This window comes from Streptomyces sp. NPDC058274, assembly GCF_042881375.1.
Lineage (GTDB): Bacteria > Actinomycetota > Actinomycetes > Streptomycetales > Streptomycetaceae > Streptomyces.
The window spans coordinates 1-57,671 of the sequence record NZ_JBHVXW010000015.1; the positions used below are offsets into that span (position 1 = coordinate 1).

Consider the following 57,671-nt stretch of genomic DNA (forward strand, 5'->3'; position numbering starts at 1 on the left):
TGAGCAGATCCTGCAGGCTCTCGGACTCAGAGGGGTAGTGCAGCGCCTTCGCCAGCAGGACGGTGGCCACGGCTGCCCCGGCGGCCACCGCCGCGACCGCCCGCAAGGGGCGGTCGAGCCCCTCCCAGGAACACCTGATCAGCCGGGCGACGGGTCCGAGCGTCCGCCAGGGACCCGTGGCCTCCGTCGGCAGAGCCGGTGCCCGGCGCCGTACCGCGATCAGCGCGCACGCCCCCGCCAGGCACAGCCCGAGGAACAGCGCCTGCGAGTGCTTCACCGTGAAGAGCAGGAACAGGGAGCCGCCGACCAGCGCGGGACCGGCGCCGGCCCCGGCCCGCTCGCCGTCCTCCAGTGCCAGCGCGCAGCCCCAGAGCGCGGCCAGCGTCAGCGTCATCAGCAGGCCCTCGGTCATGGGGCGCATGGCGGTCGCGCCGCACGGCAGGACGTAGAACAGGGCCTGCCCGGTCAGGGCCACCACGGCGGGGGCGCGCAGGGTGCGCAGGACGAGGAAGGCGAGCACACCCCCGGCGACCGTGATGACCACGCCCGACATCCACAGGCCCCACTTCACGCCGAACACCGTGACGAACGGCACCAGCAGCGCCGGATACCCGGGCCGCACCTCGAAGATCCGCATGAAGCGGGCGGGCATGAACGGCACGGTGTGGCCGGATGTCTGCCCGGCCCGCATCCGCCGGTCCACCTGCCACCACTGGTCGCGCCGGCACTGCTCGGTGACCCGCCGGGTGGGGCTCGGGGCGTGAAAGCGGACCACGTCGACGCTCTGGTTGCGGCGCGCGATGGACGCCTTGCCGGCGCACACGTAGTTGATGGTCGTCGCGGCCGCCGTCTGCTTGCTGTCACCGCGCAGGCTCAGCGCGTACGAGAGGTAGTTCTTGGTGTCGGGGGTGTCCCGGCCGGTGGTGTTGGCGAGCTGGAGCACCGCGAAGACGGCCGCGAGCAGGACCACCCAGGTACCGGGCCGTGCCCGCAGCGCAGGCCACCCGCCGCCCGCCCCCCGGCCGTGCCACCACGCCCCGAGCGCGCCCCACCCGCCGTACCGGGCACGGAACGCGGACCACTCGCCGTACCGCGCCCGGAGCGCGGACCGGCCGCCGGACGCCGGCCGGAGCGCGGACCGTCCTTCGGGGGCCGCCCCCTCGCGGGGCCTCACGACGTCACGCGGACGTCGTGGCCCGCGGGCGCGGGCACCCGGACCGGGACCGGGGTGTCCCGCTCGCCCAGCATCAGCGTGCGGACCACCCGCTCCGCCGCCCGTCCGTCGTCGAACTCGCAGAACCGCTCCCGGAATCCGGCCCGCAGCTGCGCCGACTCCCCGTCCCGCCAGGCCCCGGACGCGAACAGCCACGCCAACTCCCGGTAGCAGGACGCCACATGACCGGGCGCGTCGGCCGTGATGTCGAAGTAGGCACCCCGGCTCGCCGCGTACGCACCCCAGTCGTCGGCGTGGATCACGATCGGCCGGTCGAGGTTGGCGTAGTCGAACATCAGGGCCGAGTAGTCGGTGACCAGCACGTCGGAGGCGAGCATCAGCTCCTCGACGTGCGGCTCGTCCGTCGCGTCGAGCAGGACCCCGCGCCGGTGCAGCTCGGCGAGACCGAGACCGCGGGCGGGCCCGTCCGCGAGCGACGGATGCAGCCGTACGACGAGGGTGTGGCCCTCGCCCAGGTCGTCGGCGAACCGGGCCAGGTCGATACGGTCGACGTGGCCGCCCCTGATGTAGTCGCGGCGCGTCGGCGCGTACAGCACCACCGTGTGGCCGTCCGGGACGCCGAGACGCGCGCGGACGGCGGCACCGGCGTCGGGGGTCGCCCGCACGAGGACGTCATTGCGCGGGCTGCCGGTGCGCAGCGAGGTGAAATGGCAGGGGTAGGCCCGGTCCCAGACCAGCTCCGAGTGGCGGTTGGCGACCAGGCTGTAGTCCCAGCGGTCGGCCCGGCGCAGCATCTGCGGCACGTCGAAACCGTGCCGGGCGCCGGGCTTGTCGAGCAGGTCGGCCGCCATGTGCTTGAGCGGGGTGCCCTGGTGGGTGTGGATGTGAACGCTGCCGGGGCGCTTGACCAGGGTGCCGGGCCAGTTGACGTTGTTGACGAAGTACGTGGCCCGGGCGGTGATCTGCCGGTAGCGCAGCGAGTCGGGTGTGACGTGCTCGATGCCCGGCGGCAGCAGTGGCACCTGGTCCTCGCGCACCACCCACACCGCGCGGATGTGCGGGGCGAGTTCGCGGGCCGCCCGGTGGACGGCCGCCGGATCGCCGAGCACCCCGCGGTGCGAGAACGCCGAGTAGACCGCCAAATGCGGGTCCAGCGGCCGGTGTTCCTGCACGGCGGACCAGCCGCCCCTGATCCGCTCGGCGGCCGCCGCGCGCACCCGCAGCCCGTGCTCGTCGAGCGCCCTGCCGATCCGGGCGGCCCCCTGCCGGACCCGGTAGCGGGCGTAGCCGCCCTGCAGGACCCGGAGTTCCCCGGGCACAGGACCACTGCCGTGCGTGCGGAACAGGGCGGCCGTACGCCGGAAGAACTCGCCCTTGTCCGACTCGGGCAGCCGGTCCGGCTTGGCGAGGATGTCCAGACAGTGCTCGCCCATCTTGCGGTGGAGATACGGGCGCCAGCCCGACAGCTCCGGGTGGGCGTCGAGATACGCGAAGACCCGCTCGTACTGCTCGTGGACGTCGAAGTGCTTGCGGCTGGTCGTGGACAGGATGTTGCCCTGGCGGCGCTGGCGGTAGGCGAGACAGATCCGGTCGAGGGTGGCGATCCGCCCGGCGCTCAGCAGCACCGGGAACGTCCAGGGCGTGTCCTCGTAGTAGCCGGGCGGGAACGCGAAGCCGTGCCGCTCGACGAAGTCACGGCGGTAGGCCTTGTTCCACACCACCATCAACAGCTCGAGGATTTCCGGGTGTTCAGCGGCCGTGAAGGTGCCGTCGCCCGCCTCGGCCAGCACATGCGCGAGGACGTTCCTGCGGGTGCCGCCCCACCAGTAGGTGCGCGCGTAGTCGAAGACCAGCACGTCCGGGTCGGCGGTCTCGTCGAGCCGGTCGGCCATCGCGCGCAGGGCGCCGGGTGTGAGCGTGTCGTCGCTGTCGAGGAAGAGGAGGAAGTCCCCGGTCGCATGCGGCATCCCGGCGTTGCGGGCGCGGCCGAGCCCCACGTTCTGCGGGAGGTGCAGCACCCGCACCCGCGGGTCTCGGGCCGCGTACTCGTCGAGGATCGCCCCGCAGCCGTCCGGCGAGCAGTCGTCGACGGCGATCACTTCGAGGTCCGGATACGACTGCTCCAGGACCGAGTCGAGGCACTCGCGCAGAAAACCCTGCACCTTGAAGACGGGGACGATGACGCTGAAGCGGGGCACGTCAGCTCCTTACGACGAGGGTGGAGGCGGCGGGGGCCGGAACGCGCTCGGCCAGGGGCACCACCGGGGGAATCGCCTCGGGCGGCTCGCCCAGCAGCACTCTGCGGACGACCCGTTCGGCGGCCCGCCCGTCGTCGAACTGACAGAACCGCTCCCGGAACCGGGCCCGCAGCGCCGCCGACTCCGGGCCCGCGTAGGAGCCGTCGCGGAAGACCCGGGCCAGTTCGCCGGGGGTGCGGGCCACCGGGCCCGGCGGGGCCTCCATCAGGTCGAAGTAGCTGCCGCGCGTCTCCTGGTAGACGTCCCAGTCGTCGGCGTACACGACGACCGGGCGGTCGAGGTTGGCATAGTCGAACATGATCGACGAGTAGTCGGTGATCAGCGCGTCGGCGGCCAGGCAGACGTCCTCGGAGGAGCGGTGCCCGGTCACGTCGATGATCCGGCCGCTGCCGCCGCTCGCCGGCCGGCCCGCGTCGTAGAAGTAATGCGCCCGCAGCAGGACGACGAAGTCCTCGCCGGCGGCCTCGCAGAACGCCTCCAGGTCGAGCCGCGCGTCGAAGCCGGTGCTGTAGTCCCGGTGCGTCGGCGCGTACAGCAGGGCCTTCGCGCCGTCGGGGACGCCGAGGGAGCGCCGGACGCGGGCCACGTCCTCGGCGGTCGCCGTGTAGTAGACGTCATTGCGCGGATAGCCGTATTCGAGGGCCTCGTACGTGCCCGGGAAGGCCCGCTCCCACATCTGGGTGGAGTGCCGGTTGGCCGAGAGGTTGTAGTCCCAGCGGTCCACACGGGTCAGCAGCTTGGCGAAGCTGCCCGTCGCCGCGGCCACCACCGGATACGTCGACTGGTCGACCCCCATCTTCTTCAGCGGGGTGCCGTGCTGCGTCTGCACATGCACGCTCCCGGGGCGCTTGACGACCGCGTCCGCGAAATTGGCGTTGTTGATCAGGTACTTGGCGCGGGCCAGCACCTCCCAGGAGCGGTGGCTGCCCAGCACCGCGTAGTCCAGGCCCGGCGGCAGCTCGGGCACCGCCTCCGGCTCGACCAGGAACACCGAGCGGATGTGCGGGGCGAGTTCACCGGCCTTGGCGTGGATCGCGGCCGGGTTGCAGGCGTAGCCGCGCCCCCAGTAGGCGCAGTACACGGCGAGGTTCTCGTCCAGCGCGCGCCGCAGGTTCGCCGCGTACAGCGCGCGGGTGCGCAGCATTCGCGGCCGGGGCACCCGCACGGCAGCCGTCGCCGCGGCCCGGTTGGCGCCGCGCAGCGCCCGGAAGGCGCTGTACGCGCCGGCCGCCAGCAGCCGGTGCTGCACACCGAGACTGCCCGGCGGGGGCCGGAAACCGGCCGGCCGGTACCGGCGGTAGAGCGCGCCGGCCCGGCGGAAGAAGGCCCGGCGCCGCCGCGCGGGCAGCCGCTCGGGATGCGCCGCCGTCTTCAGCACCACGGTGAACAGCTGGCCGAACAGCGGCCTGGCCCGCTCGGCGGGCAGCCCCTGTTCAACAGCCCGGGTGAGCACCAGCTCCACTTGGTCGAGGAGATCGAGCTGGTGCTCACCCGGCGCGTTGAGCCGGCTGCCCTGCCGGCGCACCAGATGCCGTACGACAACCGTCCGCAGCGTGGCCACCCGCCGGGCGGCGAGGGTGACCAGGCCGCCCCAGCCGACGTCCGTGAAATGCCGCGAGGGGAAGGCGAGCCGGTGCTCGGTGAGGAAGGAACGGCGGTAGGCCGCGCTCCACGCGGGCAGCGCGACACCGGTGAGCCGGGGCGCCTGCTCGGGGGTGAAGACGCCGCCGGGCGTCCCGGGCAACGGGGGTGTGCTCGTCTCCACGTCCCACCAGTGGACCCGCTCGTGCTCGAAGTACAGGACGTCGACGTCCTCCCCGAGCTCCTGGAGCCGGGCGTCCAGGGCCCCCAGCGCGCCGGGGGCCAGCACGTCGTCGCCGTCCAGGAAGAGCAGATACGCGCCGGTGGCCGCCCCCGCCCCCGTGTTGCGCGCCTCGCCGAGACCGGCGGACGGCGGGGACTGGACCGGGCGGACCCGGCTGTCCCGCTCGGCGTACCCGGCGGCGACGGCACCCGCAGGTGAGTCCGGCCCGTCGCAGACGGGGATCAGCTCGAAGTCGCCGAAGGACTGGCCGAGGACCGAATCCAGCGCCTGGGACAGGCGTCCGGCGACCGCATGGGTGGGGACGACGATGCTGAAGCGGGGCATTCTGCTCTTTCTCTCGGGAGACGTCGGGCCGGCGGTTCAGCGCCCGGGGCGCCCGGCCGGCCTCCAGGTGACGGGCCGGGTGGGCGTGGGCCGCGACGAGCCGGCGGGCATGGGTCCTCCGGTTCAGAGGCTGTCGGGGGCCGGCACCGGGACCGCCGCGCCGGGCGGCGGCACGGACGCCAGGGGTGGCGCGGGCCGGCCGGCCGCGGCCGAGGGCACCGGGTGGCGCTCCGCGAGCGGCGTCACCGGCGGCAGCCCGGCGCTCTCGCCCAGGACGACATGGCGGACGACGCGCTCGGCGGCGCGTCCGTCGTCGTACGGGCAGAAGCGCTCGCGGAACGCGGCGCGCAGCTGCGCCGAACGCGAGCCGCGCCAGTGGCCGGTCGCGAAGATGTCGATCAGCTCGTCCTCGCTGCGCGCGATCGCGCCCGGCGGGAAGGAGCGCAGGTCGAAGTAGGTGCCGCGGGCCGCCTCGTACGCCTCCCAGTCGTCGGCGTGGATCACGATCGGCCGGTCGAGGTTGGCGTAGTCGAACATCAGGGACGAGTAGTCGGTGACCAGCGCGTCCGAGGCCAGACAGAGGGACTCGATGCTCGGATGACCGGACACGTCGATCAGCCGGCCGCCCGAGGCCTGCGCGAGCGGGGCGCCGTACGAGGGGTGGGCGCGGGTCAACAGCACAAACTGCGGGCCGAGTTGGCGCAGGACGCGCTCCAGGTCGAGGGGGTGGCGCTGGCTGTGCCGGTAGTCGCGGTACGTCGGCGCGTACAGGACGGCGACCGCGTGCTCGGGGATGCCGAGGGACTCGCGCAGCCGGGCCACGTCCGCCGAAGTCGCCTGCTGGAACACGTCGTTGCGCGGCTGGCCGTACTCCAGGGTCGTGTAGCCGGAGGGGAAGACGCGCTCCCAGACGAGGGTGGAGTGGCGGTTGGCGGACAGGCAGTAGTCCCAGGCGTCGACCGAGCGCAGCAGCCGGGCGAAGTCCGTGCCGCGGGCGGCCGCCGGGCGGTCCTGGAGATCGAGGCCCATGCGCTTGAGCGGAGTGCCGTGCTGGGTCTGGATCAGCGTCTGGCCGCGCCGCTTGACCAGGCGGTGCTCGAAGTCGGAGTTGCCGACCAGATAGCGGGAGCGGGCCAGCGCGGTCCAGTACGCGGCCGACCCGGGCCGGACGCGCCGGGTCGCCGCCGGGACGGTGTGGTGGTGCTCGGGATGCGCGACCCAGGAGGTGCGCAGATGCGGGGCCAGGGTGCGGAACGCGGACTCCAGGGCGCCCGGGTTGCAGCCGTAACCGCCGCCCCGGTGACTGGCGAAGACGGCACGGTCGGCGAGCGGCAGCCGGAGCTGGAAGCGGTAGTGCAGCCGGAGCGCCGCGCCCCGCGTCCGGTTCCGTACGGCGGTCACGAGCCGCGCGCCCCGCCGGCGCAGCCGGGACGCCAGCGAGAGCAGACGGTACGTGCGGTGACTGCCGAGCCGGACGAGCGCGTGCCGGAACCGCAGGCCGGCGCGGACCGGGGCACCCGGGGTGCGGTAACGGGCGTAGTGGGACCGGGCCTTGCGCAGGAACTCGGGGCGCGAACCGCGCGGCAGCCGGCCGCCCCGGGTGAACACCGTGGCCAGGTGGTCGACCATGCGGCGGAACAGGACCGGCCGCCACCGCGCCAGCTCCGGGTGCGCGTCGAGATACCCGAAGACCCGGTCGTACTGCTCGAAGACGTCGAAGTGCTTACGGCTGGTGGTGCCGAGGATGCTGCCCCGGCGCCGCTGGCGGTAGTGGACGCAGACCCGGTCGAGGGTGGCGATCGTCCCGGCGGACATCAGCGCCGGATAGGTCCAGGGCGTGTCCTCGTAGTAGCCGGGCGGGAAGGTGAAGCCGGCGCGTTCGACGAACTCCCTGCGGTACGCCTTGTTCCAGACGACCATCAGCACCTTGAGCAGGCCGGGGCGGTCCACCAGGCGGAAGGGCGCCGGGCCCTGTTCGGTCAGCCGGGCCGCCTGCTGGTTGCGGACGGCCTCGCCCGACCAGTACGTACGGGCGTAGTCGTAGACGAGGACGTCCGGTTCGGAGGTCTCCTTCAGCCGGTCGGCGATCGACCGCAGCGCGTCCGGGGTGAGGCTGTCGTCGCCGTCCAGGAAGATCAGGTAGTCGCCGCTCGCGCACTCCAGACCGGCGTTGCGGGCAGGTCCCAGGCCCACGTTCGCGGGCAGGTGCACCGCGCGGACGCGGGTGTCGCGGGCCGCGAACTCGTCGATGATCGCACCGCAGGCGTCGGGTGAGCAGTCGTCGACCGCGATCAGTTCGAGATCCGGGCAGGACTGCTCCAGCACGGATTCGAGGCACTCGTGCAGGTACGCCTGAACCTTGTACGCGGGGACGATGACACTGAACCTGGGCAAGGGACATCCATGGGTCGGCGCGGGCATACTGCCCGGGAACGGCCGAAGGGGTGACCTGGTTACGCCAGATGCGGCATCCGGGGGACGCCGGGTGAACGAGGCCTCTCGGCCCCGTGGCGACACGGAGGGGCGGACCGGTGCCGGCCCGCCCCTCAAGTGCCCTTGCGCACGCGCTACTTCACCGCGCCCGCCATCACACCCGACACGAACTGCCGCTGGAACGCGAAGAACACGGCCATCGGGATCACCATCGAGATGAAGGCGCCGGGCGCCAGTACGTCGATGTTGTTGCCGAACTGGCGTACCTGGGTCTGCAGCGCGACCGTGATCGGCTGGCTGCCCGAGTTGGAGAACACCAGCGCGACCAGCATGTCGTTCCACACCCAGAGGAACTGGAAGATCCCCAGCGAGGCGATCGCCGGGCCGCCGAGCGGCATCACGACCCGTACGAACAGGCGCAGTTCACCCGCGCCGTCCAGCCGGGCCGCCTCCAGCAGCTCCCGCGGGATCTCCGCGAAGAAGTTCCGCAGCAGGAACACCGCGAAGGGCAGGCCGAAGCCCACGTGGAAGAGGATCACCCCGAAGATCGTCCCGAACAGGCCGAGCTTGCCGAAGAGCTCGGCGATCGGGATCAGGGCCACCTGCACGGGGACGACCAGCAGGCTGACCACACCCAGGAACCACCAGTCGCGGCCGGGGAACTCCATCCAGGCGAAGGCGTAGCCCGCGAGCGAGCCGATCACCACCACCAGGACCGTCGCCGGCACCGTGATCAGCACCGTGTTCACCAGCGAGCCGGTGATGTCGCTGTTCTCGAGGAGCTTCTGGTAGCTGTCCACCGTCAGCTGCGAGGGCTCACTGAGGACGTTCCACCAGCCGTTCGCGCTCATGTCCTCGGGCTTGCGCAGCGACGACAGCAGCAGACCGATGGTCGGCACCAGCCAGAACAGGCCGACCAGGACGAGGAAGAGGCGCAGAATGCCGCCGCCGACCCTGCCCGCCAGGCGGGAACCGAGCGACTGCTTCGGCCTCACCACCGTGAGGGGCGCCGCCTTCGTAAGACGCCCGGCGTCTGTCGTCATCGCCGTACCTCCCGCCGCAGCCGACGCACGTTGCTGTGCCTTCCCGGGGGACGGCCCCCGGACCCCCGGCAGAAAGACGGGCGTTTCCTCATCGCCGTACCTCCCGCCGCAGTCGACGCACGTTGAACAGCATCACCGGGATGACCAGGAGCAGCAGGAACACGGCGATCGCGCTCGCGACGCCCGGCTGGTCCTCCGCGAAGCCCTTGCGGTACAGCTCCAGGGCCAGCACGTTCGCGTCGTCCTGGGACGAGCCCGGCGGGATGATGAAGACCAGGTCGAAGACCTTCAGCACGTTGATCATCAGCGTGACGGCGACGACCGCGAGGACGGGTGCCAGCAGCGGCACCGTGACCCTGCGGAACACCTGCCACTCACTGGCGCCGTCCACCCGTGCCGCCTCCATGAGTTCACGCGGCACGCTCGCCAGTCCCGCCGCGATGAGCACCATCGCGAAGCCCGCCCACATCCAGACGTACGAGCCGATCACGGCTGGGGTGACCAGGGACGGGCCGAGCCAGTTCACGCCGTTGTACGGCTCGCGGAAGTTGCCCGCCGGCAGCCTGAGCAGGGCGCCGTCCGCCTGGTCGGACAGGGTGAACGTGCCGTCGTCGCGGACCGTCGTGGAGTCCACGACCTTGCCGTCCTTGACGGCCTCGACCTTCATGCCCGCGTAGCCGACCTCCGAGCCGTCGACTCCGTTGAGCTTGCCGACGCCCTTGCCGCGGGTGAAGTCCTGCCAGGCCGTGCCGGTGACCTTGCCCGGCTCGGACGTGGCCGCCACGGCCTTCTTCGCGCTGTCCGGCAGCTGGTCGGGGGCGACACCGACGAGGGGCAGCGTGACGGGATCGCCCGCGCGCACCGGCTGCCTGGTGATGAAACCGCCGTTGTCGGCCCGCAGCGGCGACTCCCGCCCCGGGTGGGCCTTCGGGAACGCGGACGACTCGGCGAAAGTGTCGTGCACCCCCACCCAGACCGCGTTGGCGACCCCCTTCTCCGGGTCCTGGTCGTACACCAGCCGGAAGATGATGCCCGCCGCGAGCATCGAGATCGCCATCGGCATGAAGATGACCAGCTTGAACGCGGTGCCCCAGCGGATCCGTTCGGTGAGCACCGCGAAGACCAGACCCAGCGCCGTCGAGATCGTCGGCGCGAACACCACCCAGATCACGTTGTTCTTCAGCGCGGTGCGGATGCCGTCGTCCGTGAACAGGGCCTTGTAGTTGTCGACTCCGGCGAAACCGTCACCGGTCTGGTTGAAGAAGCTGCGGATCAGCGAGTACCCGATCGGGTAGACCACGAGCGCGCCGAGCAGCACCAGGGCGGGCAGCAGAAACAGCACTGCCACGGTCCTGCGGGTGCCGGTCACGCTCTTGCGAGTGCGCCCCGCGGGAGGAGTCGGGGTGACTCCTCCCGCCGTTGCCGACGTCATCGCCGGATCAGTCCTTGTACGCCTTGGCGGCGTCCGACTCCAGTTGCGCCTGCGTACCCGCGACGTCCTTCGGGTTCTTCAGGAAGTCCTGGAGCGCCTTCCACTCGCCCTTCCCCGGTGTCCCGCCGAAGGCCTGCGGCGCCTGGTCCGACATGTCGAAGCGGAAGTCGTCACCCGCGGAGATCAGTGCCTGCGCCATCTTGCGCTGCACCGCGTTCGGGTACGCGGCCGAGTCGACGTTCTTGTTCGGGGAGAGGTAACCGCCCAGCTTGGCCTGGATGGTCGCCGCGTCGGGCGAAGCGAGGAAGGTCGCCAGTGCCTGCGCCGCCTTCGAGTCCTTCAGGATGACGGCCGCGTCGCCGCCGCTGACGACCGGTGCCTGGTCGCCGACCGCCGGGAACGGGAACACCTTCGCGTCCGTGCCCACCTTGGCCTTCGTCTCGGTGATGTTGACCTGCGCGAAGTCGCCCTCGAAGACCATGCCCGCCTTCGGCTGGTCGCCGCCGGTGAACGTCTGCGTCACGGACGCCGGGAACTCCGTCTGCAGCGCGCCGTCCGCGCCGCCGGCGATGTAGTCCTTCTTGCCCCACAGCTGCGCCAGCGTGGTCAGCGCGTCCTTCACGGACGGGTCCGTCCACTTGATCTTGTGCTGGGCGAGCTGGTCGTACTTGTCCGGGCCCGCCTGGGAGAGGTAGATGTTCTCGAACCAGTCAGTGAGGGTCCAGCCGTCCGCGCCACCGACGGAGACGGGCGTGACACCCGAGTCGTAGATCGTCTGGGCGGTGCTGAGGAGGTCCTTCCACGTCTTGGGCTCGCTCGCGCCCGCGTTCTCGAAGACCTTCGTGTTGTACCAGATCAGAGACTTGTTGGCGGCCTTGTAGTAGACGCCGTACTGCTTGCCGTCGACCTTGCCGAGGTCCTGCCAGCCCTGGGAGTAGTTCTTCTGCAGCTGCTCCTGGGCCGTCGCCCCGACGGGCTTGGCCCACTTCTTCTCGACGGCCTGCTTGATGGCGCCGACCTGCGGGAGCATCGCGATGTCCGGCGGCTCGCCGCCCGCGATCTTCGATCCCAGGAAGTTGATGATCGGGTCCTGGGCGGGTACGAAGGTGACCTTGGCGCCGGTGCGCTTCTCGAACTCGGAGAGCACTTTCTTGAAGTTCGCCTGCTCGGGGCCGGTCCAGACGGCGGCGACCTCCAGGCTCTCGCCGTTCAGCTTCGGGAGCGTGACGGAGGTGCCGCCGCTCTCCTTGGCCTTGCCGCCGTTGGTGTTCTTGTCGCCGTCGCCGCCGCATGCGGTGAGGGCGAGGGCGAGGGTGCCGGCGGTGAGCGCCGCGGCCACCGCTCGTGCGGGTCCTGTCGACTTGCCTGTACGGAGAGTGCGGTGTGCACGGAGGGTGCGGTGTGCACGGAGGGTGCGGTGTGTACGGAGGGTGCGGCCGGTGCGAGTTCTGGCGGCGCTGTGAGTGCTGCCGGTGCTGCGAGTGCGCATCTGTGCCCCGTTCTTCGTTCCTCGTCGAACGTCCGAGCGGTGTCCCGAGCGGTGTCCCGTGCGGTCTGGTCTACGCCCGGGTGCTTGGGGGCGGCAAGAGCGCCTGCGCTGTCAAGTGAGCGATCGTGACCGCGTCGTGACGTGCGGGTGCTGGCGTGGGTCTGGCGGGGGCGCCTTGAGCGGGGGTCGCTTTGTGCCGGTGGGTGTCGGTCACGGTGTGCCGGCCGTGGGCGTCGGTCGCCGTCCGGCGGTGTGTGGGTGGTTCGCCTGGCGCCGGGGGGTGGGTCGGGTCCGTGCCGGTACATCCGCCCGTCGCCCTACCGGCTGTGTTGTCTTCTGGGGGCGCTCGGTTGGGTGTTCTCGCGCATGGCGACGGGCATTTGATGTACCGGCACGGCCCCTTCGGCCGGCTCGCGACCGCGGGTGCGTGGGGGTTGCGGGCTGGGGCGGCCCGCCGTCGCTGTCTTGCGCTGCGGGCAGCGGCAACTGTCTTCGCTGCGGGCTGCGGGCTGCGGGCTGCGGGCTGCGGGCATGCGGTGGCGGCGGAGCCGCTCTAGCTGCGGGCATGCGTGCCGCTAGGGGCGGCACGGGTGGGCGCAGCGGCAACCCCGCGGCGCCGGGCTCGCCGACCCACCCCCGCGCCAGCACCCACGCCGGGTGCCCATGCAGGTACGGGACCGGGCCCACCCGGGCGACACCCCGCGACGCGGGGGTCGAAGACTCGCCCCACGCCGGCGCCAGCGGTGGGTGCCCCTGGAGGTGGGGGAGTGTGCCCAGCCGGCGGCACCCCGTAGGTGCCGGGTTCGTGTGCCCCCTCGGGGGCCGGAGTTACAGCAGGGAAGGGATTTGCGTGGCGGAGACCGAGCGGGACGCTCGGTCGAGGGCGCTGGCGAGGAGGGCCAGGTCGGTCGGGCCGTTGCCGAGTTCGCGGACGGGCCGACGGGTCGGCGGATCCCCCATGCGCTGCCACTCCAGAGCCACGACGGTGGGCCGCTGCGTGGCGGTACGGGGAATCCGCCCCGTGACCCGCCCGCCCTGGAAGGGCGTGACTCGGCCCCCGGAGTCGGTCAACCGCCCCCGCCCCGGCGCCGGTTCATCCGGCCCCGGCGTCACCGCGTCCAACGTCACCCGCAGCGCCGCCGAGCGAGCCAGCTCCGTCTCCGCCGCACGTCCGCCCACGGTGGCCGCGGCCACCAGGTGCACCCCGAGCCGCTCACCTTCCCGGACCACGGCCTCCAAGGCCCGTACGACCGATCCCGCGGAGGGCCGCCCCGGCGACCCCAACGCGGGTGCCAGCAACACGTCCAGGTCGTCGACCACCACCACGAGCCGGGCCAGCGGCGGCCCCGCCTCCGTACGCTCCCGGGTCGCCGCCGGCCGCAGCCGGAGCGTCGAGCTGGTGGGAGCGTCGAGATCCCCGGTGGGGGACGAGCCGGCCGCCGCGCGCGGGGCGATCATCCGGCCGGACACCTCACGGGTGGTGTGCCACTCGGCGAAGTCCAGCCGGCCGAGCAGCTCGGCCCGCCGCTTCAGCTCGGCGCTCAACGACTGGGCGAACTCCCGCATCCGTACCGGGTCGTTGGCGGTGAGATGCGTCGTGACGTGCGGAAGGTCCGTACAGGCGCCGAGGCCGTCGGCCGGTCCGCCGCCCTTGTCGCCGGTGTGGTCCCGCCCGTCTACGAGGACGATCCCGAGCCGGTCGGGGCGCTCCGCCGCCGCCAGCGAGGCGGCGAGCGACCGCAGCAGCTCCGTACGCCCGCTGCCCGACGGGCCCTCGACCAGCAGATGCGGGCCCTCCGCGGCGAGGTCCACGCAGACCGGACCGCGCGGTCCCGCACCGAGCACCGCCCGGGCCCGACCGCCCAGGGTCTCCGCGTCGTCGGCCGCGTCGGCCCAACGCGCCATCAGCGACGCGGGGGTGGCCCGGGCGAGCCCCAACTCGTCCAGCAGCCGGGCCGCTTGGGGCAGCGGAGCGGACACGCGCGTGTGCCGGTCCCCGGTGCCGTCCGTGCGCAACGGCGCCAGTGCCCGCGCGAACCGCTCGGCCCACGCCGCCGACACCGCGTCCACCGCGGCGACCGTCCCATGTCCCACGGGACCGCCGGCCGGCCGCTGCGGGGATTCGCCCCGGCCGTCCGGGACGCCGGGAACTCCGGTCCCCTGGGGAGCGGCGCCCGTGCCGGCCGCCGGGGATCCGCTGCGCGGGGCCGGCACCGCGCCGGAGGTGTCCGCCGGGCCGCCGGTCTCGGACGGGTCCCGGGCCACCCGCAGCAGCCGCAGAGCCGTGGCCACGTCACCGCTGAGCAGCGCGACCGCCCCGCACTCCCGGAAACCGGGCGCGACCTGGCACGCCGCCTCGTAGGTCTCCGTGACCGGCGAGGCGGGTGAGGCCGCCGCCGTCTCGGCGAGGCTCACCACGTGGATCCCGGCCGCCGCGCCCTCGCGGGCCAGCCGCACCACCGCGTCGCGCACCCCGGCACCACCGGGATCGCCGTCCACCACGAGGACGGTGTACGGCCCCGGGGAGTCCTCGTCGGCCGGGCCGTCGTCCCGCGCCCACGAGGGCCGATGGGCGCCGCCGCGGGTGCCCCCGACGGGGGACGCGGGACGGGCGGGTTCCCCCGGGCGTGCCGTCTCCGTGAGGTGGTCCTCCAGACGGCGCAGGAGTTCGTCCGCGCGAGCCGTGGCCTGGTCGCGGTCGTAGGCGAGGAGGAGGCGGCAGTCCTGGCCGTGGGTGGGGCGGACATGGGGGAGCCAGCCGAGCCAGGACCACTCGGCCGTGCGCTCCTCCACCGAACGCGCGCGGTCCGTACTGATCAGGACGATTTCCAGGGTGTCGGGGGAGTGCAGGGCGGCCAGCTGCGCGACGACCGCGCGGGCCAGCCCCGTCAGCCGGGCCCGGGGGCCGGCCAGGCCCAGCGCGCCGACCTCCCGCAGTCCCGTCGTCACCGGCACCGCGGGCAGCAGACCCGAGCCGTCGGGCGCCGGCCGGTCGGCCGTCCCGAGCCGCACGGTGAGCGCCTCCGGGTGGCCCGGCCCGCGCTCCCACAGCCGCGGGCCCGGCCCGAGCGCCGTCAGGAGCAGCGTCGCGGCGTCCGGCCAGGTCTCCGGCTGCTGCGCCGACGTGGCTGGGGACCGCGCCGCGGCGGATTCCAGCTCCTCGTACGCCTCGTGCCCGGTCCCCTCCGACTCGCCGCGGCCCCCGGTCAGCCGGCGCGCCCAGGCCGTGAACCCGCCGCGCCTGCGCACCCCCGGCGGCACATCGGTGCCGCGCGTGGGCGTGCCGGTGGCGACGTCGGGCGCGGCCGTGGTGTCGGGTGCCGGAGCTTCACCCACTGGTGCGCGACGGACGGCATCGGGCCGGGCCGGGGACGCACCGTGCTCGGGTGCGGCAGGGCGGTCCGCCCCGGAGGCGTCGGTCCGCCTGCTCTCGATGCCGGGCGCGCGGCCCTGCTCCGGGACGACGGCCGGTGTCCCGGACGGGGCGCCGGGGGCATGGTCCTGCGCGCCGGGCAGGCCTCCGGCGGAGCCCCAGCCCGCCGATCCGTAGCCGTGATGCGTGTCTCCGCCGGAGACGGGCGGAAAGCCCTGGCCGCCGGCGCTCGCCCCGGTGGGGGCCCCCGTGGCCGGGGTCTCGGCGGTGCCGCCCACGCGCGCGTGGGGCACGGCCGCCGTCCTGGCCCCCGGAGCCGGCACTCCGCGAGGTGACGTCCCGGGGGCGGCCGGGCCGTCCGCAGCGGCCGTACGACCGGATCCCGGGCCGGCGGGTCCACCTGGCGCGGCGGGAGGGGCGGTGTCCTGGCCGCCCTCGCCGGTCACGCGTACGTGCCCCTCGCCGTCGGGCGCCGTCCGCACGGCTTCCACGCCCGCGGGCGGGGCCAGCCGCAGGGCGGACTCACCCACTCGCAGCAGTGCCCCCGGGGCGAACCGGACCGGGCGGTCGCTCACCCGGATGCCGTCCAGCGTCGTGCCGTTCGTCGAGCCGAGGTCGGCCACCGCGACGCGGCCGTCGGGCTCCACCGTCACCGCGCAGTGCAGCCGGGAGACGTCCGGGTCGTCCAGCGGGACGTCCGCGTCGGCGGAGCGGCCGATGTGGACCCGGCCGCCGTGCAGCAGATGGACACCGCCCGCGTCCGGGCCCGCGATCACCTGGAGCTGGGCCGTGACGTCCGTCTCGTCCGGGCCGGGCTCCGCGGGGGCGCCCAGGGACAGCACGGCGCCGTCCGTCAGGGGAGGCTCACCCAGGGTGCAGCGCTGGGCGTCGAGCCGCTCGGAATCCGCGTACAGCACCACGGGTCCGTCGCCGCCGGCGACCACCGAGGCCAGTCCGGACGCCACCGCGGCCAGCGCCGTACCGGCGGGCGCGGTCACCAGCACATCGCAGGCGGCGGCGCGCCCCCGCGGCTCCGAGGGCGGGCCCAGCGGGTCTACGACGGTCAGCCGGATCTGCATCGCCGTCAGGGGTCCCTTCCGCGCGGGCGCCCGGCACGTGGACGAGACTGCGCTGCGGTCCCCCACCGCAGAATCCCCCACCGCACACGGGCACTTCGGCCAGTACTGGGGGCATCCTCGCACCTGCCACTGACAACACGCCCGGCCCCCACCCTCAAGTGATCTTGATTGGTCGGCTCTGCCCCCAAAAGTGCCTGACCAGTGGCCGACCGGTGTCCGCTTGAGATCGGTCACGCCCACCGTCCGGCAACCAAGGACCGACAGCGAGCGTCTTCTCATCGAACGCGCACGGCAGCGCGTACGTAGTGGCCCATGAGATGCGCCGGGGCGAGCACAGAGAGCTCGGGAGGACGACAGCCGGTACCGCGTTCCTCGGCACTACAGTGGGTCGGAAACACCTGAAGCGGTGGACAGTGGTCGACGGACCAGGCGAGCAATCAGCAGGGAGCGCATGACGTGCGGCCGGTAGGGAGCAAGTACCTCCTTGAGGAGCCGCTGGGACGCGGCGCCACAGGCACCGTCTGGCGCGCCCGCCAGCGGGAGACCGCGGGGGCCGAGGCCGCCGTGGCGGGCCAGCCCGGCGAGACCGTGGCGATCAAGGTCCTCAAGGAAGAGCTCGCGAGCGACGCGGACATCGTGATGCGGTTCCTGCGGGAGCGGTCCGTGCTGCTGCGGCTGACCCACCCGAACATCGTCCGGGTGCGCGACCTCGTCGTCGAGGGCGAACTGCTGGCGCTGGTCATGGACCTCATCGACGGCCCCGACCTGCACCGCTACCTCCGGGAGAACGGGCCCTTCTCGCCCGTCGCCGCCGCCCTGCTCACCGCCCAGGTCGCCGACGCGCTCGCCGCCAGCCACGCCGACGGTGTCGTGCACCGCGACCTGAAGCCCGCGAACGTCCTGCTCAAGCAGGACGGCGGCCAGATGCACCCGATGCTGACGGACTTCGGCATCGCCCGGCTCGCCGATTCCCCGGGCCTCACGCGCACGCACGAGTTCGTTGGCACGCCCGCGTACGTAGCCCCCGAGTCCGCCGAGGGGCGCCCGCAGACGTCCGCCGTCGACATCTACGGCGCCGGAATCCTGCTGTACGAGCTGATCACCGGGCGTCCGCCGTTCGCCGGCGGATCGGCCCTGGAGGTGCTGCACCAGCACCTGAGCGCCGAGCCGCGCCGTCCCTCGACGGTCCCGGACCCCCTGTGGACCGTCATCGAGCGCTGTCTGCGCAAGAACCCGGACGAACGGCCCAGCGCGGAGAACCTCGCGCGCGGGCTGCGTACGGTCGCCGCGGGCGTCGGCGTGCACGCGAACGCCGCGCAGATCGCCGCCGCCGAGGGAGTCGCCGCCCTGCTCGTGCCGGACCCGACCCCGGCGACGGTGCCGGGCATGGCCGGCGCCGCCGACCCCACGCAGGTGCTGCCGCACGGCGCGGGCGCCTACGACCCGAACGCCGCCACCAGCTATCTGCCCGGGATCTCGGGCGACGCCGACCCCACCTCCGTACTCCCGCACCACGGCGCGGCCGATCCGACCGCCGTGATGCCGCCGGTGCCGGGCGGGCAGCCGGGCGGCCCCGAGGACCCGCACCCCTGGCAGAACCAGCTGCGCGCGGCCCGCGACCGCAACGAACAGACGCAGGTCCAGTCGTATCTCGACCCGAACGAGGACCCGCTGCGCCGCCGCCCGCAGCGGCAGGTCGCCCGGCCGCAGCAGCGCCCGCAGCAGCAGCGGCCCCAGGGACAGCAGCCCGGATACGGCTATCCGCAGCAGCAGCCCCAGCAGTACGCACCGCAGCGCCAGCAGCCGCAGCGGTACGCCCCGCAGCCCCAGCAGCAGCAGCCGCAGCGGTACGCCCCCGCGCCGCAGCAGCCCCAGCAGCCTGCCCGGCAGGCGCGTGAGCCGCGGCAGCGCAGCGCCAACCCGATGAAGATCCCCGGGCTCGGCTGCCTCAAGGGGTGCCTGTTCACGATCGTCATCCTGTTCGTCGCGGGCTGGCTGGTCTGGGAGCTGAGCCCCCTTCAGGACTGGATCGGGTCCACCAAGAGCTTCTGGGGACAGCTCAGCAGCTGGTACCACACCGTGAGCGGGTGGATCGGGGACCTGAACGGGAACTCCGCCAAGCAGTAGCCGCGGCGGCTCTGGGGATTTGTCGACACCTGACGGGTGATTTCCGTCTCCGCGGTGAAGGTTGGCTCCTGTGGCGCGTAGTTTTAGCGACAACACGCGTCTGTAGGAGCAGTCTTGGCACGGAAGATCGGCAGCCGGTACACCGCGCACCAGATCCTGGGGCGGGGCAGCGCCGGCACGGTGTGGCTGGGCGAGGGGCCGGAAGGGCCCGTCGCCATCAAGCTGCTGCGCGAAGACCTCGCGTCCGACCAGGAGCTCGTGGGGCGCTTCGTCCAGGAGCGCACGGCACTGCTCGGGCTCGACGACCCGCACGTGGTCTCGGTGCGCGATCTCGTCGTGGACGGCAACGACCTCGCGCTCGTCATGGACCTCGTGCGCGGCACCGACCTGCGGACCCGGCTCGACCGGGAGCGGCGGCTGGCCCCCGAGGCCGCGGTCGCCATCGTCGCGGATGTCGCCGACGGACTCGCGGCCGCGCACGCCGCGGGCGTCGTCCACCGGGACGTGAAGCCGGAGAACGTGCTGCTGGACATGCAGGGCCCGCTCGGACCGGGCGGCGCGCACCCCGCGCTGCTCACCGACTTCGGCGTGGCCAAGCTCATCGACTCACCCCGGCGGACCCGGGCCACGAAGATCATCGGCACGCCGGACTACCTCGCCCCCGAGATCATCGAGGGCCTGCCGCCGCGGGCCGCCGTCGACATCTACGCCCTGGCGACGGTCCTCTACGAGCTGCTGGCCGGGTTCACGCCGTTCGGCGGCGGCCACCCGGGCGCGGTGCTGCGCCGGCACGTCACCGAGACCGTGGTGCCGCTGCCCGGGATCCCGGACGAGTTGTGGCAGCTGCTGGTGCAGTGCCTGGCCAAGGCGCCGGCGTCACGGCTGCGGGCGTCCGAGCTGGGCGCCCGGCTGCGCGAGCAGCTGCCCCTGCTCGCCGGGATGCCCCCGCTGGACGTCGACGAGCCGGACTCGGAGGACGCGGAGGACGCGTACGAGGAGACGGCGGAGCCGGTCGCCCCGCGGGAGCGGGTGCGGCGGGGCGCGGTACCGCTGGTGCCGGGGGCGGCCCCCGACTCGAACCGCGACACCCATACGTCGATGCGCGTGCCCGGGCCGGACGAGCTGGCCGGGGGCGCGCGCGGGACGGCGCGGGTGCCGCGGGCCGCTGGGGCGCCGCGTCCCGGCTCCGCCCGGCATCGCGCGTCCGCCCGGCGGCGTCGCATCACTCTGGGTGTGGCCGGGGTGGTCCTCGCCGTCGCGGCGGGGGTCGGGGCGTGGATCGCCACCTCGGGCGACGACGCCGGGGCGACGCCCCAGGACCCGAAGCACTCCGCGCCCGCCTCCCCGTGACCGGCCGGCCGGGGCCGGGAACCAGCCCTCCGGGGCGTCCGGCGGCGAGCGCGTCGGCGTGATGAGCGGCGCAGAGGCGAGGGGCGAGTGCCGGTTGCCGTAGCCGTTACGCTGGAGGCGTGGCAGTCGTCGATGTATCCGAAGAGCTCAAGTCCCTCTCCTCGACCATGGAGTCGATCGAGGCCGTCCTCGACCTCGACAAGCTGAGGGCAGATGTCGCCGTGCTCGAGGAGCAGGCGGCCGCGCCGTCCCTGTGGGACGACCCGGAAGAGGCGCAGAAGATCACCAGCAAGCTGAGCCACCTCCAGGCGGAGGTCAGGAAGGCCGAGGCGCTGCGCGGGCGGATCGACGACCTGAGCGTGCTCTTCCAGATGGCCGAGGAGGAGGACGACCCGGACACCCGCGCCGAGGCGGAGACCGAGCTCGTCGCCGTCAAGAAGGCGCTGGACGAGATGGAAGTCCGGACCCTGCTCTCCGGTGAGTACGACTCCCGCGAGGCCGTCGTCACCATCCGCGCCGAGGCCGGCGGCGTCGACGCCTCCGACTTCGCCGAGAAGCTGCAGCGCATGTATCTGCGCTGGGCGGAGCGGCACGGCTACAAGACGGAGCTCTACGAGACCTCGTACGCGGAAGAGGCGGGCATCAAGTCCACCACCTTCGCCGTCCACGTCCCGTACGCGTACGGGACGCTCTCGGTCGAGCAGGGCACGCACCGGCTGGTGCGCATCTCGCCCTTCGACAACCAGGGCCGCCGCCAGACCTCCTTCGCCGGCGTCGAGATCCTGCCCGTGGTCGAGCAGACGGACCACATCGAGATCGACGAGTCCGAGCTCCGGGTGGACGTCTACCGCTCCTCCGGGCCCGGCGGCCAGGGCGTCAACACCACCGACTCCGCGGTCCGGCTGACCCACCTGCCGACCGGCATCGTCGTCTCCTGCCAGAACGAGCGGTCGCAGATCCAGAACAAGGCCTCGGCCATGAACGTGCTGCAGGCCAAGCTCCTGGAGCGGCGCCGCCAGGAGGAGCAGGCCAAGATGGACGCCCTCAAGGGCGACGGCGGCAACTCCTGGGGAAACCAGATGCGTTCGTACGTCCTGCACCCGTACCAGATGGTCAAGGACCTGCGGACCGAGTACGAAGTCGGTAACCCCGAGGCGGTGTTCGGCGGCGAGATCGACGGATTCCTCGAGGCCGGAATTCGCTGGCGCAAGCAGCAGGAGAAGTAAAAGGCGCGCACTGACAGCGTTTTGTCGACAAGGCAACTGCCGTTCTTCGGACGGCAGTTGCCTTTTGTGTGTGGGTTGTCTGGGTTTTACGTCACAGTCACATGTCCGCACGGCAGGCAAATGATGTTCATCCGGACATCGCGTACGCAACGACCTTGACGTTGCTTTGAAAACTGGGGAGGGTGGCGCGTGGCATGCGTGTATCCGGGGCGCATGTGAACCGGGGGACTTGAGCAAGTCGCCTGTGACGCCGTGGCCCTGGGCGCTGCTCCATTGACGATGAGCTACTGGGGGTAGCAGACAGATGACCAAGAAGACGCGGATCCGCGTGGCGCGGATAGCCGCCGGCGCGGTGATCGCAGCCGGTGCTTCGCTCACGGCCGCGGGTGCCGCTTCGGCTCTCGACGTCGGCGTGAACGTGGGCGGTCTGAGCGTCGGCGCGAGCGCCGACGACAACGGTGTGGACGTCGGTATCGGTGTGGACGGGCCCTCGGGCGACCCGGGTCCGACCGGTATTCCGACGGGCGAGCCGACGGGCCTGCCCACCGACCCGCCGACCTCGACCGGGCCGTCGGACCCGCCGGAGCCCACCGACGAGCCCACCGAGCCGACCGAGGACCCGACCACCCCCGAGCCGACCCACGGCTCCGGCAACGGTGGCGGCACGGGCGGCAACGACACCGACCCCGACGGCGGCTCCAAGCCCGTCGAGCAGGGTCAGGGTTCCTCGCAGCTGACCGACACCGGCTCGGACACCTCGTCCGACACCTCGGCCCAGGGCACCAGTGACGGTGAGCTCGCCGAGACCGGTGCGGGCCAGACCACGTTCCTGCTGATCGGCGCCGCCACGATGATCGCCGGCGGCATCGGCTTCCGGATGCTGCCGCGCCTCATGGGCGGCCGCGGCGGTGCCGTCGCCTGACGGTTCCACCGATGACGTACGCGTGACATACGCACGAGAAGGGCCCGGAGCATGCGCTCCGGGCCCTTCTCGTATGCCTGGGAGAACCGTTTCCGCGTATCGCGGGGAAATCGCTCCCTCATGTGCCTGGGGGAACCGCTCCACCCCCTGGAGGTCCGTCCGGCGGCCCTGTGCGGCCGCCCAGTGGCGTCTGGAGCGCCGGTGGACGCCTCGGAGGTCCCCCGCCCGGCCCGGCTGCTAGCGGGTCATCAGCGCCACTGCCGCGATCAGCACCGCGAGCAGCGCGATCAGCGCCATCGGGTTCATGCCCGAGAAGGGGCTCTCCTGCTGGAGCCGCTCCCGGTTCGCGCGGCAGACGGGGCAGCGGCCCTCGCTCACGGGGGCCGCGCAGTTCGCGCACACCAGTCGGTCGTACGTCATGCGCTCGCCCTCCTTGCGCCTTCTCTCCGCGTGTACAACGCAGCGGGGAACGCGACCGTTCCCCTTCCACTGTGCCAGGTTCCACGGATTTCGGCGCGGCTCGCCTTATCCTGCCCGGTCCTGACGCCATCGAGGCGTGAAGTTGCCCGTCAATGCCCCTTCAGATCCGTGACAAAACGTGCAAGCCTCGCGCAACCCCGTACGCCGACTGCGCTCGCACACCCGGTTCGCGTATGGTCACGCTCACCTACCCCCGGCGACCCGTGGTGCATCCGTGATCCGATTCGACAACGTCTCCAAGCTCTACCCCAAGCAGACGCGCCCCGCCCTCAGGGATGTCTCCCTGGAGGTCGAGCGCGGCGAGTTCGTGTTCCTGGTGGGGTCCTCGGGCTCCGGGAAGTCCACCTTCCTGCGGCTGGTGCTCCGCGAGGAGCGGGCCAGCCACGGTCAGGTGCACGTGCTGGGCAAGGACCTCGCCCGCCTCTCCAACTTCAAGGTGCCGCACATGCGCCGCCAGCTGGGGACCGTGTTCCAGGACTTCCGGCTCCTGCCGAACAAGACCGTCGGCGAGAACGTCGCCTTCGCCCAGGAGGTCATCGGCAAGTCCCGCGGTGAGATCCGCAAGTCCGTGCCCCAGGTGCTCGACCTCGTCGGGCTCGGCGGCAAGGAGGACCGGATGCCCGGCGAGCTGTCCGGTGGTGAGCAGCAGCGCGTGGCGATCGCGCGTGCCTTCGTCAACCGGCCCAAGCTCCTCATCGCGGACGAGCCGACCGGAAACCTCGACCCGCAGACCTCCGTCGGCATCATGAAGCTGCTCGACCGCATCAACCGGACGGGCACCACCGTGGTGATGGCGACGCACGACCAGAACATCGTGGACCAGATGCGCAAGCGCGTCATCGAGCTGGAGAAGGGCCGTCTCGTCCGCGACCAGGCGCGCGGCGTCTACGGCTACCAGCACTGAAGTTCCACGGAAAGGCTTGAGCAGACGCCATGCGCGCCCAGTTCGTTCTGTCGGAGATCGGTGTCGGTCTCCGTCGCAATCTGACGATGACCTTCGCGGTCGTCGTCTCCGTCGCCCTTTCGCTCGCCCTGTTCGGCGGTTCGCTCCTGATGAGCGACCAGGTGAACACGATGAAGGGCTACTGGTACGACAAGGTCAACGTCTCGATCTTCCTCTGCAACAAGAGCGACGCGGAGTCCGACCCCCACTGCGCCAAGGGGGCCGTGACCGCCGAGCAGAAGGACCAGATCAAGAGCGACCTCGGCAAGATGTCCGTCGTCGACAACGTCACGTACGAGTCGGCCGACCAGGCGTACAAGCACTACAAGGAGCAGTTCGGCGACTCCCCGCTGGCCAGCTCGCTGACGCCGGACCAGATGCAGGAGTCGTACCGCATCAAGCTGAAGGACCCGGAGAAGTACCAGGTCATCGCGACCGCCTTCGACGGCCGGGACGGTGTGCAGTCCGTGCAGGACCAGAAGGGCATCCTGGACAACCTCTTCGGGCTGCTCAACGGCATGAACTGGGCCGCGCGCGCAGTGATGGCGATGATGCTGGTCGTCGCCCTGATGCTGATCGTCAACACGGTGCGTGTCTCCGCCTTCAGCCGGCGCCGTGAGACCGGGATCATGCGGCTCGTCGGCGCCTCCGGCTTCTACATCCAGGCGCCGTTCATCATGGAGGCCGCGGTCGCCGGGCTCATCGGGGGCGGTGTGGCGTGCGGCTTCCTGGTGGTCGCCCGCTACTTCATCATCGACCACGGTCTGGCGCTGTCCGAGAAGCTGAACCTCATCAACTTCATCGGCTGGGACGCCGTTCTCACCAAGCTGCCGCTCATCCTCGCGACGAGTCTGCTGATGCCCGCGCTGGCCGCGTTCTTCGCGTTGCGCAAGTACCTGAAGGTGTGACGCATGCCAATGGGGCCGTGCTGCCAACCGGCGGTACGGCCCCTTGCGTTGTCCTAGACTCACCGGCATGTCAGGCCGTGACCTGTTCTGTCAGCCCCGCCGCATCGGCCGCGGGGCGGCCCTGACATTGGTTTTCGCCGGCGTCCTCGCCGCCGGCGCCGCGACCGGCACCTTCCCCGAGCCCGGCCGGAAAGCCCCGCCCGCCTCGTCGCGGACGGCCCCGGCGGGCCACCACGCGGACGTCACGGAGGCGGCCGCGGAGGCGATGGCCCACGGCAAGTCCCCCATGGAGGCCGCCGAGCGCGCCGTCAGCCGCAGCGGCGACCGCTGGGGCGCGGTCTACTCCCAGGGCGAGTACGAGGAGTTCGAAGAGGCCCTCGACGGCCAGTACACCGGTGTGGGGCTGTGGGCCCGGCGCGAGCGCGACGGCAGCATCGAGGTCAGCCGGGTCCAGACGGGGTCCCCCGCGGCCGCCGCCGGGATCCGCAAGGGCGACCGGCTGCGCAGCGTGGACGGCCGGAGCGTCGACGGCAGGCCGGTGACCGAGGTCGTCGCCCTGCTGCGGGGCGACGCCAAGGACGCGGCCGCCGGTACGGAGGTCTCACTCGGCCTGGAGCGGGGCACGCGCGCGTGGAGCGAGACGCTGCGCCGGGCCCGGCTGTCCACGGACCCGGTGACCGTGCACAAGCTCGCGGGCCGCGTCACCGTGATCAAGGTCGCCTCCTTCACCAAGGGGTCCGGCGACCGCGTACGCTCCGCGGTCGCCGCGGCACCCCGGGGCGCCGGCATCGTCCTCGACCTGCGTGGCAACTCCGGCGGGCTGGTCGCCGAGGCCGTCACCGCCGCCTCCGCCTTCCTCGACGGCGGCCTCGTCGCCACGTACGACGTGAACGGGGCGCAGCGGGCCCTGCACGCCGATCCCGGCGGCGACACCACGAGGCCCCTGGTCGCACTCGTCGACGGCGGCACGATGAGCGCGGCCGAGCTGCTCACGGGTGCCCTCCAGGACCGCGGCCGCGGCATCGTCGTCGGCTCCAGGACCTTCGGCAAGGGCTCGGTCCAGATGCCGAGCCGGCTGCCCGGCGGCTCCGTCGCCGAGCTGACCGTCGGGCACTACCGCACCCCCTCGGGCCGCAGCGTCGACGGGCGGGGCATCACCCCCGACCTGGAGGCGGACGACGAGGCCGTGCAGCGGGCGGAGACCGTACTGAGCGGGCTCGGCGCCCCTTCGTAGCCGCCGCGCCGGTCCCGTGGGGCCGCGGCCCCGGAAATCGGGTTCCCCTGCCACCCCCCTGTAGTGCGAAAATGGCCAGCACTATGGCCAAGGGAATGTACGTACCGAAAGAGTCCCAGCAGAAGCAGGGCAGTCAGGGAGCCTCCTCCGGCAAGAAGGACGGCAAGCGCAAGATCGTCGCGCAGAACAAGAAGGCGCGGCACGACTACGCGATCATCGACACCTACGAGGCCGGGCTCGTGCTCACCGGCACCGAGGTGAAGTCGCTGCGCCAGGGGCGCGCCTCGCTGACGGACGGCTTCGTCCAGATCGACGGGAACGAGGCCTGGCTGCACAACGCCCACATCCCCGAGTACAGCCAAGGCACCTGGACCAACCACACGGTGCGCCGCAAGCGCAAGCTGCTGCTGCACCGCGAGGAGATCGACAAGCTGGAGTCGAAGTCCCAGGAGACCGGGCACACGATCGTGCCTCTCGCCCTGTACTTCAAGGACGGCCGGGCGAAGGCCGAGATCGCGCTGGCGCGCGGCAAGAAGGAGTACGACAAGCGGCAGACGCTGCGCGAGAAGCAGGACCGGCGCGAGTCGGACCGGGCGATCGCGGCGGTCAAGCGCCGGGAGCGCGGCGCGTAGCGGGGCCGCCGCCGGGAATACGCTGGCACCGGCGTACGTTGGTCACGTACGATGGCACCTGCACCTCACAGCGGGTGTGTGGATCGAGAGATCCGGCCGGGTCGTGAGATCCGGATTTGAAAAAACAACATGGGGATGATCGGTTTCGACAGCGGCTGTCGAAGCAGGGGAAGCGAGCCGAGGAAGCGGCAATGATCTCGTTAACCATATGTCGCAACCAATAATCGCCAATTCCAAGAGCGATTCCCAGTCCTTCGCCCTCGCTGCCTAATAACAGCGACTGAAGGACCCTAAAAGGGTGTCAGCCCGGGGGTGTTCCCGACCCGGATCCTGGCATAATCTAGGGAACTAAACCGCCGAGCCCGGTCACGGGGTTCGGTGGGAAATCAAACAGTGACTGGGCCCGTCGGAGACTTGTTCGCGAGATCACCGGGGCCGAGAAAATCACAGCGAACTGCGCTCGGAGAAGCCCTGATTCTGCACCGTTGGACGCGGGTTCGATTCCCGCCATCTCCACAATTCCCATGTGAGACGAAGGCCCGGTGGTCATGACGACCACCGGGCCTTCGTCGTGCTCCGGACCTCTTCTCCACCGGACGATGCCGGTCCGCGGCACATAGGAGAGGCCCGCGTTGTGGGGTCCTCCTCTATATCGGGAGGGCGTATGCGCTTCTACGGTCCCTCCCCATGACCGAGACCAGAGCCGCAGTACGTCTTTTTCTGCCGGTGGCCCTTCTGGCCGCCCTCCTCTCCGTCTTCCTGCCGCCGGGAAAGGCCTCGGCGGCCTCCCTCCAGGAAGTCACCGGCTTCGGAAGCAACCCCGGGGCCCTGAAGATGTTCCGCTATCTGCCCGACGGGCTCCCCGCCGGACGGCCCGTCGTCGTGGCGCTGCACGGGTGCACGCAGAACGCGGCCGGGTACGGAACCGGCAGTGGCTGGACAGAGCTCGCCGACCGCTGGGGCTTCTCCGTCGTGCTGCCGCAGCAGCAGCCGGCCAACAACGCCTCGTCCTGCTTCGACTGGTTCCAGAGCGGTGACATCGAGCGGGGCCGGGGCGAGGCGGCCTCGGTCGCGCAGATGGTGGACCGGCAGCTCGCCGACGTCTCCGGTGACGCCTCACGTGTGTACGTCACCGGGCTCTCCGCCGGTGGCGGCATGACGGCCGTGCTGATGGCGGCGTACCCCGAGAAGTTCGCGGGCGGCGGGGTCGTCGCGGGGCTGCCGTACGGCTGCGCGCAGGCCGCCGGGTCGCCGTACGTCTGCATGTACGTCGGCGCCACCCAGACCGCGCGGCAGTGGGGCGACCGGGTGCGGGCCGCCCGCCCCGGGTACACCGGACCCTGGCCGACGCTGTCCGTGTTCCAGGGCTCGGCCGACACCACGGTCAAGCCCGTCAACATGATCGACCTGATGAAGCAGTGGACCGACGTCCACGGCGCCGACCAGACGGCGGACGCCGCTGACACCGTCGCCGGCTATCCGCACCAGGTCTTCCGGGACGGTGGCGGCCGGGCGGTCGTCGAGACGTACGGCATCACCGGGATGGGGCATGGGCAGCCCGTCGATCCGGGGAGTGGGACCGGGCAGTGCGGCACGGCGGGGGCGTACATCCTCGATGTGAACCTGTGTGCCGCCTACCGGCTCGGGCATGCGTGGGGGCTCGGCTGACGCGGTGAGCGGCGATGGGGGAGGCACCCTGTCGGCGAGGCGGGTCTTCGGGGATGCTGCTGTGGCATGAAGAGACCCGTGAGCACATCCGCGAAACGTGTCAATTCCCGTCGGCGTGCCGGGAGTTGGGCCGCCGTGCTGGTCCTGGCGGCGGCCACCCTCAGCTGGAGCGCACCGGCCGGTGCGGAGTCGGACCGCAGCGGGCTGCCGGAGGCCATCGACACCGTGCTGGGGGACAGCCGCATGGCCGGCGGGACCGCGAGCGTGGTCGTCGCCGACGCCCGGTCCGGCGAGGTGCTGTACGCGCACGAGCCCACCACCCGTCTGATGCCCGCCTCCAACACCAAGCTGGCGACCTCGGCCGCCGCGATGGAACTCCTCGGCCCCGGCCACCGGTTCACCACGGACGTCCTCGCGACCGGCCGGCGCCATGGGTCCGTACTGGACGGTGACCTCTATCTGCGGGGGACCGGCGACCCCACCCTGCTCGCCGCCGACTACGACCGGCTCGCCGCCGCACTCGCGGAGTCGGGCGTCCGGCGGGTCGGCGGGCGGCTGATCGCCGACGACACCCGCTTCGACAGCCGGCGGCTCGGACGGTCGTGGGCCGCCGACGACGAGTCCTCGTACTACGAGGCGCAGATCAGCGCGCTCAGCGTGGCGCCGGACACGGACTACGACACCGGGACCGTGATCGTGCAGGTGGCACCGGGTGCGAAGGCGGGGGACGAGCCCGTCGCGACCGTCACACCGCGGACGGACTATGTCGACATCGACGTACGCGCCACCACCGTGGCTGCGGGCGGTGCGAACGATCTCACCGTCGAGCGGGAGCACGGCACCAACACCATCGTCGTCAGCGGGACGGTGCCCGTGGGCGGGACCGGCGCCAAGGAATGGGTGACCGTCTGGGAGCCCACCGGGTACGCCGCCGCCGTCTTCCGGGACGCCCTGACCGCGCACGGCGTCAAGGTTGTCGGCCCGACCCGGCTCGGGCGGGCCACTCCGCAGGGGGCGCGGCGGCTCGCCACCCATGAGTCCATGCGGCTGCGCGACCTGCTCATCCCGTTCATGAAGCTGTCCAACAACATGCACGCCGAGATCCTGACCAAGGCCATGGGCTACGAGGCCGTCGGCAAGGGCACTTGGAGCGCCGGGCTCGACGCCGTCAGCGGCTATCTGCGGAGCGTCGGCGCCGACCCGGGGACAGTACGGCAGGTCGACGGGTCCGGGCTGTCCCGGATGGACAACTTCCCGGCCGGGCAGCTCGCCGAGCTGCTGCTCGCGGTACGGGCCGAGCCCTGGTACGCGGACTGGTACCGGTCCCTGCCCGTGGCCTGCGACCCCGACCGGTTCGTGGGCGGGACACTGCGCTCCCGGATGTGCGGGACGCCCGCGGCCCTCAACGCCCGTGGCAAGACCGGGTCGTTGACGGGCGCCTCGGCCCTCTCCGGATACGTCACCGATGCCGGGGGACGTGAACTGGTCTACAGCGTCGTCCTCAACAACTTCCTCGTCTCCTCCGTGAAGCCACTGGAGGACGCCATCGTGGTGACACTCGCCGGCTCGACCGCGAAGCAGGCGGTGGGCGTGACACCGAAGTCCCCGCGCGGATCCGAGACGAACGGCGACCTGGAGTGCGCGTGGCGCAAACCGGCGCAGTGCTGAGGGGATGCGGGGCGCGGGCCGCGTAGGGGGCGGGGCCGCGTCGGACTCGGGGGCCCGGGGTGTGCGCCCCCGGGTCCCTTCAGCCGCGCGTACCGGGACTCGGGTCCCTTCACCCGCTCCGGCGCCGCCCGGCCCCTATCGCGCCCGCCCCCGCGGCCAGCAGCGCGACCGCCGCCGCGGAGACCGGCACGAGGTAGCCCGCCGTTGCCGACAGGTGCTCCACCACCCAGCCGCCGCTGGCCGAACCGCAGGCGATCCCGCCGAGGAGTCCGGTGACCGCCAGGGTCATTCCCTCGTTCAACCGCCCCTCGGGGGTGCGTCGTTGGACGAGGGTCATGCCGGTGATCATCGTGGGGGCGGTGGCCAGGCCGGCGACGAGCAGGGTGCCCGCGAGGATCAGGAGGGAGCCGGTCAGATGGGCCGCCAGGAGCGGCAGCGTCAGTAGGGCCGTCAAAGCGGCGACGCACCACGGGAACCGCCGTTCCGCGGGGCCGGCCGGTTTCAGGGCCCCGTACAGCAGCCCCGCCGCACAGGAGCCGGCCGCCTGCAGGGCGAGGACCGCTCCGGCCGCGGACCGGTGCCCCCTGGCGTCCGCGAACGCGATGGTGACGACCTCCATCGCGCCGAACACCGCGCCGACGGCCAGGAACACCACGAGCAGGGGGGCCATTCCGGGTGCGCGGAGCGGCGACACGTTTCTCGCCCCCGTACGTGTCCGCACGGGCGGTTCCGTCGAGCGCTGGGCGGCGAAGACGAGGACGCCGGTCAGCAGCAGGACGACACCGGTCAGCGTGCCCGCCTCGGGGAAGAGGGCCGAGCACAGGAAGGCCGCCAGCACCGGGCCGAGCATGAAGCACAGCTCATCCGCGGCCTGTTCGAAGGAGTTCGCGGTGTGCAGGGCCTTGGCGTCACCCTTGAGGAGGTGGGCCCAGCGGGCGCGTGACATACCGCCGGTGTTCGGCGTCGTGGCGGTGGCGGCGTACGCGGCGAAGAGGGTCCAGTCGGGGGCTCCGCTGCGCACGCAGAGCAGCAGCGCGAGCGAGCCGAGCGCGGCGATCAGTGTGGCGGGTACGGCGATGCGCGCCTGGCCGTAGCGGTCGACGAGCCGGGCGGTCCACGGGCCGACCACGGCGGTCGCCGCCAGACCGGCCGCCGTGACCCCGCCGGCGAGCGCGTACGAACCCCGCGACCCCGCGATCATGACGACGGCGCTGACGCTGAACATGCCCATGGGCAGCCGCGCGACGAGATTCCCCACAGTGAAGGCACGGGCGCCGGGTACGGCGAACAGACGCCGGTACGGATTGCGTTCGGAGCTTTTCCGAGCCGGGTCCGGGGCGTGTGCCTGGCGTTTCCGGGCCTGCCCGGCGGACCGGTCCCGGCGGCGCGGGCCGAAGTCGGCGGCCACCAGGCTGGCCCCGGTGACGGTGAAAAGGACCGAGGGAGCTTCCTCGGACGACGGTTGCGGCATGGATCAACCGTCGCCCGCCCGGGGAGCGGGGGTCCAACACCAGACCTGATGGCGATTGACGCACCTCGGTTGTAAGTTCGCGGGATGCTCGCCGACCCCCGCCTGCTGCGCGCCTTCCTCGCCGTCGCCGAAGAATTGCACTTCACCCGCGCCGCAGCCCGGCTGTACGTCGCACAGCAGGCCCTCAGCCGCGACATCCGCCGGCTGGAACGCGAACTGGGGGCGGAGCTGTTCACGCGGACGACCCGGCAGGTCGCGCTGACGGCCGGCGGCGCCCGCCTGCTGCCGTACGCGCGCCGGGTCCTGGAGGCCCAGGACGCGCTGCTGGCCGCCTTCGGACGGGCCGATCGCTCCGCGCCGGAGCGGACCCGGCCGGAAAGACCCCTGCTGGTCGACGTCAATTCCCCGGGGCTCGTCTCCGGCCGCATCCTCGACCACGCGCGCCGGCTCGCCCCGGACAGCGAGCTGATGGCCCGCTTCGAGAGCGGACTGACGGGCGCGGCACAGGAGATGATCGCCGGTCGCCTGGACGTGTCGTTCGGGCGGTTCGGCGGACTCGACCCGGCGCTGCGGGCACGGCTGGAGCAGCAGCCCGTGCGCTATGAGCCGATGGCCGTCGTGCTGCCGCGGGACCACCGCCTCGCCGCGCTGGACGAGGTCCCGCTGGCCGCGCTCGCCGGCGAGACCGTGTACGCCGGCGCCGGCAACCCGCGCACCCTGGAGTGGACCGACCTCGCCCAGCGCCTGTTCGCAGGACGGGGGATCGAACTCGCACCGCCCGCGCCGGTGGCCATCGGGCCCGAGGAGTTCCGGCGGGTGATGGCGAAGGAGGCCACGCCCGTCCTCGCCGTGGTGGACTTTCCGGCCATGCCGGACACCGTGCTGCGCCCGCTGGTCGACCCCGTCCCGCTCTCTCCGGTGTCGCTGGTCTGGCGGAAGGGACTGACGCACCCCGGGCTCGACGCGCTGCGCGAGGCCGCGGCGTGGCTCGCGTCGACGGGAGGGTGGCTGCAACGGCCCGTGGACGGATGGATTCCCGCCACCGATGCACTCATCATGATGAGTCTTTTCTGACTTATCGCAATGGCGCCGGTGCGCTGCGCTACATTGCGTGACCCGGGTGCAGTGTGACAAGGGGGGCGCCGGAACGGGTGGGGGCCCGGTCCGACCGACAAGTACCGACAAGTACGAGTGCCCGGGGTCGTGACGCGCACCTCGAACCTGTCCCAGGGGGATATGCGTGCGCGTGAAGAACTGGCGAAAAGAAGCCCAACCCGATCACCTTCGTGCCGATTCGGAAGCCGGCCGCGCGGTCGGCCTGTCGACTCGGGCCGAAGCGGTGGAACCCGCCTCTGCGGCGGCGGTGATATCGCTGCCCGAGCCGGTCAACTGGCCGGAAGCCGCCCGGACTTCCTCGTGGCCCGAGGCCCGCGAGGCCGACGGACTCGGCCGGGAGGCCGGCGGCGACACGGGCACCGGTCACCGAATCGGCACCGGCGGCGACGCGGGTGCCGGTCTCCGCACCGGCACCGGCGGCGACACAGGCACCGGTCACCGAATCGGCACCGGCACCGGCGGCGACGCGGGTGCCGGTCTCCGAATCGGTAGCGACACCCACCGGCCCGCCTGGGAGCAGCCCGGTGAACCGGGCCACTCGCACGACCCGAACGAGGTCACGGTCCAACTCGACGGCGCCGGGCGGGAGGTGAGCGGCCGGCCCGCCGGTGCCGCCCCGAGCGGCTCGGAGCGCTCCGACGGACCTGTGTTCGTCGACGAGTCGGGCCGCCGCAGTCGCAGATACCGCCGCCTCGGGGTGATCGTCGGCATCGCCTGCGCGGTGTACGCGGTGGTCATCGTCGCCACGCTCCTGTCGGGCAACTCCAGCGCGCCCTGGCTGCCGGTGCCCGGTCAGCAGAAGGACCGGCCGGCCGGCAAGGTCGAGACGTCGCCGCTGCCCGCCGACCCGGCCCGGCCGCCGGGCCCCGGCATCGGGTCGGGGATCGCGAGCCCGGTCCCGCGCGGCAGCACGCCCCGGCCGCCGGGCACCGGCGCGGCATCCCACCCCTCGGGCAGCGCCAAGGCCCCGGACGCCTCAGCGGATCCCAAGCCCCCGGCCGGCACCGGCAGGCCGAAGCCGAGCACCGGTACCAAGGGCCCGGACCCGGACCCCGAGCCGTCCGTCCCCGCCTCCGAACCGCCGGGCCCGGGCCCCTCGGCCGGCAGCGGCGGCCCCTCGGCCGGCCCGTCCTCGCAGCCGCCGCCCGCCGAAGCCCCCGGCTCCGGCCCCGGCACCACCACGGTGGCCGCCCCCGACACCGGCCCCACCGCGACGGCCGGCCCCAGCTCCTCGACCTCGGAGACCACCCTCTGATGGCAACCCGCACCAGCCGTCACGGCGGCGCCCCGCGCGCCCGCCGTCGCCGGGTGTCCCTGCGTTTCCTGCTGCCGTCGCTCGTCCTCGCCGCCCTGATGGCGATGCTGATGCTGCGCGGCTTCGTGCACAGCGAGATCCTCGCCGACCACCGGGTCCGGCCGGAGGCGGCCACCGACAAGGTGCCGGAGAAGATCCTGTCGGGCGGCCCGATCATCGACACCCGCGGTGGCCGCCAGACCAGCCTCGACCTCCCGGACCACCGGCTCGTCCTCACCTTCGACGACGGCCCGGACCCCGAGTGGACGCCGAAGGTGCTCGATGTCCTCAAGAGGCACCACGCGCACGCCGTCTTCTTCGTCACCGGCACCATGGCCTCGCGCTACCCGGAGCTGGTCCGCCGCATGGTCCGTGAGGGCCACGAGATCGGCCTGCACACCTTCAACCACCCCGATCTGTCGTACCAGTCCAAGCGGCGCATCGACTGGGAGCTCTCGCAGAGCCAGCTCGCGCTCGCGGGCGCGGCCGGCATCCGTACGTCGCTGTTCCGGCCCCCGTACTCGTCCTTCGCGGACGCCATGGACGACAAGTCCTGGCCGGTGACCCGGTACATCGGCAGCCGGGGCTACCTCACGGTCGTCAACAACCGGGACAGCGAGGACTGGCAGAAGCCGGGCGTCGACGAGATCATCCGGCGGGCCACCCCGCGGGACGGCAGGGGCGCCGTCGTCCTGATGCACGACTCCGGCGGCGACCGGCACCAGACCGTCCAGGCGCTGGACCGCTATCTGCCCCGGCTCCAGCACCGCGGCTACGACTTCGAGAACCTCACCGAGGCCCTCGACGCACCCAGCGCGCACACCCGGGTGACCGGCCTCGACCTGTGGAAGGGCCGGGCCTGGGTCTTCGCCGTGCGGGCCTCCGACGAGACCACGGGCGTGCTGGTGGTGTGCCTGGCGGTGATCGGCGTCCTCGTCCTCGTCCGCTTCGGGCTGATGTTCGTCCTCTCCTGGGCGCACGCGCGCCGGGTGCGCCGCCGCGACTTCCGCTGGGGGCCGACGCCGGTCACCGAACCGGCGTCGGTGCTCGTCCCCGCGTACAACGAGGCCAAGTGCATCGAGAACACCGTCCGTTCACTGATGGCGAGCGAGCACCCCATCGAGATCATCGTCATCGACGACGGCTCGAGCGACGGCACGGCCCGCATCGTGGAGGGCCTGCACCTGCCCGGCGTGCGGGTCGTGCGCCAGCACAACGCGGGCAAGCCGGCGGCACTCAACCGCGGTCTGGCGAACGCCCGGCACGACCTCGTCGTGATGATGGACGGCGACACGGTCTTCGAGCCGGCCACCGTCCGCGAACTGGTGCAGCCCTTCGCCGACCCCGGGGTCGGCGCGGTCGCGGGCAACGCCAAGGTCGGCAACCGCGACTCGATGATCGGCGCCTGGCAGCACATCGAGTACGTGATGGGCTTCAACCTCGACCGCCGGATGTACGACATCCTGCGCTGCATGCCCACCATCCCGGGCGCGGTGGGTGCCTTCCGCCGCTCGGCCCTGGAACGCGTCGGCGGCATGAGCGACGACACCCTCGCCGAGGACACCGACATCACGATGGCCCTGCACCGGGACGGCTGGCGGGTGGTGTACGCGGAGAAGGCGCGCGCCTGGACCGAGGCCCCGGAGACGGTCCAGCAGTTGTGGTCGCAGCGCTACCGCTGGTCGTACGGCACGATGCAGGCGATCTGGAAGCACCGGCGGGCGCTCGTCGAACGGGGACCGTCGGGCCGCTTCGGGCGGGTGGGCCTGCCGCTGGTGTCGCTGTTCATGGTGGTGGCGCCGCTGCTGGCCCCGCTGATCGACGTCTTCCTGCTCTACGGCGTCGTCTTCGGGCCGACCGGGCGGACGGTCCTCGCCTGGCTGGGGGTCCTCGCCGTCCAGGCCGTGTGCGCCGGGTACGCCTTCCGGCTGGACCGCGAGCGCATGACGCACCTCGTCTCGCTGCCCCTCCAGCAAGTTCTCTACCGGCAGTTGATGTACGTGGTCCTGCTCCAGTCCTGGATCACCGCGCTCACCGGCGGCCGGCTGCGCTGGCAGAAGCTGCGGCGCACCGGCGTGGTGGAGGCGCCGGTATCGATGCCGCGCCAGCGCGTCGGAAGCGGAAATGATCGGAGGCCGGTCGGATGACCCAGCACTTCACCACGGGCGCGACGCCCCCTGCGGGCGTACCCACCGTATCCCCCGCGGGCGTACCCACCGCATCCCCCGCGGGCGTACCCACCGCATCCCCCGCGGGCGTACCCGGCGCATCCTCCGCGGGCGCACCCGGCGCGCCCCGCACACCCCCCGTGGGTGCCCCCGCCGGCGTCCCGCCTCAGGCGCCCGCCGCGGCAGGGAAGATCCCCGGCCGTGACCGCTATCTGGATCTGCTGCGCTCCATCGCCCTGGTGCGCGTGGTCGTCTACCACCTCTTCGGCTGGGCCTGGCTGTCGGTCCTCTTCCCGTCGATGGGCGTGATGTTCGCACTGGCGGGCTCTCTGATGGCGCGGTCGCTGAACCGCCCCGCCCTGAGCGTGATCCGGGGCCGGGTCCGCCGGCTCCTGCCGCCGCTGTGGGTGTTCAGCGCGGTGGCCCTCACCCTGCTGTTCGCCGGCGGCTGGAATCCGGCGAAGGATCCCGACCAGGGCGGCACCTGGGGCATCGTCGAGCTGGTCAACTACGTCATCCCGATCGGCGCGCCGGCCTACCCCTGGCACATCGGGGACGCGGCGGGCCTCCTGGAGGACACCTGGGCGGACCAGGCGGTGGGCCCGCTCTGGTATCTGCGGGCGTACCTCTGGTTCGTGCTGGCGTCACCGCTGCTGCTGTGGGCGTTCCGCCGCATGCCCTGGGCGACACTGCTGGCCCCGCTCGCCCTGACGGCGGTGGTCGGCACGGGGCTGGTCACCATCCCCGGTGAAACGGGCAATGCCGTCACGGACTTCGCGGTCTTCGGCAGCTGCTGGATCCTCGGCTTCGCCCATCACGAGGGCGTGCTCCAGAAGGTCCCGCGCTACGCGGCCATCTCCGGCGCCACCCTGCTGATGGCCTTCGGGCTGTGGTGGGCCTCGGGCCATCTGGGCGAGGACGGCTGGGATCTGAACGACATCCCGATGGCCCAGGCGGCCTGGTCGCTCGGGTTCGTCGTGATCCTGCTCCAGTACGCCCCGTCCTGGCAGCAGTTGCCCGGCCGGCTGGCCCGCTGGGACAAACTCGTCACGCTCTCCAACAACCGCGCCGTCACGATCTACCTCTGGCACAACCTGCTGATCATGGCCACGGTCCCGATCATCGACCTGGCGTACAGCGTCCCGTTCCTCCAGAGCGAGGGAGCCACGGCGGCGCTGGACTCGACGTACACGCTGTGGATGTTCGTGCTCGTGTGGCCGCTCATCGCGGTCACGCTCGTCGCCCTCGGCTGGGTGGAGGACGTCGCGGCGAAGCGGCGCCCGCGGCTGTGGCCGACCGGCACGAAGCCCCGGAAGTCCCGGCACCGGACCTGACCGCGGCGGGCGGCGGCGCGAACTCACCGCCGCCGCTCGCTCCACGTGAGAGCAACGTTCCCTTCCGGTCACCCACAGGCACAGGCCGGAAACGCACCCTCCCTACCTTCGGGTTCATCGTCAGGCAGGACACCTGAGCACCGGAGAACCGTGGAGGCGTCATGACAGCCCCGAGTACAGCCCCCGCCGTGGGCGGGGGAGGCCGCTGGATCGACGAGTGGGACCCCGAGGACGAGACCTTCTGGAAGACGACGGGCGAGAAGATCGCCCGGCGGAATCTGCTCTTCTCCGTGCTGTCCGAGCACATCGGGTTCTCGATCTGGACCCTGTGGTCGGTGATGGTGCTCTTCATGGGACCCGAGTACGGGCTGACCCCGGCCGACAAGTTCCTGCTCACCTCGATGGTCACGCTCGTCGGGGCGGTCGTCCGGGTGCCGTACACCTTCGCGGTGGCGCTCTTCGGCGGCCGGAACTGGACGATCGTCTCGGCGAGCCTGCTGCTCGTCCCGTCGATCGCCGCGTTCGTCGTGATGGAGCCGGGGACCTCGTTCTCGACGTTCCTGCTCGTCGGACTGCTCGCCGGCATCGGCGGCGGCAACTTCGCCTCCAGCATGACCAACATCAACGCGTTCTTCCCGCTGCGGAAGAAGGGCTGGGCGCTCGGACTCAACGCCGGGGGCGGCAACATCGGGGTGCCCGTCATCCAGCTGGTGGCGCTCGCCGTCATCGGGGCGAGCGGCGGGCCGCGGGTGCTGCTCGGCATCTACATCCCGCTCATCGTCCTCGCCGCCACCCTGGCCGCCTTCTTCATGGACAACATCTCGTCCGTGAAGAACGACACCGGCGCCGCCAAGGACGCCGCGCGGGACGGGCACACCTGGATCATGTCGTTCCTCTACGTCGGGACGTTCGGGTCGTTCATCGGATACAGCTTCGCGTTCGGCCAGGTGCTGCAGAACCAGTTCGGGCGCACCCCGCTGGAGGCGGCGTACGTGACCTTCATCGGCCCGCTGCTCGGCTCGCTGATCCGGCCCGTGGGCGGCCGGCTCGCCGACCGGTACGGCGGGGCGCGGATCACGCTGTGGAACTTCGTCGCCATGGCGGCGGCGACCGGCGTCATCGTCGTCGCCTCGACGCAGAAGTCGCTGCCGCTGTTCACCGTCGCCTTCATCGCGCTGTTCGTGCTCAGCGGGCTCGGGAACGGGTCGACGTACAAGATGATTCCCGGCATCTTCCAGACCAAGGCGGTGGCCAAGGGGCTGAGCGGTGAGGCGGCGGCCGCGTACGGACGGCGGCTGTCAGGGGCGTCCATGGGGCTCATCGGGGCGGTGGGCGCGCTCGGCGGCGTCGGCATCAACCTCGCCTTCCGGCAGTCCTTCCTCTCCTACGGCTCCGGCACCGGTGCCTTTGTCTCCTTCCTCGCCTTCTACGCCCTCTGCTTCCTGGTCACCTGGGCCGTATACCTTCGCCGCCCGGCCGGGTCCGAAGCGCCCGCCGCCACCACCTCGGTGGCGAAGTCGCAGCTCAGCTACGCCGAGGTGTGACGTAACACAGGTGACACGTGACTGATCCGGGCCTGTCATGGGGCGTTGACAGGCTCGGTTCGGCCGTGACCGCACGACGACTCGAGCGCAGACGAGAGCCGGGACGAAAGCCATGTACGACGGAGAACAGCGACCAGACCACGGCCCCCTCGCGGGCTTCACCGTGGGCGTGACGGCCGCGCGTCGGGCCGACGAGCTCGGGGTCCTGCTCCAGCGGCGCGGCGCCTGCGTGGTGCACGCGCCCGCCCTGCGGATCGTGCCGCTCGCCGACGACAGCGAACTGCTCAGCGCCACCAAGGAACTGATCGACCAGGCACCGGACGTGGTGGTGGCCACGACCGCCATCGGCTTCCGCGGCTGGGTCGAGGCGGCCGACGGATGGGGCCTCGGCGAGGACCTGCTCGCCCGGCTGCGCGGGGTGGAACTGCTCGCGCGCGGCCCCAAGGTCAAGGGCGCCGTCCGGGCCCAGGGGCTGACCGAGGAGTGGTCGCCGTCCTCCGAGTCCATGGCCGAGGTGCTCGAGCGGCTGCTGGAGGAAGGCGTCGAGGGACGCCGGATCGCCGTACAGCTGCACGGGGAGCCGCTGCCCGGGTTCGTGGAGTCGCTGCGGGCCGCGGGGGGCGAGGTCGTGCCCGTGCCCGTGTACCGGTGGATGCCGCCGGAGGACATCGGGCCCGTCGACCGGCTGCTCGACGCGACCGTCACCCGCGGCCTGGACGCGCTCACCTTCACCAGCGCGCCCGCCGCCGCGTCCCTGCTCTCCCGGGCCGAGGACCGGGGGCTGCTCCCCGAACTCCTCGCCGCCCTGCACCACGACGTGCTGCCCGCCTGCGTCGGCCCGGTCACCGCACTGCCGTTGCAGGCCCACGGCATCGACACCGTCCAGCCCGAGCGCTTCCGGCTCGGCCCGCTCGTCCAGCTGCTGTGCCAGGAACTGCCCGGCCGGGCCCGCGTGCTGCCCATCGCGGGCCACCGGGTGGAGATCCGCGGTCATGCCGTACTGGTCGACGACGCGCTGCGGCCGGTGCCGCCGGCCGGGATGTCGCTGCTGCGGGCCCTGTCGCGGCGGCCCGGCTGGGTGGTGGCCCGGGCCGAACTGCTGCGGGCGCTGCCCGGCGCGGGCCGTGACGAACACGCGGTGGAGACGGCGATGGCCCGGCTGCGTACGGCACTTGGCGCACCCAAGCTCATCCACACCGTGGTCAAGCGCGGTTACCGGCTCGCGCTCGACCCGGCCGCCGACGCCAAGTACGCGGACGCCTGACGCCGGTTGAGCCGCCCGTACAGGACGAGTGCCCTGACCAGGCAGCCGAGCGCGAGGGTGCACAGCAGCGCCCGGACGACGTTCCAGGCGACCCAGGTGTCCTCGAACCGGTCCCGTACGGCGGCCGGATCGGCGATCCTCGCCGGGTCGCCTGCGTCGGCGAGCCCGTCGTTGAGCGGGATGTTCACGGCGACGGTGAAGACGAAGGCGAGGACGTAGGCGAGCAGCGCCGCCCAGACCCACCAGCGCAGTCCGCCCGAGCCGCGCAACTGCCAGGCGGAGACGGCCGTGAGGACGAGGGCGCCCAGGAAGCTGAGGAAGAACACCGGGTTCTGGATCACGTCGTTGATGTTCTGCATGACCTCGATGTAGACGCGGTCGTCGCTGCGGGCCAGCGACGGCATGATGGCGCAGGCGAAAACGTAGAAGACCCCGGCAATCAGGCCCATGGCGACCGTGGCCGCACCCAGTACACCTCCGGCGGTGGTCCGCCGCCCCGTGCTGTTGTCTGTCATGCGGACCAGTCAACCGGCGGGGCGCGGCACGGGACATGGCCGAGGCGCGCGGCCGCATAAGCGGACGTCCAGCGACGTCCGGCGCGGGGGTTCCCGCGAGGGGCGGGGAAAGGCACTGTAGGGGTTACAGACCCCGCACCGACCCTTCCCCGCACGATCCACCGACCCCTCACGGCTCAACCCAAGGCGTAACCAAGGCGGTGACAGGCACATGGCATCGGGCACGGCCACGGCCTCGTACGAGATGCGGTTCGACTCCGGGCGGATCTGCCTGGACCTCGCGGCGACCAGCCATCCCGAGGAACGGCTCTGCTCGGCCGAGCGGCTACGGGCCTGGATCGCCGGATCAGGGCTCGTGCCCGTCGGGACGCCCCTGGCGGCGGTCGACGGGACCTGGCTGCTCGCCTTCCACGAACTGCGCGGCCACATCGCGCGGTTGGTGGCCGGGGAGCTGGACGGGCGGCCCGCCGACGCGGCGCTCGCGCGGGTGAACTCCCTCGCGGTGCACGCGCCGCCCGCGCCACGCGCCGTACGCACGGACGACGGGATGCTGATGCGCCGGCTGCACGGGCCGTTGCGCTGTGCCGATCTGCTCGCCACGGTCGCCCGCGACACCGTGGAGCTCCTCACCGACCCCGTCGTCCGGGCCGGCTTGCGGCGCTGCGAGGGGGACAACTGTGCGATCGTTTACCTGGACACGTCACGGGGGCGGCGCCGAAGGTGGTGCTCCAGTGAGGTGTGCGGAAACCGGGAGCGGGTGGCCCGGCATCGCCGCCGCGCAGCGCTCGCCCGAGCGTGAACTTCACCCACGTCACATACGGACCAAGAAATATGTGCGACCTCTTTGAACACACCCACGCCGAAAGCCGTATCCCGTGGTGAGCGACCGACTGGGGGACCCCGGTCGAATCGGGGACACCGGAGGTAGGCGTGCGCAAGGATTCCGCCGTGGCTGATGAACGCCCGCCAAGGGCACGACATCGCGCGTCACAGCCCTCGGAACCTGACGAGGAGCTGATGCGTGCGCTGTACCGCGAACACGCCGGACCTCTGCTCGCCTACGTGCTGCGACTGGTCGCGGGTGATCGGCAGCGGGCCGAGGACGTCGTGCAGGAAACACTCATCCGTGCCTGGAAGAACGCCGGTCAGCTCAATCGTGCGACCGGTTCGGTACGCCCCTGGCTGGTGACGGTCGCCCGGCGCATCGTCATCGACGGCCACCGCAGCCGGCAGGCCCGGCCGCAGGAGGTCGACCCGTCGCCGCTGGAGGTCATCCCCGCGGAGGACGAGATCGACAAGGCGTTGTGGCTGATGACACTGTCGGACGCGCTGGACGACCTGACCCCTGCTCACAGGGAGGTTCTGGTCGAAACGTACTTCAAAGGGCGTACGGTCAATGAGGCCGCTGAAACGCTCGGCATCCCCAGCGGCACGGTGCGCTCACGGGTGTTCTACGCACTGAGGTCGATGAAGCTTGCGCTGGAGGAGCGGGGGGTGACGGCATGAGTATTTACGGGGGTTTCGGAACGGGTAGTCCTGGTTCCATGCAGGGATCACAGGGCCCTAACGAACACGAGACCGTCGGCGCCTACGCCCTCGGCATTCTCGACAACGCCGAGGCGACCGCCTTCGAGGCGCACCTCGCCACCTGCGAGTGGTGCGCCCAGCAGCTCGACGAACTCGCCGGGATGGAACCGATGCTGGCCGCGCTCGCGGACCTGCCCGGTTCCCAGGGCAGCCCGGCCATCGGCGAGTCCCTGGCCGCCAAACCGAGCCCACGGCTCGCGGACCGGCTGGTCGACGAGGTCTCCGAGCGGCGGGCCGTGAAGCGCCGGCGCGGGATGTACCTGGTGGCGGCCGCGGCCGCGCTGATCATCGGCGGCCCGTTGACGGTGCTGGCGGTCAGTGGTGGCAGCGACGGGAGCACGAGCCCCCAGGCGCACGCCACCAGCCCCGCCAAGGCCGCCTTCGAGGACATGCACGACCGGGTCCAGGCCACGGACCCGACCACCAAGGTCAACGCCGTGGTCGCCGTCGAGAAGAAGGACTGGGGCACCCACGCGGTCCTCCAGCTCAAGAACGTCACGGGCCCGCTGAAGTGCTCGCTGATCGCCGTCGGCAAGAACGGCGAGCGGGAGACGGTGACGTCCTGGGCGGTCCCGAAGTGGGGTTACGGCGTCGCCAACGCCAAGACCGAAGAGGCGAAGAACCCGCTCTATGTGCACGGCGGCGCGGCCTTCACCCCGAACGAGATCGACCACTTCGAGGTCATGACCTTCGAGGGCAAGCGGCTCGTAGAAGTGGACGCGTGAGCGAACCGAAAGCGCGCGCGTAGCTTAAGGGCCCCCCTTCGCGTACGGTTGACGGCTGCCCAGCACGTCAGAAGGGGGCCCGGTGGCCGCTCAGGCTCAGCAGGAAACCGCGCTTGGCTCGGTCCATGAATCCGTACGGCACGACGCCGCCAAGGACGACTCCGTACGGGACCGGGAAATCAGCGTCGAACAGGAGCACCTGGACCGGGTGTACCACCGTCTCGAGGAGAAGATCCACGAGGCGGAATTCCTGATGAACGACGCCGCCAAGCGCGGTCAGGTCGGGACACCGGGGGCGCTCGCGGAGCGCGACGCCCAGGTGTTCCGGGCGGGAATTCACCTCAACCGCCTGAACAACGAGTTCGAGGACTTCCTCTTCGGCCGGATCGACCTGCTTCTCGGGAAGGACGGCGAGAAGGGTCCGGACGGCGCGTACACAGCGGTGGAACCGGCCGACGGCGCTGTCCGCGAGGACAACACGGCCGACATCGCGGAAACGCTTCACATCGGCCGTATCGGCGTCCTGGACGCCGACTACGCGCCGCTGGTCATCGACTGGAGGGCGCCCGCCGCGGCACCGTTCTACCGCTCCACCCCCGTCGACCCGGGCCGGGTGGTCCGCCGCCGGGTCATCCGCTCCAAGGGCCGCAAGGTGCTCGGGGTCGAGGACGACCTGATGCGCCCCGAGCTCCGGGCGACGCTGGACGGCGGTGAGCTCCCGGTGATCGGCGACGGCGCACTGATGGCCGCCCTCGGCCAGGCCCGCAGCCACACCATGCGCGACATCGTGGCGTCGATCCAGGCGGAGCAGGACCTGGTGATCCGGGCCCCCGCCGCCTCGGTGACCTACGTCGAGGGCGGCCCCGGCACCGGCAAGACGGCGGTCGCCCTGCACCGGGCCGCCTATCTGCTCTACCAGGACCGCCGCCGGTACTCGGGCGGCATCCTCATCGTCTCGCCGACCCCGCTGCTCGTGGCCTACACCGAAGGCGTCCTGCCGTCCCTCGGCGAGGAGGGCCAGGTCGCCATCCGCGCCATCGGCTCCCTGGTCGACGGGGCGGAGGCCACGCTGTACGACTCCCCCGCGGTCGCCCGCGCCAAGGGCTCGTACCGGATGCTGAAGGTGCTGCGGAAGGCGGCACGCGGGGCCCTGGAGGCCTCGTCGGGCTCCGGCCGGCCCGGCAGGGAGTCCTCCGGCCGGTCCCCGGCCGGGGCGGAGCAGCTCGCCTTCGGGGAGGAGACCGACCGGCCGCAGCCGCCGGCCGGTCCGCCCACCCGGCTGCGGGTCGTCGCCTTCGGGCGCCGGATCGAGCTGGAGGGCGGCGAGCTGGAGCGGATCCGCGACAACGCGCTCAGCGGAACCGCGCCCGTCAACCTGTTGCGTCCCCGGGCGCGCAAGCTGCTCCTGGACGCCCTGTGGGCCCGCTCCGGGTCGGGGGCGCGGCACACGGACCCCGAGCTCGCCGCCGAGCTGCGGTCGTCGTTCGACGAGGACATCACCTCGGAGGACAGCTTCATCGAGTTCCTGGACGCCTGGTGGCCGGAGCTGACCCCGCGGGGCGTGCTGGCCGCCATGGCCGACGAGAGGCGGCTCGGCCGGTGGGCGCGGCGGATCCTGAACCCCGGCGAGGTCCGCCGGGTAGCCCGCTCGCTCAAGCGGGACGGGCTCTCCGTGCACGACGTGGCGATGCTCGACGAGCTGAACTCCATCCTCGGCAGCCCCGCCCGCCCTCGCCGCAGGCGTGACCTCGACCCGCTCGACCAGCTCACCGGCCTCGACGAGCTCATGCCGGTGCGCGAGGAGACCCAGCGCGAGCGGGCCGAGCGCCTCGCCCAGGAGCGGACCGAGTACGCGCACGTCATCGTCGACGAGGCGCAGGACCTCACGCCCATGCAGTGGCGCATGGTGGGCCGCCGGGGAAGACACGCCACCTGGACGGTGGTCGGCGATCCGGCCCAGTCCTCGTGGTCCGAGCCCGAAGAGGCCGCGGAGGCCCGGGACGAGGCCCTGGGGACCCGCCCCAGGCGCCGTTTCACCCTGACGGTGAACTACCGCAACCCGGCCGAGATCGCCGAGCTGGCGGCCAAGGTCCTCGCCCTCGCCATGCCCGGGTCCCAGTCGCCGTCCGCCGTCCGCTCCACGGGCGTCGAACCGCGCTTCGCGGCCGTACGGGACTCGCTCGCCCGGACCGTCCGGGCGGAGGCCGCCCGGCTGCTCGACCGGGTGGACGGCACCGTGGGCGTCGTCGTGGCCATGAACCGGCGGGACGAGGCCGCCCGCTGGCTGTCCGGACTCGGCGACCGCGTCGTGGCGCTCGGCAGCCTGGAGGCCAAGGGCCTGGAGTACGACGCCACGGTCGTCGTCTCGCCGGCGGAGATCGCCGACGAGTCGCCCGCGGGCCTGCGTGTCCTGTACGTCGCCCTGACCCGCGCGACCCAGCAGCTGACGGTCGTCTCGGCGGACCGGGACGAGCCGGACGGGAACGGGGTGCCGGACCTGCTGCGGGACTGAGGCGGCGGCCGGGGGCGGCGAGTGACAGGCCCCCGGAGCAGCGAAGAGGCCCACGCCATGTGATGGCGTGGGCCTCTTGCACGTTCACGACACCGACCCGCCATGCTCGCCTCGCGGCAAGTGGTCGCTCGTAGCGACGAAGGTTGGGCCCGGGGGCTTGGATCGGGCCGGTGTCACGTCCACGGTAACAAACGATCCCCGCAAGGCAATTCCCGTCCCGAAAGTTCATTTCCGCGGCGCGGCTCCACCCGGGGGCCGGGGCTTCCACCGGCAGGCTACTTCTCGTATGGTGGAAGTTGTTTTCCGAAAGTCTCCCGGCCGCTGCGAACAATACGTTCGCAACCCGGGGCGGCTACCACGTACTCCGCGGTAGGTGCGACGATCGGACGACGCCGCCGGGGCGATTCCGCTCCCGCGGCGTACGCAGCGAACACGGTGAAAGCAGAGGAAGTCGGCCATGGCAACGGCGCCCAGCGTCTCCTACTCGATTACGGTCCGGCTGGAGGTGCCCGCGAGCGGTACCGCGGTCTCCCAGATCACCACGGCCGTGGAGTCCCTCGGCGGCTCGGTGACCGGCCTCGACGTGACCGCGTCCGGACACGAGAAGCTCCGGATCGACGTCACCATCGCGGCCAGCTCGACCGGCCACGCCGACGAGATCGTCGAGAAGCTCCGCGGCATCGAGGGCGTCACGCTCGGCAAGGTCTCCGACCGTACGTTCCTGATGCACCTCGGCGGCAAGATCGAGATGCAGTCCAAGCACCCGATCCGCAACCGTGACGACCTCTCGATGATCTACACCCCCGGCGTGGCCCGGGTGTGCATGGCGATCGCCGAGAACCCCGAGGACGCCCGCCGCCTCACCATCAAGCGCAACTCCGTTGCGGTCGTGACGGACGGCTCGGCCGTCCTCGGCCTCGGCAACATCGGCCCGAAGGCCGCCCTGCCGGTCATGGAGGGCAAGGCCGCCCTCTTCAAGCGCTTCGCCGGCATCGACGCCTGGCCGCTGTGCCTGGACACCCAGGACACCGACGCCATCGTCGAGATCGTCAAGGCCATCGCCCCCGGCTTCGCGGGCATCAACCTCGAGGACATCTCCGCGCCGCGCTGCTTCGAGATCGAGGCCCGGCTGCGCGAGGCCCTCGACATCCCGGTCTTCCACGACGACCAGCACGGCACCGCGATCGTCGTCCTCGCCGCCCTGACCAACGCGCTGCGCGTGACGAACAAGGCCATCGGCGACATCCGGGTGGTCATGTCCGGCGCCGGCGCGGCCGGTACGGCCATCCTCAAGCTGCTGCTGGCCGCCGGCGTCAAGAACGCCGTCGTCGCCGACATCCACGGCGTCGTGCACGCGGACCGCAAGGACCTGGTGGACACCGAAGCCGACTCGCCGCTGCGCTGGATCGCCGACAACACCAACCCCGAGGGCCTCACCGGCACCCTGAAGGAAGCCGTGCGCGGCGCCGACGTCTTCATCGGCGTCTCCGCCCCGAACGTGCTGGACGGCGCGGACGTGGCCGCCATGGCCGAGGGCGCCATCGTGTTCGCGCTCGCGAACCCGGACCCCGAGGTCGACCCGGCAATCGCCCGCCAGACCGCGGCAGTTGTCGCCACCGGCCGCTCCGACTTCCCCAACCAGATCAACAACGTGCTGGTCTTCCCGGGCGTCTTCCGCGGCCTCCTGGACGCCCAGTCGCGCACCGTCAACACGGAGATGATGCTGGCCGCCGCGACCGCCCTGGCGGACGTGGTGACGCAGGACGAGCTCAACCCGAACTACATCATCCCGAGCGTCTTCAACGACAAGGTCGCGGGCGCCGTCGCCGGCGCCGTGCGCGACGCCGCGAAGGCCGCCGGGGTGACCGAGAGCAACACGACCGCGTGAGAATGGCCCTGACGGGTACTGGGACGGTCTGAACAGCCGGCCGCGACGGACGCGTGACTGCCGGAGCGGTCGGCTGTGACGGTTGCCACGACCGCCTGGGCACCGGCGCGTCGCGGGCCGCGGCGCCCACGGCCGCCCTCTATGGTGGCGGCCAGGCTCAGGCCTTCCCAGGCCCTGCGGTCCGCTGCCGGGAGCGGACGGAGCGTCACCACACCGAGGCAGTGGCGCTTTTCGTGTGACTCCCAAGGGTGTTCGTGTGACTCCCAGGGGTGCCGGATTGGCTTTCCCGCCGCAGGTGGGGGCAGGATGCGTCTTCGGGCGCGAGGGTCTGGCTTCGGACCCGGGTCCGGGGACCGACCGAGGACCCTGGCAGCATCGGCTTCGCCGCATCCAACGTGCGGCTTCGCCGCGTGGCACGCCTCAACGGCAAGAAGAACACGGGAGTAACAACATGAACCGCAGTGAGCTGGTGGCCGCGCTGGCCGACCGTGCCGAGGTGACCCGCAAGGACGCCGACGCCGTTCTGGCCGCGTTCGCCGAGACCGTCGGCGAGATCGTCGCCAAGGGCGACGAGAAGGTCACCATCCCCGGCTTCCTGACCTTCGAGCGCACCCACCGTGCCGCTCGCACCGCGCGCAACCCGCAGACCGGCGACCCCATCCAGATCCCCGCCGGTTACAGCGTGAAGGTGTCCGCGGGCAGCAAGCTCAAGGAAGCCGCCAAGGGCAAGTAAGGCCTACGCCGCCCGCGTCACGGGAGGCGCACGGCAGAGCAGTACGCCAATGGGGCGGCCCCCTTCACCAGGGGCCGCCCCATCGTCGTACGCGCGGTACGGAGCCCGGGAGGCCCCGGAGCCACGTACCCGCCGCACGGGGCTCCGGGCGATCCCGGAACCCCGTACCCGGGCCGTCTAGCCGAGTGCCTTGCCCGGCAGCTCGACCTTCGCACCGAGCTCCACGAGCTTCTCCATGAAGTTCTCGTAGCCGCGGTTGATCAGGTCGATGCCGTGGACGCGGGAGGTCCCCTGGGCCGCGAGGGCGGCGATCAGGTACGAGAAGCCGCCGCGCAGGTCGGGGATGACCAGGTCGGCGCCCTGGAGCTTGGTGGGGCCCGAAACGACGGCGGAGTGCAGGAAGTTGCGCTGGCCGAAACGGCAGACCGAACCGCCGAGGCACTCGCGGTAGAGCTGGATGTGCGCGCCCATCTGGTTGAGCGCCGAGGTGAAGCCGAGGCGGGACTCGTACACCGTCTCGTGGATGATCGACAGGCCCGTGGCCTGCGTCAGCGCCACGACCAGCGGCTGCTGCCAGTCGGTCTGGAAACCGGGGTGGACGTCCGTCTCCAGCGCGATCGACTTCAGCTGGCTGCCCGGGTGCCAGAAGCGGATGCCCTCGTCGTCGATCTCGAAGGCGCCGCCGACCTTCCGGTAGGTGTTCAGGAACGTCATCATCGAGCGCTGCTGGGCGCCGCGGACGTAGATGTTGCCCTCGGTCGCCAGCGCGGCGGACGCCCACGAGGCGGCCTCCAGGCGGTCCGGGAGGGCCGCGTGGGTGTAGCCGCCGAGCGAGTCGACACCGGTGATCCGGATCGTCCGGTCGGTGTCCATGGCGATGATCGCGCCCATCTTCTGCAGGACGCAGATGAGGTCCTCGATCTCGGGCTCCACGGCCGCGTTGGCGAGCTCGGTGACACCCTCCGCCAGCACGGCGGTCAGCAGCACCTGCTCGGTCGCGCCCACCGACGGGTACGGCAGCTGGATCTTCGTGCCGCGCAGCCGCTGCGGGGCCTCCAGATACTGCCCGTCCGCCCGCTTCTCGATCTTCGCGCCGAACTGCCGCAGCACCTCGAAGTGGAAGTCGATCGGCCGGCCACCGATGTCACAGCCACCGAGACCGGGGATGAACGCGTGCCCCAGCCGGTGCAGCAGCGGGCCGCAGAACAGGATCGGGATACGCGACGAACCCGCGTGGGCATCGATGTCAGCGACGTTGGCGCTCTCGACGTGCGACGGGTCCATCACCAGCTCGCCCGGTTCCTCGCCGGGGCGGACCGTCACGCCGTGCAGCTGGAGCAGTCCGCGCACGACCCGCACGTCACGGATGTCCGGGACGTTGCGCAGCCGGCTCGGAGCGCTGCCCAGCAGCGCCGCGACCATGGCCTTCGGTACGAGGTTCTTCGCACCGCGGACACGGATTTCGCCCTCGAGCGGGGTTCCGCCGTGGACAAGCAGTACGTCATCAGAGCCGTTGACGGTCATGAATCTCGCGTTCCGGTGAGGTGGGCAGGGCCGAAGACGTAAGCGTAATGGCCGTCCACCCCCCTTAAGTAAGCCCAAGGACCTCCCAGGTACGTCATAGCTTTGCCACAACACGAACCGCTCCGCACCGGGCACACGGGGTCACCGACCGCAAAGTGCGCGGGGCCCGCTCCTGTGCGCCCTGAGCTGCATTCACTCGCGTACCGGCATTGGCTCCCCACGCGGCGGGAAGATGCGGGATCATGTCTGGCATGACCGAGGTGTCCTCGCTCACAGGGCGACTGCTCGTGGCCACGCCCGCCCTGGCGGACCCCAACTTCGACCGTGCGGTGGTGCTGCTCCTCGACCACGACGAGGAGGGCTCCCTGGGCGTCGTCCTCAACCGGCCCACACCGGTCGACGTCAGCGACATCCTCGAAGCCTGGGCGGACTTGGCCGGCGAGCCCGGTGTCGTCTTCCAGGGCGGTCCGGTCTCCCTCGACTCCGCGCTGGGCGTCGCGGTCATCCCCGGGGACGTGGCGGGGGAACAGACACCGCTGGGCTGGCGCCGGGTGCACGGCGCCATCGGACTCGTCGACCTGGAGGCCCCGCCCGAACTGCTCGCCGCCGCCCTCGGCTCCCTGCGGATCTTCGCCGGATACGCGGGCTGGGGCCCGGGCCAGCTGGAGGACGAACTCGTCGAGGGCGCCTGGTACGTCGTGGAGTCGGAACCCGGAGACGTCTCGTCCCCGTCACCGGAACGCCTGTGGCGCGAGGTCCTCCGCCGCCAGCGCAACGAACTGGCGATGGTGGCGACGTATCCGGACGACCCTTCGCTGAACTGACGGGCTCGCGCTTCAGTACCCTTGGCGTCATGAGCACTCTTGAGCCTGAGACCCAGCCCCAGCGAGGTACTGGGACGGGGACCCTCGTAGAGCCGACGCCGCAGACGTCGCACGGCGACGGTGACCACGAGCGCTTCGCCCACTACGTCCAGAAGGACAAGATCATGGCGAGCGCCCTCGACGGCACGCCCGTCGTGGCCCTCTGCGGCAAGGTGTGGGTCCCGGGACGCGACCCGAAGAAGTACCCCGTGTGCCCCATGTGCAAGGAGATCTACGAGTCCATGGGCGCCGGCGGCGACAAGGACAACGGCAAGGGCGGCGGCGACAAGAAGTAACGCCCTCGCGTCCGGGGACGGGACGCGGCACGCCGCGCGGACGAGCACGACCGCGGTGCCCGATGGAGGGCGCCGCGGTCTTTGTCGTACCCGGGGGCGGTGTCGCGCCTCCGGCCGTTGCACGGAGTGCGTCTCGGGGTCACAGAGTGGTAGAGACCTCTTGTGGGCATGTTCATGTACTCCATAGCCTCCGGTGTGTTGTGCAGGGCAAAACCGCCATTGCGTATGTTGCAACGCACCCCCACCGGAGGATGCTCGATGAAGCTCTCTGTCCGAATGGCCGCGCCCCTGGCCGCCCTTGTGGCCGCCGGTCTGACCGTCACCGCCTGCGCCCCCCAGACGTCCGACAACTCCTCCTCCGGCAAGGACGACAAGAGCGGCACCCTGCGCGTCTGGCTCTTCCAGGAGGTCAGCAACGCGCCCAAGGAGAAGGTCGTCGACGCGGCCGTGGCCGACTTCGAGAAGGCACACAAGGGCGCCGAGGTGAAGGTCGAGTACATACCCGTCGAGACCCGGGCCCAGCGCATCAAGGCCGCCTTCAACGACCCCAGGAGCGCGCCGGACGTCATCGAGTACGGCAACACGGACACGGCCGGATACGTGAAGGACGGCGGACTCGCCGACGTCACCAAGGAGTTCACCGACTGGAAGGAAGCCAAGGAAACCGACCCGACCGCCAAGCAGTCCGTGACGGTCGACGGAAAGATCTACGGCGCGCCCTTCTTCGTCGGCGTCCGAGCCCTCTACTACCGCACGGACGTCTTCGAGGAACTCAACCTCCAAGTGCCCAGAACGCAAGGCGAGCTGGCCGACACCGCGCACGCCATCCGGGCGGCCAGGCCCGACCTGTACGGGCTCGCGGTCGGCGGCGCGTACACGTACGGCGCGATGCCCTTCATCTGGGCGAACGGCGGCGAACTCGCCCAGGGCAAGGGCGGCTCGTACGCCTCCACCATCGACAGCGCCGACGCCCAGAAGGGCATCAAGGCCTACACCTCGCTCTTCGGCGACACCAACTGTCCGGCCGCCAAGTGCGCCGGCATGGGCGGCAACGACACGGTCACCGCGTTCGCCTCGGGCAAGGCGGGCATGGCCATCGGCGGCGACTTCAGCCACGCGGCGATCGAGGCGGGCAAGGTCAAGGGCAAGTACGCCGTCGTACCGCTGCCGGGTCTGAAGGCGGGCGAGATCGCGCCGGCGTTCGCGGGCGGCAACAACGTCGGCGTGCTGAAGAGCACCTCGCACCGCACGCTCGCCGTCGACCTGATGAAGCAGCTCGCTTCGAAGAAGACCCAGGGCGAACTCTTCGACGCCATGGGCTTCCTGCCGACGTACACCGATGTGCGGGACGACGTCGCCAAGAAGGAGCCATTCGTCGAGCCGTTCGTGAAGACGCTCGCCGCGGGCGCCAAGTTCGTCCCCGCCTCGCCCGCCTGGGCGCAGATCGACGCGTCGCTCGTCCTGCCGACGATGTTCCAGGAGGTCGTCAGCGGCAAGAAGGACGTGCCGGCGGCCTCGAAGGACGCGGCGAAGAAGATGAACGACGCGTTCAGCTCCGTGGGCTGAGCCGATGGCAGCGCACGACACGCTCACCGAACGGGCCGGCGCGGGCGGCCACACGGCCGCCAGGGCCGCGCCGGGTCCTCGCCCGGACCGGCGCGGGCGCGCCGGCTGGACCCCCTGGCTCTATCTCGCCCCCGCCCTGGTCGTCCTCGGCGGCCTGCTCGTCTACCCCATCTACCAGCTCGGCCTGATCTCGTTCCTGGAGTACACCCAGGCGCAGGTCAGCGGAGGCGAGCCGACCACCTTCGAGGGCTTCGGCAACTACGCGGCGCTCTTCGGCGACGACCAGTTCTGGCAGGTACTCCTCGCCACCGTGGTGTTCGCGGCCGCGTGCGTCGTCTCGACGCTCGCGGTCGGCTGCGCGCTGGCCGTGCTGCTCACCCGGGTCCGCGCGCTGCCGCGGCTGGCGTTGATGCTGGCGGCGCTCGGCGCCTGGGCGACGCCGGCCGTCACCGGCTCCACGGTGTGGCTGTTCCTCTTCGACCCCGACTTCGGCCCGGTCAACCGGGTCCTCGGGCTCGGCGACCACTCCTGGACGTACGGGCGCCTGAGCGCCTTCGCCCTCGTCCTGCTCGAAGTGGTCTGGTGCTCCTTCCCGTTCGTGATGGTGACGGTGTACGCGGGGATCAGGGCCGTACCGGGCGAGGTGCTCGAAGCGGCGTCGCTGGACGGTGCCTCGCAGTGGCGGATCTGGCGCTCGGTGCTGGCGCCGATGCTCCGGCCGATCCTGGTGGTCGTCACCATCCAGTCGGTCATCTGGGACTTCAAGGTCTTCACGCAGATCTACGTGATGACCAACGGCGGCGGGATCGCCGGGCAGAACCTCGTACTGAACGTGTACGCGTACCAGAAGGCGTTCGCGTCGTCGCAGTACAGCCTCGGCTCGGCGATCGGTGTGGTGATGCTGCTCATGCTGATGGCGGTCACGCTCGGGTACCTGCGTCTGCTGCGGCGGCAGGGGGAGGAACTGTGACACTCGTGCCCGGGTTCGTACGGCGCCCGCGGCGGCCGTGGCGGCTGGCCGCGGAGGCCTCGGCGCTGCTGATCGCGGTGGTCGTGGCCTTTCCCCTGTACTGGATGGTGCTGAGCGCCTTCAAGCCGGCGGGGGAGATCGAGTCCAGCCAGCCGCGGCCCTGGACGCTCTCGCCGTCGCTGGATTCCTTCCGGCGCGTGTTCGGACAGCAGGAATTCGGCCGTTACTTCGTCAACAGCCTGGTGGTGGCCTGCTCGGTGGTCGTCGTCTCGGCGCTTGTCGCGTTTCTCGCGGCGACGGCGGTGACACGATTCCGCTTCCGTTTCCGGACCACTCTGCTGATCATGTTCCTCATCGCGCAGATGGTGCCGGTGGAAGCGCTGACGATCCCGCTCTTCTTCCTGATGCGGGACTTCGGACAGCTCAACACGCTGGGCTCGCTGATCCTGCCGCACATCGCCTTCTCGCTGCCGTTCGCGATCTGGATGCTGCGGGGTTTCGTGAAGGCCGTTCCGGACGCGCTGGAGGAGGCCGCGTACATCGACGGGGCGAGCCGGGCGCGATTCCTCTGGCAGATCCTTTTCCCGCTCGTCTTCCCGGGGCTGGTGGCGACGAGCGTCTTTTCGTTCATCTCGGCCTGGAACGACTTCCTGTTCGCCAAGTCCTTCATCATCAGCGACACCTCGCAGTCCACTCTGCCGATGGCTCTTCTCGTCTTCTACAAGCCCGACGAGCCGGACTGGGGCGGCGTGATGGCGGCTTCCACGGTGATGACGATTCCGGTGCTGGTCTTCTTCGTACTCGTACAGCGATGGCTGGTCTCCGGACTGGGCGGCGCGGTTAAGGACTGACGTGAGTGATGTGATTCCGGCGCCGCGTGCCGTCGAGGGCCCGACGCACGGCGGTGTCTCCCTGGGCGCGGAGACCACCCTGTGGGCCGCGCCCGGCACGGGCACCGCGGAACGCCTCCTGCGCTCCACCCTCGGCGCGGCCCTCGGCCTGCCGCTGCCGCCCGGGCCGGAGGATGCCACCGACTCCGTGCGGCTGCGGCTTGACGACTCGCTGGAACGGGAGGCGTACCGGCTCGACGTGGTCGCCGGCTCGGGCATCGAAATCACCGGCGGCAGCGCGGCCGGGGTGTTCTGGGGCGCTCAGACACTGCGTCAGCTCCTCGGCCCCGATGCCTTCCGGCGCGCTCCCCTCCGCCCGGGCAGCACGTACGGCATCGCGCACCAGACCATCGAGGACGGGCCACGCTTTCCCTGGCGCGGTCTGATGCTCGACGTCTCCCGGCACTTCATGCCCAAGGACGGGGTCCTGCGCTATCTCGATCTCCTGGCCGCGCACAAACTCAACGTCTTCCACTTCCATCTCACCGACGACCAGGGATGGCGCGTCGAGATCGAGCGGTATCCGAAGCTGACGGAGGCCGGATCCTGGCGGGCGCGGACAAAATCCGGCCATCGCGCCTCGCCGCTGTGGGAGGAGAAGCCGCACGGGGGCTTCTACACGCAGGACGACATCCGCGAGATCGTCGCGTACGCGGCCGAGCGGCATATCGCCGTCGTCCCCGAAATCGACATCCCGGGGCACTCGCAGGCCGCCATCGCCGCGTATCCGGAACTGGGCAACACCGACGTCATCGACACGACCTCCCTCTCCGTCTGGGACAACTGGGGCGTATCCAAGAACGTACTCGCCCCCACTGACAACACCCTGCGCTTCTACGAGGGGGTGTTCGAGGAACTCCTCGGTCTGTTCCCGGCGGACGCGGCGCCGTTCTCGGAGTTCTTCCACATCGGCGGCGACGAGTGCGCCAAGGACCAGTGGCGGCAGTCGCCCACCGCGCAGGCCCGCATCAAGGAACGGGGGCTCGCGGACGAGGACGAGTTGCAGTCCTGGTTCATCCGGCACTTCGACAACTGGCTCTCCGCGCGCGGGCGTCGGCTGATCGGCTGGGACGAGATCCTGGAGGGCGGCCTCGCGCCGGGGGCCGCGGTGTCCTCGTGGCGCGGCTACCGGGGCGGCATCACGGCCGCCCGCGCGGGCCACGACGTCGTCATGTGCCCGGAGCAGCAGGTGTACCTGGACCACCGTCAGGACGGCGGCGCCGACGAGCCGGTGCCCATCGGATACGTGCGCACCCTGGAGGACGTGTACCGCTTCGAGCCCGTACCGCCGGAGTTGACGCCCGAGGAGGCGCGGCACGTGCTGGGCACCCAGGTCAACGTGTGGACCGAGGTGATGGAGGACCACGCGCGCGTGGACTATCAGGTGTTCCCCCGGCTCGCGGCCTTCGCCGAGGTCGCCTGGAGTGTCCTGCCCGCCCCCGCCGAGCGGGACTTCGCGGACTTCGAGCGCCGGATGACCGCCCACTACGGGCGACTTGACGCCCTGGGGGTGGCCTACCGCCCGCCCGCGGGACCGCATCCGTGGCAGCGGCGGCCCGGGGTGCTCGGACGCCCGATCGAGGGGGCGCCCCCGAACGTGTGAGGGGAGTGGCGAGCGGCGTGTCCCGGGGGCCCCGCCCTGGGACGGTGGTCCCACAAGGCGAAAAGCGGCACAAGGGTCACCGAAGAGTGCCAATCGGCGTGGACCGGTGATGCCGTCCTAAAACGGACCATCTCCCTGGTGAGAGGGGCGAATGCCTCCTAGCGGACCCCCGCGTCGGGGACCGGGGAAGATGTGCCAGAGTTGCCACGTCCGCCCTGTCAGCACGTACCGTACGCGCAACACAGGTGGGACCAGGTGGGGCAGCGGGAAGGGGCAGCCGGTTTGACCACGCACGCACCGCAGGCGGCGCAGGCCGTCACGCTGCCCGCCTCGCTGGACGAGGCGGTCGCGGCGCTCGCCGCCACGCCTGCCGCCGTTCCGGTGGCGGGCGGCACCGATCTCATGGCCGCGGTCAACTCCGGGCAGCTCAGGCCCGCCGCACTCGTCGGCCTCGGCCGGATCAGCGAGATCCGCGGCTGGCAGTACCAGGACGGCCACGCCCTGCTCGGCGCCGGCCTCACCCACGCGCGCATGGGGCGCCCCGACTTCGCGGCCCTGATCCCCGCGCTCGCCGCCGCCGCCCGTGCCGCGGGCCCGCCGCAGATCCGCAACGCGGGCACCCTGGGCGGCAACATCGCCTCGGCCGCTCCCACCGGGGACGCGCTGCCCGTACTGGCCGCCCTGGAGGCCACGCTGATCATCGCGGGCCAAGGCGGAGCCCGCCGCGAGATCCCCGTGTCACATCTGCTCGCGGGCGTGGAGATGCTCCGCGGCGGCGAACTCATCGGCTACGTGCGTGTGCCGCTGCTGCACGCCCCCCAGGTCTTCGTGAAGGCGACAGGACGCACCGGGCCGGGGCGCGCGATCGCGTCCGTGGCGCTCGTCCTCGACCCCGCCCGGCGCGGAGTGCGGTGCGCCGTCGGTGCCATAGCGCCGATGCCGCTGCGGCCCCTGGACGCCGAACAGTGGGTCGCCTCGCTGATCGACTGGGACAACAACCGCGCCCTGGTGCCCGAGGCGCTGGGCGCCTTCGGGGACTACGTCGCCGCGGCCTGCATCCCCGACCCGCTGCCGGCCGAGGACGGTTCCGTACAGCAGCTTCCGCCGGCCGTACTGCACCTGCGGCGCACCGTCGCCGCGCTGGCCCGACGAGCACTGGGGAGGGCACTGTCATGACCGACGAGCAGCACGGGGAGGGCGCCCCCCGCAGCGGCACCCACGGAGGCTGGGAGCGGCTGCCGCAAGGCGACTACGACGACGGCGCCACGGCCTTCGTCAAGCTCCCCGAGGGGGGCATCGACGCCCTCCTGGCGGACCGGGACAGCCCGCTCGCGGCGCCCGGCCACGGCTATGTGCCCCCGCAGATAACGGTCACACCCACCACCTCCGCGGGTACCGACCCGGCGTCCACCGGCAGCTGGGCCGTACCGGCCGAGGGCGTCCAGTGGCCGGACCCGAACGCCGCGCCCAGGGAAGCGGCCCCCGACGGTTTCTCGTACCAGCAGGGAGCCACCGGGCAGTGGACCTTCGCGGACGCGGAGGGAGCGCACGCATCCGAGCGGCCGCACGCGCCCGGCGGCGCCTACGGGCAGGGTGCCTCCGGCCATGACGTCACCGGACAGTGGTCGATCCCGGTGGCCAACGGCGATCTTCCGGACGAATCGGGCGAGTTCACCACATCGGCACTGGTCGAGCAGTGGGGCGGCACCCCGCCGGCCACCCTCCCCGGAGGCGCGGCCGCGCCCTGGGCGACGGAGACCATCGGGCAGCCCTGGTCCGCCGGGCCCCCCGCCGGGCCGGAGCGGCACGCCGACGCGCCTTCGGACGGACACGCCGGCGCGCCCGCGGGGCTGCACGGCAGCCACCTGCCCGGCGGTGCCGGCGGCGAGAGGGCCACAGGGCCGTCTGACGGCGCGTACGCGGACGCGACGGCTCAAGCGGCACAGGAGGCCTCCGAGCGCGTCCACGGGGCCGCTGAGGCCGCTGAGGCGGCCGCCACGGAGTCTGACGGGTACGACTCCGGAACGGACGAGCCCGACGGGTACGGCCCCGGCGCGCGCGAGTCCGACGGATACGGCTCCGGCGCGGACGAGTTCGACGGGTACGACTCCGGCGCGGACGAGTCCGACGGGTACGACTCCGGCGCGGAGGCGCCGGCCGACGAGGGCGTCGAAGCCGGGCAGGCCGCCGAAACCGACGCGGCCGCGGCCGAGTTCTCCG

At 71.8% G+C, this 57,671-nt stretch carries 42 protein-coding genes and 1 other RNA gene (1 of these 43 running past the window's edge); 31 read left to right on the forward strand and 12 right to left on the reverse strand.

Going from position 1 to position 57,671, the window contains the following annotated elements:
* The 8 genes from ACFVYF_RS25760 to ACFVYF_RS25795 all read right to left on the reverse strand — a co-directional run.
* Window positions 1-970: hypothetical protein (locus tag ACFVYF_RS25760; RefSeq protein WP_389459015.1), on the reverse strand; the 970-nt coding region annotated here is incomplete at its 3' end.
* A gap of 200 nt (window positions 971-1,170) precedes the next feature.
* Window positions 1,171-3,372, reverse strand: a complete 2,202-nt coding sequence (locus ACFVYF_RS25765; protein WP_389459017.1) for a CDP-glycerol glycerophosphotransferase family protein — start codon at window positions 3,370-3,372, stop codon at window positions 1,171-1,173.
* 1 nt (window position 3,373) lies between these two features.
* Complete coding sequence (locus ACFVYF_RS25770; protein ID WP_389459019.1) at window positions 3,374-5,581, reverse strand: CDP-glycerol glycerophosphotransferase family protein; 2,208 nt, start codon at window positions 5,579-5,581, stop codon at window positions 3,374-3,376.
* 123 nt (window positions 5,582-5,704) lie between these two features.
* Window positions 5,705-7,975: a CDP-glycerol glycerophosphotransferase family protein gene (locus ACFVYF_RS25775; RefSeq protein ID WP_389459021.1), complete on the reverse strand. Its 2,271-nt coding sequence runs from the start codon at window positions 7,973-7,975 to the stop codon at window positions 5,705-5,707.
* 173 nt (window positions 7,976-8,148) lie between these two features.
* Window positions 8,149-9,057, reverse strand: a complete 909-nt coding sequence (locus ACFVYF_RS25780) for a carbohydrate ABC transporter permease (protein ID WP_389459022.1) — start codon at window positions 9,055-9,057, stop codon at window positions 8,149-8,151.
* 88 nt (window positions 9,058-9,145) lie between these two features.
* On the reverse strand, window positions 9,146-10,489 hold the full coding sequence (locus ACFVYF_RS25785; RefSeq protein WP_389459025.1) for a carbohydrate ABC transporter permease: 1,344 nt from the start codon (window positions 10,487-10,489) through the stop codon (window positions 9,146-9,148).
* 7 nt (window positions 10,490-10,496) lie between these two features.
* Window positions 10,497-11,978 carry an ABC transporter substrate-binding protein gene (locus ACFVYF_RS25790; RefSeq protein ID WP_389459027.1) on the reverse strand — a complete coding sequence of 494 codons (1,482 nt, stop codon included), beginning with the start codon at window positions 11,976-11,978 and terminating at the stop codon, window positions 10,497-10,499.
* A gap of 828 nt (window positions 11,979-12,806) precedes the next feature.
* The gene (locus ACFVYF_RS25795; RefSeq protein WP_389459029.1) at window positions 12,807-16,430 is read right to left on the reverse strand and encodes an FHA domain-containing protein; all 3,624 of its coding nucleotides are present in this window, start codon (window positions 16,428-16,430) and stop codon (window positions 12,807-12,809) included.
* A gap of 456 nt (window positions 16,431-16,886) precedes the next feature.
* Here ACFVYF_RS25795 and ACFVYF_RS25800 point away from each other — a divergent pair, with 456 nt between their 5' ends.
* From ACFVYF_RS25800 to ACFVYF_RS25815, 4 genes are all read left to right on the forward strand, one after another.
* Entirely contained in the window at window positions 16,887-18,557 is a 1,671-nt protein-coding gene (locus tag ACFVYF_RS25800) for a serine/threonine-protein kinase (RefSeq protein ID WP_389459031.1), read from the forward strand.
* 114 nt (window positions 18,558-18,671) lie between these two features.
* Window positions 18,672-19,907, forward strand: coding sequence for a serine/threonine-protein kinase (locus ACFVYF_RS25805; RefSeq protein ID WP_389459033.1), 1,236 nt, complete (start codon window positions 18,672-18,674; stop codon window positions 19,905-19,907).
* Between the two features lie 119 nt (window positions 19,908-20,026).
* Window positions 20,027-21,133, forward strand: coding sequence for a peptide chain release factor 2 (gene prfB / locus ACFVYF_RS25810; RefSeq protein ID WP_389459035.1), 1,107 nt, complete (start codon window positions 20,027-20,029; stop codon window positions 21,131-21,133).
* 304 nt (window positions 21,134-21,437) lie between these two features.
* Window positions 21,438-22,055, forward strand: coding sequence for a hypothetical protein (locus tag ACFVYF_RS25815; RefSeq protein WP_389459037.1), 618 nt, complete (start codon window positions 21,438-21,440; stop codon window positions 22,053-22,055).
* A gap of 237 nt (window positions 22,056-22,292) precedes the next feature.
* On the opposite strand, the gene ACFVYF_RS25820 is transcribed toward ACFVYF_RS25815, so the two are convergent.
* On the reverse strand, window positions 22,293-22,475 hold the full coding sequence (locus tag ACFVYF_RS25820) for a hypothetical protein (protein WP_389459039.1): 183 nt from the start codon (window positions 22,473-22,475) through the stop codon (window positions 22,293-22,295).
* 274 nt (window positions 22,476-22,749) lie between these two features.
* On the opposite strand from ACFVYF_RS25820, the gene ftsE reads away from it, so the two are divergent.
* The 7 genes from ftsE (at window position 22,750) to dacB (ending at window position 29,588) form a co-directional block, all read left to right on the forward strand.
* Complete coding sequence (ftsE, locus tag ACFVYF_RS25825; RefSeq protein ID WP_389459041.1) at window positions 22,750-23,439, forward strand: cell division ATP-binding protein FtsE; 690 nt, start codon at window positions 22,750-22,752, stop codon at window positions 23,437-23,439.
* A gap of 29 nt (window positions 23,440-23,468) precedes the next feature.
* On the forward strand, window positions 23,469-24,386 hold the full coding sequence (ftsX, locus tag ACFVYF_RS25830; RefSeq protein WP_389459043.1) for a permease-like cell division protein FtsX: 918 nt from the start codon (window positions 23,469-23,471) through the stop codon (window positions 24,384-24,386).
* 67 nt (window positions 24,387-24,453) lie between these two features.
* Window positions 24,454-25,620, forward strand: coding sequence for a S41 family peptidase (locus tag ACFVYF_RS25835; RefSeq protein WP_389459045.1), 1,167 nt, complete (start codon window positions 24,454-24,456; stop codon window positions 25,618-25,620).
* 95 nt (window positions 25,621-25,715) lie between these two features.
* Window positions 25,716-26,252, forward strand: a complete 537-nt coding sequence (gene smpB / locus ACFVYF_RS25840; RefSeq protein ID WP_389459332.1) for an SsrA-binding protein SmpB — start codon at window positions 25,716-25,718, stop codon at window positions 26,250-26,252.
* Between the two features lie 131 nt (window positions 26,253-26,383).
* Window positions 26,384-26,771: a transfer-messenger RNA gene (gene ssrA, locus ACFVYF_RS25845) on the forward strand.
* A gap of 168 nt (window positions 26,772-26,939) precedes the next feature.
* A complete protein-coding gene (locus tag ACFVYF_RS25850; RefSeq protein ID WP_389459047.1) occupies window positions 26,940-27,920 on the forward strand; it encodes an alpha/beta hydrolase family esterase in 981 nt (326 codons plus the stop codon).
* Window positions 27,921-27,986: 66 nt separating this feature from the next.
* The gene (gene dacB, locus ACFVYF_RS25855) at window positions 27,987-29,588 is read left to right on the forward strand and encodes a D-alanyl-D-alanine carboxypeptidase/D-alanyl-D-alanine-endopeptidase (RefSeq protein WP_389459049.1); all 1,602 of its coding nucleotides are present in this window, start codon (window positions 27,987-27,989) and stop codon (window positions 29,586-29,588) included.
* A 109-nt stretch (window positions 29,589-29,697) separates the two neighbouring features.
* Here the strand turns inward: dacB and ACFVYF_RS25860 are convergent, their stop codons facing one another.
* A complete protein-coding gene (locus ACFVYF_RS25860; protein ID WP_389459051.1) occupies window positions 29,698-31,059 on the reverse strand; it encodes an MFS transporter in 1,362 nt (453 codons plus the stop codon).
* A gap of 84 nt (window positions 31,060-31,143) precedes the next feature.
* Between ACFVYF_RS25860 and ACFVYF_RS25865 the strand changes: the two genes are divergently transcribed.
* The 6 genes from ACFVYF_RS25865 to ACFVYF_RS25890 all read left to right on the forward strand — a co-directional run bounded on the left by ACFVYF_RS25865 (window position 31,144) and on the right by ACFVYF_RS25890 (window position 39,779).
* Complete coding sequence (locus ACFVYF_RS25865) at window positions 31,144-32,133, forward strand: LysR family transcriptional regulator (RefSeq protein WP_389459053.1); 990 nt, start codon at window positions 31,144-31,146, stop codon at window positions 32,131-32,133.
* A gap of 265 nt (window positions 32,134-32,398) precedes the next feature.
* Entirely contained in the window at window positions 32,399-33,430 is a 1,032-nt protein-coding gene (locus ACFVYF_RS25870) for a hypothetical protein (RefSeq protein WP_389459055.1), read from the forward strand.
* Window positions 33,430-35,616: a glycosyltransferase gene (locus ACFVYF_RS25875; protein ID WP_389459057.1), complete on the forward strand. Its 2,187-nt coding sequence runs from the start codon at window positions 33,430-33,432 to the stop codon at window positions 35,614-35,616. Before ACFVYF_RS25870 ends, ACFVYF_RS25875 begins: the two co-directional genes overlap by 1 nt.
* Window positions 35,613-36,971, forward strand: a complete 1,359-nt coding sequence (locus tag ACFVYF_RS25880) for an acyltransferase family protein (protein ID WP_389459059.1) — start codon at window positions 35,613-35,615, stop codon at window positions 36,969-36,971. Before ACFVYF_RS25875 ends, ACFVYF_RS25880 begins: the two co-directional genes overlap by 4 nt.
* Window positions 36,972-37,132: 161 nt before the next feature.
* Complete coding sequence (locus ACFVYF_RS25885; protein WP_389459061.1) at window positions 37,133-38,515, forward strand: nitrate/nitrite transporter; 1,383 nt, start codon at window positions 37,133-37,135, stop codon at window positions 38,513-38,515.
* Between the two features lie 112 nt (window positions 38,516-38,627).
* Window positions 38,628-39,779, forward strand: a complete 1,152-nt coding sequence (locus ACFVYF_RS25890; RefSeq protein ID WP_389459062.1) for a uroporphyrinogen-III synthase — start codon at window positions 38,628-38,630, stop codon at window positions 39,777-39,779.
* Here the strand turns inward: ACFVYF_RS25890 and ACFVYF_RS25895 are convergent.
* Complete coding sequence (locus tag ACFVYF_RS25895) at window positions 39,728-40,294, reverse strand: DUF1772 domain-containing protein (RefSeq protein WP_389459064.1); 567 nt, start codon at window positions 40,292-40,294, stop codon at window positions 39,728-39,730. The genes ACFVYF_RS25890 and ACFVYF_RS25895 overlap by 52 nt on opposite strands.
* 211 nt (window positions 40,295-40,505) lie before the next feature.
* Between ACFVYF_RS25895 and ACFVYF_RS25900 the strand changes: the two genes are divergently transcribed.
* The 6 genes from ACFVYF_RS25900 (at window position 40,506) to ACFVYF_RS25925 (ending at window position 47,739) form a co-directional block, all read left to right on the forward strand.
* Window positions 40,506-41,093: a CGNR zinc finger domain-containing protein gene (locus ACFVYF_RS25900; RefSeq protein WP_389459066.1), complete on the forward strand. Its 588-nt coding sequence runs from the start codon at window positions 40,506-40,508 to the stop codon at window positions 41,091-41,093.
* A gap of 131 nt (window positions 41,094-41,224) precedes the next feature.
* On the forward strand, window positions 41,225-41,800 hold the full coding sequence (locus ACFVYF_RS25905; protein WP_121402637.1) for a sigma-70 family RNA polymerase sigma factor: 576 nt from the start codon (window positions 41,225-41,227) through the stop codon (window positions 41,798-41,800).
* Window positions 41,801-41,838: 38 nt separating this feature from the next.
* On the forward strand, window positions 41,839-42,606 hold the full coding sequence (locus tag ACFVYF_RS25910) for an anti-sigma factor family protein (protein ID WP_389459068.1): 768 nt from the start codon (window positions 41,839-41,841) through the stop codon (window positions 42,604-42,606).
* Window positions 42,607-42,688: 82 nt separating this feature from the next.
* On the forward strand, window positions 42,689-45,118 hold the full coding sequence (locus tag ACFVYF_RS25915) for a HelD family protein (RefSeq protein ID WP_389459070.1): 2,430 nt from the start codon (window positions 42,689-42,691) through the stop codon (window positions 45,116-45,118).
* A gap of 457 nt (window positions 45,119-45,575) precedes the next feature.
* Window positions 45,576-47,006, forward strand: a complete 1,431-nt coding sequence (locus ACFVYF_RS25920) for an NAD-dependent malic enzyme (RefSeq protein WP_389459071.1) — start codon at window positions 45,576-45,578, stop codon at window positions 47,004-47,006.
* 451 nt (window positions 47,007-47,457) lie between these two features.
* Entirely contained in the window at window positions 47,458-47,739 is a 282-nt protein-coding gene (locus ACFVYF_RS25925; protein WP_007382399.1) for an HU family DNA-binding protein, read from the forward strand.
* Window positions 47,740-47,916: 177 nt separating this feature from the next.
* Here ACFVYF_RS25925 and murA read toward each other — a convergent pair whose 3' ends face one another.
* Window positions 47,917-49,263, reverse strand: a complete 1,347-nt coding sequence (murA, locus tag ACFVYF_RS25930; protein WP_389459073.1) for a UDP-N-acetylglucosamine 1-carboxyvinyltransferase — start codon at window positions 49,261-49,263, stop codon at window positions 47,917-47,919.
* 251 nt (window positions 49,264-49,514) lie between these two features.
* On the opposite strand from murA, the gene ACFVYF_RS25935 reads away from it, so the two are divergent.
* From ACFVYF_RS25935 to ACFVYF_RS25970, 8 genes are all read left to right on the forward strand, one after another.
* Window positions 49,515-50,087, forward strand: a complete 573-nt coding sequence (locus ACFVYF_RS25935) for a YqgE/AlgH family protein (RefSeq protein WP_389459075.1) — start codon at window positions 49,515-49,517, stop codon at window positions 50,085-50,087.
* Window positions 50,088-50,116: 29 nt separating this feature from the next.
* Complete coding sequence (locus tag ACFVYF_RS25940; RefSeq protein WP_389459077.1) at window positions 50,117-50,422, forward strand: DUF3039 domain-containing protein; 306 nt, start codon at window positions 50,117-50,119, stop codon at window positions 50,420-50,422.
* Window positions 50,423-50,680: 258 nt separating this feature from the next.
* On the forward strand, window positions 50,681-51,988 hold the full coding sequence (locus tag ACFVYF_RS25945) for an extracellular solute-binding protein (protein ID WP_389459079.1): 1,308 nt from the start codon (window positions 50,681-50,683) through the stop codon (window positions 51,986-51,988).
* Between the two features lie 4 nt (window positions 51,989-51,992).
* Window positions 51,993-52,958, forward strand: a complete 966-nt coding sequence (locus ACFVYF_RS25950; protein ID WP_389459081.1) for a carbohydrate ABC transporter permease — start codon at window positions 51,993-51,995, stop codon at window positions 52,956-52,958.
* A complete protein-coding gene (locus ACFVYF_RS25955; RefSeq protein WP_389459083.1) occupies window positions 52,955-53,809 on the forward strand; it encodes a carbohydrate ABC transporter permease in 855 nt (284 codons plus the stop codon). The genes ACFVYF_RS25950 and ACFVYF_RS25955 overlap by 4 nt, the downstream gene beginning before the upstream one ends.
* 1 nt (window position 53,810) lies before the next feature.
* The gene (locus ACFVYF_RS25960) at window positions 53,811-55,451 is read left to right on the forward strand and encodes a beta-N-acetylhexosaminidase (protein WP_389459085.1); all 1,641 of its coding nucleotides are present in this window, start codon (window positions 53,811-53,813) and stop codon (window positions 55,449-55,451) included.
* Between the two features lie 282 nt (window positions 55,452-55,733).
* Window positions 55,734-56,627 carry an FAD binding domain-containing protein gene (locus tag ACFVYF_RS25965; RefSeq protein WP_389459087.1) on the forward strand — a complete coding sequence of 298 codons (894 nt, stop codon included), beginning with the start codon at window positions 55,734-55,736 and terminating at the stop codon, window positions 56,625-56,627.
* Window positions 56,624-57,671 carry the 5' portion of a 2Fe-2S iron-sulfur cluster-binding protein gene (locus ACFVYF_RS25970; RefSeq protein WP_389459089.1) on the forward strand. The gene runs 677 nt beyond the window's last position, so only the first 1,048 of its 1,725 coding nucleotides appear in the window; the start codon lies at window positions 56,624-56,626; its stop codon lies off the right edge, out of view. The genes ACFVYF_RS25965 and ACFVYF_RS25970 overlap by 4 nt, the downstream gene beginning before the upstream one ends.

What these genes read in the sequence shown, in the direction of transcription:
- ACFVYF_RS25770 (WP_389459019.1), bottom strand. Translation starts at nt 5,581, where the DNA reads ATGCCCCGCTTCAGCATCGTCGTCCCCACCCATGCGGTCGCCGGACGC.
- ACFVYF_RS25890 (WP_389459062.1), top strand. Translation starts at nt 38,628, where the DNA reads ATGTACGACGGAGAACAGCGACCAGACCACGGCCCCCTCGCGGGCTTC.
- ACFVYF_RS25860 (WP_389459051.1), bottom strand. Translation starts at nt 31,059, where the DNA reads ATGCCGCAACCGTCGTCCGAGGAAGCTCCCTCGGTCCTTTTCACCGTC.
- ACFVYF_RS25945 (WP_389459079.1), top strand. Translation starts at nt 50,681, where the DNA reads ATGAAGCTCTCTGTCCGAATGGCCGCGCCCCTGGCCGCCCTTGTGGCC.
- ACFVYF_RS25865 (WP_389459053.1), top strand. Translation starts at nt 31,144, where the DNA reads ATGCTCGCCGACCCCCGCCTGCTGCGCGCCTTCCTCGCCGTCGCCGAA.
- ACFVYF_RS25850 (WP_389459047.1), top strand. Translation starts at nt 26,940, where the DNA reads ATGACCGAGACCAGAGCCGCAGTACGTCTTTTTCTGCCGGTGGCCCTT.
- ACFVYF_RS25940 (WP_389459077.1), top strand. Translation starts at nt 50,117, where the DNA reads ATGAGCACTCTTGAGCCTGAGACCCAGCCCCAGCGAGGTACTGGGACG.
- ACFVYF_RS25925 (WP_007382399.1), top strand. Translation starts at nt 47,458, where the DNA reads ATGAACCGCAGTGAGCTGGTGGCCGCGCTGGCCGACCGTGCCGAGGTG.
- ACFVYF_RS25780 (WP_389459022.1), bottom strand. Translation starts at nt 9,057, where the DNA reads ATGACGACAGACGCCGGGCGTCTTACGAAGGCGGCGCCCCTCACGGTG.
- ftsX (WP_389459043.1), top strand. Translation starts at nt 23,469, where the DNA reads ATGCGCGCCCAGTTCGTTCTGTCGGAGATCGGTGTCGGTCTCCGTCGC.
- ACFVYF_RS25935 (WP_389459075.1), top strand. Translation starts at nt 49,515, where the DNA reads ATGACCGAGGTGTCCTCGCTCACAGGGCGACTGCTCGTGGCCACGCCC.
- ACFVYF_RS25880 (WP_389459059.1), top strand. Translation starts at nt 35,613, where the DNA reads ATGACCCAGCACTTCACCACGGGCGCGACGCCCCCTGCGGGCGTACCC.
- ACFVYF_RS25795 (WP_389459029.1), bottom strand. Translation starts at nt 16,430, where the DNA reads ATGCAGATCCGGCTGACCGTCGTAGACCCGCTGGGCCCGCCCTCGGAG.
- ACFVYF_RS25835 (WP_389459045.1), top strand. Translation starts at nt 24,454, where the DNA reads ATGTCAGGCCGTGACCTGTTCTGTCAGCCCCGCCGCATCGGCCGCGGG.
- ACFVYF_RS25875 (WP_389459057.1), top strand. Translation starts at nt 33,430, where the DNA reads ATGGCAACCCGCACCAGCCGTCACGGCGGCGCCCCGCGCGCCCGCCGT.
- ACFVYF_RS25815 (WP_389459037.1), top strand. Translation starts at nt 21,438, where the DNA reads ATGACCAAGAAGACGCGGATCCGCGTGGCGCGGATAGCCGCCGGCGCG.
- ACFVYF_RS25820 (WP_389459039.1), bottom strand. Translation starts at nt 22,475, where the DNA reads ATGACGTACGACCGACTGGTGTGCGCGAACTGCGCGGCCCCCGTGAGC.
- ACFVYF_RS25885 (WP_389459061.1), top strand. Translation starts at nt 37,133, where the DNA reads ATGACAGCCCCGAGTACAGCCCCCGCCGTGGGCGGGGGAGGCCGCTGG.
- ACFVYF_RS25895 (WP_389459064.1), bottom strand. Translation starts at nt 40,294, where the DNA reads ATGACAGACAACAGCACGGGGCGGCGGACCACCGCCGGAGGTGTACTG.
- ACFVYF_RS25910 (WP_389459068.1), top strand. Translation starts at nt 41,839, where the DNA reads ATGCAGGGATCACAGGGCCCTAACGAACACGAGACCGTCGGCGCCTAC.
- ACFVYF_RS25950 (WP_389459081.1), top strand. Translation starts at nt 51,993, where the DNA reads ATGGCAGCGCACGACACGCTCACCGAACGGGCCGGCGCGGGCGGCCAC.
- dacB (WP_389459049.1), top strand. Translation starts at nt 27,987, where the DNA reads ATGAAGAGACCCGTGAGCACATCCGCGAAACGTGTCAATTCCCGTCGG.
- ACFVYF_RS25790 (WP_389459027.1), bottom strand. Translation starts at nt 11,978, where the DNA reads ATGCGCACTCGCAGCACCGGCAGCACTCACAGCGCCGCCAGAACTCGC.
- murA (WP_389459073.1), bottom strand. Translation starts at nt 49,263, where the DNA reads ATGACCGTCAACGGCTCTGATGACGTACTGCTTGTCCACGGCGGAACC.
- ACFVYF_RS25785 (WP_389459025.1), bottom strand. Translation starts at nt 10,489, where the DNA reads ATGACGTCGGCAACGGCGGGAGGAGTCACCCCGACTCCTCCCGCGGGG.
- ACFVYF_RS25920 (WP_389459071.1), top strand. Translation starts at nt 45,576, where the DNA reads ATGGCAACGGCGCCCAGCGTCTCCTACTCGATTACGGTCCGGCTGGAG.
- smpB (WP_389459332.1), top strand. Translation starts at nt 25,716, where the DNA reads ATGTACGTACCGAAAGAGTCCCAGCAGAAGCAGGGCAGTCAGGGAGCC.
- ACFVYF_RS25900 (WP_389459066.1), top strand. Translation starts at nt 40,506, where the DNA reads ATGGCATCGGGCACGGCCACGGCCTCGTACGAGATGCGGTTCGACTCC.